General features: G+C 71.4%; 46 protein-coding genes and 2 riboswitches. Of the genes, 23 read left to right on the top strand and 23 right to left on the bottom strand.

Annotated elements, in window-relative coordinates; all coding sequences use genetic code 11:
- The 8 genes from VNT59_RS13845 to serA form a co-directional block, all read left to right on the top strand.
- A partial coding sequence (locus tag VNT59_RS13845; RefSeq protein ID WP_325499009.1) for a sigma 54-interacting transcriptional regulator occupies positions 1–981 on the top strand: 981 nt, incomplete at its 5' end.
- Positions 982–1,124: 143 nt separating this feature from the next.
- Complete coding sequence (gene sufB, locus VNT59_RS13840) at positions 1,125–2,579, top strand: Fe-S cluster assembly protein SufB (RefSeq protein WP_325499007.1); 1,455 nt, start codon at positions 1,125–1,127, stop codon at positions 2,577–2,579.
- A 27-nt stretch (positions 2,580–2,606) separates the two neighbouring features.
- Positions 2,607–3,377, top strand: a complete 771-nt coding sequence (gene sufC / locus VNT59_RS13835; protein ID WP_325499005.1) for a Fe-S cluster assembly ATPase SufC — start codon at positions 2,607–2,609, stop codon at positions 3,375–3,377.
- Between the two features lies 1 nt (position 3,378).
- The gene (locus VNT59_RS13830) at positions 3,379–4,575 is read left to right on the top strand and encodes a SufD family Fe-S cluster assembly protein (protein WP_325499003.1); all 1,197 of its coding nucleotides are present in this window, start codon (positions 3,379–3,381) and stop codon (positions 4,573–4,575) included.
- Complete coding sequence (locus tag VNT59_RS13825) at positions 4,568–5,809, top strand: SufS family cysteine desulfurase (protein WP_325499001.1); 1,242 nt, start codon at positions 4,568–4,570, stop codon at positions 5,807–5,809. The genes VNT59_RS13830 and VNT59_RS13825 overlap by 8 nt, the downstream gene beginning before the upstream one ends.
- Entirely contained in the window at positions 5,806–6,276 is a 471-nt protein-coding gene (gene sufU, locus VNT59_RS13820; RefSeq protein ID WP_325498999.1) for a Fe-S cluster assembly sulfur transfer protein SufU, read from the top strand. The genes VNT59_RS13825 and sufU overlap by 4 nt, the downstream gene beginning before the upstream one ends.
- Positions 6,273–6,815, top strand: coding sequence for a putative Fe-S cluster assembly protein SufT (gene sufT / locus VNT59_RS13815; RefSeq protein WP_325498997.1), 543 nt, complete (start codon positions 6,273–6,275; stop codon positions 6,813–6,815). The genes sufU and sufT overlap by 4 nt, the downstream gene beginning before the upstream one ends.
- Before the next feature lie 37 nt (positions 6,816–6,852).
- Positions 6,853–8,070 (top strand): phosphoglycerate dehydrogenase, encoded by a 1,218-nt coding sequence (gene serA / locus VNT59_RS13810; RefSeq protein ID WP_325498995.1) that lies wholly within the window; start codon positions 6,853–6,855, stop codon positions 8,068–8,070.
- Positions 8,071–8,083: 13 nt separating this feature from the next.
- Here the strand turns inward: serA and VNT59_RS13805 are convergent, their stop codons facing one another.
- On the bottom strand, positions 8,084–9,250 hold the full coding sequence (locus VNT59_RS13805; protein WP_325498993.1) for a cytochrome P450: 1,167 nt from the start codon (positions 9,248–9,250) through the stop codon (positions 8,084–8,086).
- A 6-nt stretch (positions 9,251–9,256) separates the two neighbouring features.
- On the bottom strand, positions 9,257–10,462 hold the full coding sequence (locus VNT59_RS13800) for an NnrS family protein (protein ID WP_325498991.1): 1,206 nt from the start codon (positions 10,460–10,462) through the stop codon (positions 9,257–9,259).
- Between the two features lie 120 nt (positions 10,463–10,582).
- Here VNT59_RS13800 and VNT59_RS13795 point away from each other — a divergent pair, with 120 nt between their 5' ends.
- The 3 genes from VNT59_RS13795 (at position 10,583) to VNT59_RS13785 (ending at position 12,261) form a co-directional block, all read left to right on the top strand.
- Complete coding sequence (locus VNT59_RS13795) at positions 10,583–11,092, top strand: Rrf2 family transcriptional regulator (RefSeq protein ID WP_325498989.1); 510 nt, start codon at positions 10,583–10,585, stop codon at positions 11,090–11,092.
- A gap of 93 nt (positions 11,093–11,185) precedes the next feature.
- A complete protein-coding gene (locus tag VNT59_RS13790) occupies positions 11,186–11,605 on the top strand; it encodes a hemerythrin domain-containing protein (RefSeq protein WP_325498987.1) in 420 nt (139 codons plus the stop codon).
- Positions 11,606–11,616: 11 nt separating this feature from the next.
- Complete coding sequence (locus tag VNT59_RS13785) at positions 11,617–12,261, top strand: FmdE family protein (protein ID WP_325498985.1); 645 nt, start codon at positions 11,617–11,619, stop codon at positions 12,259–12,261.
- Between the two features lie 10 nt (positions 12,262–12,271).
- Here VNT59_RS13785 and xth read toward each other — a convergent pair whose 3' ends face one another.
- On the bottom strand, positions 12,272–13,048 hold the full coding sequence (xth, locus tag VNT59_RS13780) for an exodeoxyribonuclease III (RefSeq protein WP_325498984.1): 777 nt from the start codon (positions 13,046–13,048) through the stop codon (positions 12,272–12,274).
- Positions 13,049–13,067: 19 nt separating this feature from the next.
- On the bottom strand, positions 13,068–13,676 hold the full coding sequence (locus VNT59_RS13775) for a DUF4337 domain-containing protein (protein WP_325498983.1): 609 nt from the start codon (positions 13,674–13,676) through the stop codon (positions 13,068–13,070).
- Positions 13,677–13,814: 138 nt separating this feature from the next.
- On the opposite strand from VNT59_RS13775, the gene VNT59_RS13770 reads away from it, so the two are divergent.
- Genes VNT59_RS13770 through VNT59_RS13750 form a run of 5 tightly spaced genes read left to right on the top strand, consistent with a single transcriptional unit; the run spans position 13,815 to position 18,108 of the window.
- The gene (locus tag VNT59_RS13770; RefSeq protein ID WP_325498982.1) at positions 13,815–14,462 is read left to right on the top strand and encodes a thermostable hemolysin; all 648 of its coding nucleotides are present in this window, start codon (positions 13,815–13,817) and stop codon (positions 14,460–14,462) included.
- Positions 14,459–15,922 (top strand): AMP-binding protein, encoded by a 1,464-nt coding sequence (locus tag VNT59_RS13765; RefSeq protein ID WP_325498981.1) that lies wholly within the window; start codon positions 14,459–14,461, stop codon positions 15,920–15,922. Before VNT59_RS13770 ends, VNT59_RS13765 begins: the two co-directional genes overlap by 4 nt.
- Positions 15,923–15,941: 19 nt before the next feature.
- Entirely contained in the window at positions 15,942–16,628 is a 687-nt protein-coding gene (locus tag VNT59_RS13760; RefSeq protein ID WP_325498980.1) for an iron-containing redox enzyme family protein, read from the top strand.
- Positions 16,625–17,431 (top strand): SDR family oxidoreductase, encoded by an 807-nt coding sequence (locus VNT59_RS13755; RefSeq protein ID WP_325498979.1) that lies wholly within the window; start codon positions 16,625–16,627, stop codon positions 17,429–17,431. Before VNT59_RS13760 ends, VNT59_RS13755 begins: the two co-directional genes overlap by 4 nt.
- Complete coding sequence (locus VNT59_RS13750) at positions 17,428–18,108, top strand: tetratricopeptide repeat protein (protein ID WP_325498978.1); 681 nt, start codon at positions 17,428–17,430, stop codon at positions 18,106–18,108. Before VNT59_RS13755 ends, VNT59_RS13750 begins: the two co-directional genes overlap by 4 nt.
- A 13-nt stretch (positions 18,109–18,121) precedes the next feature.
- Here VNT59_RS13750 and VNT59_RS13745 read toward each other — a convergent pair whose 3' ends face one another.
- The 6 genes from VNT59_RS13745 to VNT59_RS13720 are packed head-to-tail and all read right to left on the bottom strand — an operon-like array spanning position 18,122 to position 23,266.
- Positions 18,122–19,477 carry an ATP-binding protein gene (locus VNT59_RS13745; protein ID WP_325498977.1) on the bottom strand — a complete coding sequence of 452 codons (1,356 nt, stop codon included), beginning with the start codon at positions 19,475–19,477 and terminating at the stop codon, positions 18,122–18,124.
- Positions 19,474–20,148: a response regulator gene (locus VNT59_RS13740; RefSeq protein WP_325498976.1), complete on the bottom strand. Its 675-nt coding sequence runs from the start codon at positions 20,146–20,148 to the stop codon at positions 19,474–19,476. Before VNT59_RS13740 ends, VNT59_RS13745 begins: the two co-directional genes overlap by 4 nt.
- A gap of 3 nt (positions 20,149–20,151) precedes the next feature.
- Positions 20,152–20,643, bottom strand: coding sequence for a dihydrofolate reductase (locus VNT59_RS13735; RefSeq protein ID WP_325498975.1), 492 nt, complete (start codon positions 20,641–20,643; stop codon positions 20,152–20,154).
- Complete coding sequence (locus tag VNT59_RS13730; protein ID WP_325498974.1) at positions 20,643–21,455, bottom strand: thymidylate synthase; 813 nt, start codon at positions 21,453–21,455, stop codon at positions 20,643–20,645. Before VNT59_RS13730 ends, VNT59_RS13735 begins: the two co-directional genes overlap by 1 nt.
- Positions 21,456–21,479: 24 nt before the next feature.
- Entirely contained in the window at positions 21,480–22,892 is a 1,413-nt protein-coding gene (locus tag VNT59_RS13725; protein WP_325498973.1) for an FAD-binding oxidoreductase, read from the bottom strand.
- On the bottom strand, positions 22,889–23,266 hold the full coding sequence (locus tag VNT59_RS13720) for a DUF2069 domain-containing protein (RefSeq protein WP_325498972.1): 378 nt from the start codon (positions 23,264–23,266) through the stop codon (positions 22,889–22,891). Before VNT59_RS13720 ends, VNT59_RS13725 begins: the two co-directional genes overlap by 4 nt.
- Positions 23,267–23,289: 23 nt before the next feature.
- On the opposite strand from VNT59_RS13720, the gene VNT59_RS13715 reads away from it, so the two are divergent.
- Positions 23,290–24,489, top strand: a complete 1,200-nt coding sequence (locus VNT59_RS13715) for a YihY family inner membrane protein (protein ID WP_325498971.1) — start codon at positions 23,290–23,292, stop codon at positions 24,487–24,489.
- 12 nt (positions 24,490–24,501) lie between these two features.
- Here VNT59_RS13715 and VNT59_RS13710 read toward each other — a convergent pair whose 3' ends face one another.
- The 3 genes from VNT59_RS13710 to VNT59_RS13700 are packed head-to-tail and all read right to left on the bottom strand — an operon-like array spanning position 24,502 to position 27,912.
- Complete coding sequence (locus VNT59_RS13710) at positions 24,502–25,782, bottom strand: cytochrome P450 (protein WP_325498970.1); 1,281 nt, start codon at positions 25,780–25,782, stop codon at positions 24,502–24,504.
- On the bottom strand, positions 25,779–26,597 hold the full coding sequence (locus tag VNT59_RS13705; protein WP_325498969.1) for an alpha/beta hydrolase: 819 nt from the start codon (positions 26,595–26,597) through the stop codon (positions 25,779–25,781). The genes VNT59_RS13710 and VNT59_RS13705 overlap by 4 nt, the downstream gene beginning before the upstream one ends.
- 10 nt (positions 26,598–26,607) lie before the next feature.
- A complete protein-coding gene (locus VNT59_RS13700) occupies positions 26,608–27,912 on the bottom strand; it encodes an O-acetylhomoserine aminocarboxypropyltransferase (protein ID WP_325498968.1) in 1,305 nt (434 codons plus the stop codon).
- A 118-nt stretch (positions 27,913–28,030) separates the two neighbouring features.
- Between VNT59_RS13700 and VNT59_RS13695 the strand changes: the two genes are divergently transcribed.
- The 6 genes from VNT59_RS13695 to VNT59_RS13670 all read left to right on the top strand — a co-directional run bounded on the left by VNT59_RS13695 (position 28,031) and on the right by VNT59_RS13670 (position 34,305).
- Positions 28,031–28,495, top strand: a complete 465-nt coding sequence (locus VNT59_RS13695; protein ID WP_325498967.1) for a CBS domain-containing protein — start codon at positions 28,031–28,033, stop codon at positions 28,493–28,495.
- Between the two features lie 89 nt (positions 28,496–28,584).
- A complete protein-coding gene (gene aroC / locus VNT59_RS13690; RefSeq protein ID WP_325498966.1) occupies positions 28,585–29,682 on the top strand; it encodes a chorismate synthase in 1,098 nt (365 codons plus the stop codon).
- 102 nt (positions 29,683–29,784) lie between these two features.
- Positions 29,785–32,247: an ATP-binding protein gene (locus VNT59_RS13685; RefSeq protein WP_325498965.1), complete on the top strand. Its 2,463-nt coding sequence runs from the start codon at positions 29,785–29,787 to the stop codon at positions 32,245–32,247.
- A gap of 52 nt (positions 32,248–32,299) precedes the next feature.
- The gene (locus VNT59_RS13680) at positions 32,300–32,494 is read left to right on the top strand and encodes a DUF3606 domain-containing protein (protein ID WP_325498964.1); all 195 of its coding nucleotides are present in this window, start codon (positions 32,300–32,302) and stop codon (positions 32,492–32,494) included.
- A gap of 90 nt (positions 32,495–32,584) precedes the next feature.
- Positions 32,585–33,592: an SDR family oxidoreductase gene (locus VNT59_RS13675; protein WP_325498963.1), complete on the top strand. Its 1,008-nt coding sequence runs from the start codon at positions 32,585–32,587 to the stop codon at positions 33,590–33,592.
- 56 nt (positions 33,593–33,648) lie between these two features.
- The gene (locus VNT59_RS13670) at positions 33,649–34,305 is read left to right on the top strand and encodes a DsbA family oxidoreductase (RefSeq protein ID WP_325498962.1); all 657 of its coding nucleotides are present in this window, start codon (positions 33,649–33,651) and stop codon (positions 34,303–34,305) included.
- 8 nt (positions 34,306–34,313) lie between these two features.
- On the opposite strand, the gene VNT59_RS13665 is transcribed toward VNT59_RS13670, so the two are convergent.
- From VNT59_RS13665 to VNT59_RS13620, 10 genes are all read right to left on the bottom strand, one after another.
- Complete coding sequence (locus tag VNT59_RS13665; protein WP_325498961.1) at positions 34,314–34,700, bottom strand: response regulator; 387 nt, start codon at positions 34,698–34,700, stop codon at positions 34,314–34,316.
- 154 nt (positions 34,701–34,854) lie between these two features.
- A complete protein-coding gene (locus tag VNT59_RS13660) occupies positions 34,855–35,262 on the bottom strand; it encodes an Hsp20/alpha crystallin family protein (RefSeq protein ID WP_325498960.1) in 408 nt (135 codons plus the stop codon).
- 23 nt (positions 35,263–35,285) lie between these two features.
- Complete coding sequence (locus VNT59_RS13655) at positions 35,286–35,735, bottom strand: Hsp20/alpha crystallin family protein (RefSeq protein WP_325498959.1); 450 nt, start codon at positions 35,733–35,735, stop codon at positions 35,286–35,288.
- 101 nt (positions 35,736–35,836) lie between these two features.
- On the bottom strand, positions 35,837–36,595 hold the full coding sequence (locus tag VNT59_RS13650) for a sulfite exporter TauE/SafE family protein (RefSeq protein ID WP_325499015.1): 759 nt from the start codon (positions 36,593–36,595) through the stop codon (positions 35,837–35,839).
- 10 nt (positions 36,596–36,605) lie between these two features.
- Positions 36,606–39,551, bottom strand: a complete 2,946-nt coding sequence (gene gcvP / locus VNT59_RS13645) for an aminomethyl-transferring glycine dehydrogenase (RefSeq protein ID WP_325498958.1) — start codon at positions 39,549–39,551, stop codon at positions 36,606–36,608.
- A gap of 101 nt (positions 39,552–39,652) precedes the next feature.
- Positions 39,653–40,027 (bottom strand): glycine cleavage system protein GcvH, encoded by a 375-nt coding sequence (gcvH, locus tag VNT59_RS13640; protein ID WP_325498957.1) that lies wholly within the window; start codon positions 40,025–40,027, stop codon positions 39,653–39,655.
- Positions 40,028–40,073: 46 nt separating this feature from the next.
- Positions 40,074–41,201: a glycine cleavage system aminomethyltransferase GcvT gene (gene gcvT / locus VNT59_RS13635; RefSeq protein ID WP_414708393.1), complete on the bottom strand. Its 1,128-nt coding sequence runs from the start codon at positions 41,199–41,201 to the stop codon at positions 40,074–40,076.
- Positions 41,202–41,245: 44 nt separating this feature from the next.
- Positions 41,246–41,347: riboswitch (glycine riboswitch) on the bottom strand.
- Between the two features lie 10 nt (positions 41,348–41,357).
- Positions 41,358–41,446, bottom strand: a riboswitch (glycine riboswitch).
- 21 nt (positions 41,447–41,467) lie between these two features.
- Entirely contained in the window at positions 41,468–42,745 is a 1,278-nt protein-coding gene (locus tag VNT59_RS13630; RefSeq protein WP_325498956.1) for a TRAP transporter large permease, read from the bottom strand.
- Positions 42,746–42,908: 163 nt separating this feature from the next.
- Positions 42,909–43,403 carry a TRAP transporter small permease gene (locus tag VNT59_RS13625; RefSeq protein ID WP_325498955.1) on the bottom strand — a complete coding sequence of 165 codons (495 nt, stop codon included), beginning with the start codon at positions 43,401–43,403 and terminating at the stop codon, positions 42,909–42,911.
- An 86-nt stretch (positions 43,404–43,489) separates the two neighbouring features.
- On the bottom strand, positions 43,490–44,461 hold the full coding sequence (locus VNT59_RS13620; RefSeq protein ID WP_325499011.1) for a TRAP transporter substrate-binding protein: 972 nt from the start codon (positions 44,459–44,461) through the stop codon (positions 43,490–43,492).
- Between the last annotated feature and the right edge of the window lie 3 nt (positions 44,462–44,464).

The following is a 44,464-nucleotide window of genomic DNA, read 5'->3' as shown; positions in this document are numbered from 1 at the left end:
GGCGAGACCGGCGTGGGCAAGGAGCTGGTCGCCCGGGCGCTGCACAAGCACTCGCCGCGCGCGAACGGCCCGTTCGTCGCCATCAACACCGCCGCCATCCCGAAGGACCTGCTGGAAAGCGAGCTGTTCGGCCACGAGCGCGGCGCCTTCACCGGCGCCCAGGCGATGCGGCGCGGCCGCTTCGAGCAGGCCGAGGGCGGCACGCTGTTCCTGGACGAGATCGGCGACATGCCGTTCGACCTGCAGACGCGCCTGCTGCGCGTGCTGTCGGACGGCCACTTCTACCGGGTCGGCGGGCACAACGCCGTGAAGGCGGACGTGCGGGTGATCGCCGCGACGCACCAGGACCTGGAGCAGCGGGTCAAGGAGGGCGCCTTCCGCGAGGACCTGTTCCATCGCCTCAACGTGATCCGGCTGCGCCTGCCGGCGCTGCGCGAGCGCGCCGACGACATTCCGATGCTGGCGCGCCACTTCCTGCAGCGCAGCGCCTCGCAGCTGGGCGTCGAGCCCAAGCGGATTTCGGAACCGGCCCTGGCGCGGCTGGCGGCCTTCGGCTTTCCCGGCAACGTGCGGCAGCTGGAGAACATCTGCCATTGGCTGACGGTGATGGCGCCGGCGCAGGTGATCGAACCCAAGGACCTGCCGCCGGAAGTGATGGGCGCCGCCGAGCCGGCGGCCCCCGCGGCTGCCGGCTTGGCGAGCCAGGGCGACGCACCGGCCCGCGAAACGGAGCCGCTCGCCGCCGCGGCCGCGCCTCGCGACACTGGCGCCGGCTGGGAAGCCGGACTCGAAGCGGAGGCGACGGACATGCTGGCGCGCGGCCAGCCGGACCTGTGGGAAGCGCTCACCAGGCGCTTCGAGTCGCGGCTGATCCTCACGGCGCTGCACGCGACGCGCGGCCGCCGGATCGAGGCGGCGCAAAAGCTGGGCATCGGCCGCAACACCATCACCCGAAAGATCCAGGAACTGGGGCTGGAATAGGCCACCGGGGCCACGGGCCCGGCGAGGCGCCCGACGGCGAAGGGGGCCACCGGCGGCGCCGGCATTGACCGGGTCGACGTCGCGGCTATGGGCGCGTCTTCATAAGATGCACGTATGATGCATCTATTCGGACGGAGGCCCCCATGCCCATCATCGACCAGGAAGCCCCCCTCGCGCAGGCACTCGAACAGCCCTACCGGCACGGCTTCGTCACGGACATCGAATCCGACGCCCTGCCGCCCGGACTGGACGAGCAGACCATCCGCGCGATCTCGCGCCGCAAGCGCGAACCAGAGTTCCTGCTGCGCTGGCGGCTGGGGGCGTTCGAGCGCTGGCAGGCCATGGCCGTGCCGGCGTGGGGCCAGCTGCGGATGGAGCCGATCGATTTCCAGGCGCTGTCGTATTACTCGGCGCCGAAATCCCTGAAGGACGGGCCCAAGAGCCTGGCCGAGGTCGACCCCAAGCTGCTCGAGACCTACGAGAAGCTCAACGTGCCGCTGCACGAGCGGGCCCGGCTGGCCGGCGTGGCCGTCGACGCCGTCTTCGACAGCGTCTCGGTCGGCACCACGTTCCGCGAGCAGCTGGCCGAGGTCGGCGTGATCTTCTGCTCCTTCTCCCACGCCGTCGAGCACCACCCGGAACTCATCGAGCGCTACCTGGGCACGGTGGTGCCGCCGGGCGACAACTTCTACGCCGCGCTGAACTCGGCGGTGTTCTCCGACGGCTCGTTCGTGTACGTGCCGGCCGGCGTGCGCTGCCCGATGGAACTGTCCTCGTATTTCCGCATCAACGCCCGCAACACCGGGCAATTCGAGCGCACGCTGATCATTGCAGAGGCCGGCAGCCAGGTCAGCTACCTGGAAGGCTGCACCGCGCCGCAGCGCGACGAGCACCAGCTGCACGCCGCCGTGGTGGAGCTGGTCGCGCACGACGACGCCTCGATCAAGTATTCGACGGTGCAGAACTGGTACCCCGGCGACGAGCACGGCCGCGGCGGCATCTACAACTTCGTCACCAAGCGCGGGCTGGCCGCCGGCAAGCGCTCGCGCATCGCCTGGACCCAGATCGAGACCGGCTCGGCGATCACCTGGAAATATCCCAGCGTGGTGCTGCGCGGGGACGGGTCGAACGGCGAGTTCCACTCGATCGCCGTGTCCAACCACTTCCAGCAGGCCGACACCGGCACCAAGATGATCCACCTGGGCCGCGACACGACCAGCCGGATCGTCTCCAAGGGCATCAGCGCCGGCCACGCGCACAACAGCTATCGCGGCCTGGTGCGGATGGCGCCCACGGCCGCGGGCGCGCGCAACCACACCCAATGCGACTCGCTGCTGATCGGATCGAACTGCGGCGCGCACACCTTCCCCTACGTCGAAGCCGCCCGCGATGACGCCGTCGTCGAGCACGAGGCCACCACCACCCGCATTTCGGAAGAGCGCCTGTTCTATTGCCAGCAGCGCGGCATCGACGCCCAGGAAGCGACGGCGCTGATCGTCGGCGGCTTCTGCCAGTCGGTGCTGGAGGAGCTGCCGATGGAGTTCGCGCTCGAAGCCAAGGCCCTGCTGGCCGTCTCGCTCGAAGGCGCCGTCGGCTGAGCGCCTCCCGCCACAAGGAACGATCCCATGACCACCACCCAACCGCTGCTGCAACTCGAGAACCTGCGCGTCGACATCGGCGAGCGCAACGTGCTGCAATCCGTCTCGCTCGCGATCGCCCCCGGCTCGCTGGTCGTCCTGATGGGCGCCAACGGCAGCGGCAAGAGCACCCTCGGCCTCACGCTCGCCGGGCATCCGCGCTACCGCGTCACCGGCGGCGCGGCGCGCCTTGGCGGGCAGGACCTGCTGGCGATGAACGTCGAGGAGCGCGCCCGCGCCGGCCTGTTCCTGTCGTTCCAGTCGCCGCCGGAGATCCCGGGCGTCAAGAACAACCTGTTCATCCGCAGCGCCGTGAACGCGGTGCGTGCCGCGCGCGGCGAAGCGCCGCTGGACGCCTTCGACTTCCTGGGCGATGCGCGGGCGGCGGCCGCGCAGCTGGGCCTGCCCGAGGCGATGCTCAACCGCCCGGTCAACGACGGCTTCTCCGGCGGCGAACGCAAGCGCAACGAGTTGCTGCAACTGGCGCTGCTGCGCCCGCGCCTGGCGATGCTCGACGAGATCGATTCCGGCATGGACGTCGACGGCGTGCGCGCGACGGTGGACCTGGTGCAGCGCCTGCGCGGGCAAGGCACCGCGTTCCTGGTGGTGTCGCACTACCTGCAGCTGATCGAGTCGCTGGCGCCGGACACCGTGCTGCGGCTGGAGGACGGGCGCATCGCCGACCGCGGCGACCTGTCGCTGGCGCGCGAGATCGCGCGCACCGGCTTCGCCCGGGTGTCGGAACCGGTGGAGGCCTGACATGAACGTCGCCCGCGCCGACGCCCTGGCCGCCCGCAGTCACCTGGCGGCCGAAGGCTGGATTCCCCGCACCGCCGAGTCGTTCCGGCACCTGCCGCCGCCCGACGCGGCCCTGTGGCTCGGCGAGCCGGCCGCGCCGGCGCCGGCAGCGGCTGACGGCGGCTGGCGCCTGCACGACCTGCCGGCGGCACAGCGCGCCCTGGTCGACGCGCGCTGGCTCGACGCCGCCGACGCGGCCCAGCGCGGCCAGCTGCTGGCCGGGCTGCCGCCGCCCGGGCGCGACGAGGCCGCGCCGTTCGCCTGGGCCCACCGTGCGCTGCTGCGGCACGGGCTGCGGCTGCGCATCGCCGCCGGGGCGCCGCTGGTGCTGCGGCTCGACCGGCGCGCCACGGCCGCCGTCGAGGCGCCGTTGCTGGTGATCGAGCTGCTGCCCGGCGCCCGCTGCGTGCTGCTCGAATCGCACGAGAACGGCGGCCAGGACGTGCAGAACCTGCAGGTGCATGTGCGCGTCGGCGAGGGCGCCGCGCTGCAGCACCTGCGAGCCGTGATGCCCGAGGCGGCCGCCCATCTGGCGCACGACGTGCAGGTGCAGCTGGCAGCGGACGCCGCGTACGAGCAGTGCCTGCTCGCGTCCGGCAGCCGCTACCACCTGCAGCGCACGGTGCTGGACCTGCTCGGTCCGCGCGCCCTGGCCCACACCGCGGGTGTGCTGCTCGGCGCGGACACCGCGCTCGACCAGCAGACCCAGGTCCGGCACGGCGCGGCGCACACGCGCAGCGGGATCGACGCGCTGGCGCTGGGCAGCGGCGGCGCGCGCCTGGTGGCGAATGCGCGTTCGACGATCAGCCCCGGCTGCGACGAGGCGCAGACGCGCCAGCGGCTGGCGGGTGTTCCGACGGCGGGCCAGCCGCGCCTGGTGCTGCGGCCACACCTGGAGATCCACCACGACGACGTCCAGGCCGCGCACGGCGCCACCTGGGGCGCCCTGCCGCAGGAGGCCTTGTTCCACGCCCGCCAGCGCGGTCTCGACGAGACCGCCGCCAAGGCGATGATCCTGCACGGCATGGCCCAGGCCGTGTTCGCGCGCGCACTCGCCGATCCGGACACGCTGGAACGGGCCGGCTTCGAAACGCTGCTGGCGCGGGCCCTGGCGCGCCACCTCGCGCCCGCCGGCATGCAGGAGCGCCGCCATGGGTGATCTCCTGCAGCAGGCCAGCCTGGCCAGCGAATTTCCGTCGCTGGCGCAGCGCGTCAACGGCGAGCCGCTGGCGTACCTGGACAACGCGGCCACCACCCACATGCCGCAGGCGGTGCTCGACGCGATGCGCGAGTTCGAGACGACCAGCCGCGCCAACATCCATCGCGGCGTCCACACGCTGAGCCAGCGCGCGACCGACGCCTTCGAGCGGGCCCGCGGCGACCTCAAGCGCTTCGTCGGCGCCGGCCCGGGGCACGAACTGGTGTTCACCTCCGGCACCACCGACGCGCTGAACCTGGTGGCGAACGGCCTGTCGGATGCCGGCGCCGGCCGGCCCTACCTGCAGCCCGGCGACGAGATCATCGTCAGCGGCCTGGAGCACCACGCGAACCTGGTGCCGTGGCAGCAGGCGGCGCGCCGCACCGGCGCCACCGTGCGGATCCTGCGGCCGGACGCGCAGGGCCGGCTGCATGCCGACGACCTGGCGCCGCTGCTGACGCCGCGCACCATGGTGTTCGCGGTCACGGCCGGCGCCAATGCCACCGGCGAGCGGCCGCCCTACGAAGAGCTGCTGGCGCTGGCGGCCGAAGCCGGCGCGCTCACCGTGCTCGACGCGGCGCAGGCCATGAGCCACGACACGCCGCAGCTGCTGGCGCTGGCGTGCGACTTCATGGCGTTCTCGGGCCACAAGATGTACGGCCCGATGGGCACCGGCGTGCTGGCCGGCCGGCGCAAGGCGCTGGAACGACTCACGCCGCTGCGCTTCGGCGGCGACATGGTGATCTGGGTGAGCGAGCAGGAGGCCAGCTTCGCCGAGCTGCCGGCGCGGCTGGAGGGCGGCACGCCCAACGTCGCCGGCGCGGTCGGCCTGGCCGCGGCGGCGGCCTTCATCGAGGCGACCGGCCGCGGCGCCATCGACGCCCATGTGCGGTCGCTGCGGGCGCATGCCGTGGCCGGGCTGTCGGCGCTCGACGGCGTGACGGTGCTGGCGCCGCACGCCGAGGCGGCGGCACTGGTTTCCTTCGTCGCCGCCGGCGCGCACCCGCACGACATCGGCACGCTGCTGGACGAGCGCGGGATCGCGGTGCGCACCGGCCATCACTGCGCGCAGCCGCTGCTCGATCACCTCGGCCTGGGTCCCACCACCCGGGCCTCGTTCGCCCTGTACAACACGCACGACGAGGTGGAGCGGCTGGTGGCCGCCGTCGCGCGGGCCCTGGAGGTGTTGCGATGAATGCCGCGGAAGACCAGCTGTACCAGGAAATCGTCCTGGAGCACAAGCGGGCGCCTCGCCACTTCGGCGCGCTGGCGGCGCCCACCCACCAGGCCCGCGGGCGCAACCCGCAGTGCGGCGACGACGTCGAGGTGCAGTTGCGCCTGGAGGACGGGCGGGTCGCCGACGTGGCCTTCCACGGCCAGGGCTGCGCGATCTGCATCGCATCCTCGTCGATGATGACCGAGGCCGTGCTGGGCCGCGACCTGGCCACCGCCCGCGAGCTGCAGCAGCGCTTTCGCGCGGTGCTGACCGGACAGGCCGAGCCGGAAGGGGCCGAGCTCGGCAAGCTGGTCAGCCTGGCGAGCGTGCGCCGCTATCCCAGCCGCATCAAGTGCGCGCTGCTGGGGTGGCACGCGCTGATGCATGCGATCGGCGAGGCCGGGGCGGCGCAGGGCGAGCCGGTGGCGGAGGGCGCGACATCATGAGACGCCCGCGCGAGTCGGTGCTGGTGCGCCGGCCGGTGCAGGTCGAGTGCATTCCCGACGGCACCCCGTTCGAGCTGCCGCCCGGCACGCTGGCCGAGATCACCCAGGCCCTCGGCTCCAACTTCACCTTGCACGTCGACGGCCAGCTGGTGCGCCTGAAGGGCGCCGATGCCGACGCCATCGGCAAGCCGGTGCCCGCGCCGGCCGCGGCGGCGGCCGACGCGGGCACCGACCTGCAAAGCCGGATCTGGGCCACCCTCAAGACCTGCTACGACCCGGAGATCCCGGTCGACATCGTCGAGCTGGGGCTGATCTACGGCTGCGAACTGAGCGCCATGCCGGACGGGCGGACCAAGGTCGCGATCCAGCTGACGCTGACGGCGCCGGGCTGCGGCATGGGCGAGGCGGTGGGCAACGAGGTCGCCGAGAAGGTGCTGGCGCTCGACGGCGTCGGCGAGGTGACGGTGGACCTGGTGTTCGATCCGCCCTGGGACCGTTCGCGGATGTCCGAAACCGCGCTCCTCACTCTCGGCCTCTAGCGGGGCCCAGCCCCTTCCCTTTCTCCACTTGTCCCACATGACCGTGAACATCCTGCTGCTCGAAGACGTGCACGCCAGCGCCGACGCCGTTCTCGAATCGGTTCCGCGCGCCGAGATCCGGCGGCTGCGCCATGCGCCCGACGCCGCCGAGCTGAAGTCGCTGCTGGCCGACGTCGACGTGCTGGGGCTGCGCTCGCGCACGCCGCTCGACGCCGCCGCCCTGGCCCACGCGCCGCGGCTGCGCGCGGTGGGCGCCTACTGCACCGGCACCAACAACATCGACCTGAAGGCCGCGGCCGAGCGCGGCGTCGCGGTCTTCAACGGCCCGTTCTCCAACACCCGCTCGGTGGCGGAGCTGGTCATCGGCCACGCCATCCACCTGCTGCGCCGGGTGCCGGAGCGGCATGCGGCGGCGCGCCGCGGCGGCTGGCTGAAGGACTCGAAGGGATCGAACGAGGTCCGGGGCAAGACGCTGGGCATCGTCGGCTACGGCAAGATCGGCACCCAGACCGGCCTGCTGGCCGAGGCGATCGGCATGCGGGTGGTCTTTCACGACGTCGAGGCGCGCCTGCCGCTGGGCAACGCGCGGCCGGCGGCGAGCCTGCAGGCGCTGCTGGCCGAGGCCGACGTGGTGACGCTGCACGTGCCGCAGACCGCGCAGACCAGGAACCTGATCGACGCCGAGCGCCTCGGCCAGATGAAACCGGACGCCGTGCTGATCAACCTGGCGCGCGGCCAGGCCGTCGACATCGGCGCGCTGCACGGCGCGCTGCGCGAGCACCGGCTGCGCGGCGCCGCCATCGACGTCTTCCCGGTGGAGCCGGCCTCGGCCGCCCAGACCTTCGAGTCGCCCTTGCGCGAGCTCGACAACGTCATCCTGACGCCGCACGTGGGCGGCTCGACGATCGAGGCGCAGCGCAACCTGGGCCTGGAAGTGTCGGAGAAGCTACGCGACTACCTGCTGCTCGGCGCGGTGCGCGGCAGCGTCAACCTGCCCGAGCTCGGCGTCGGGCCGGTGCGCGGCGCCGCGCGCCTGGTGCACCTGCACCGCGACCAGCCCGGCGTGATGTCGCACCTGAACGGCATCCTGGCCGCCGCGGGCCTCAACGTCACGCAGCTGCACCTGGAAACCGACCGCGGCCTCGGGGTCGCGGTGGTCGACCTCAATCGCGTGCCCGAGGCGCAGACGCTGGCCGCCGTCAAGCGCATCGACGCCACGCTGGCGACCTTCACCACCTTGGCGCCGGCGGCCTGACCGCCGGCGGCCGTCAGGCCCGGTCGATCCGCAGCGGCAGGGCCGAGTAGCCGCCGGCCGGATAGCGTGCCTTCACCGGCGCCCGGCCCTCGACCCGCGCGATGCCGCGGCTGTTGGCCAGCAGCGTCTGCAGCACGATCCGCAGTTGCAGCCGCGCGAGCGGGGCGCCCGGGCAGACGTGGACCCCGGCCCCATAGAGCAGATTGAGCGCCGGGTCGCGGTCGAGCCGGAACTCGTCGGGATCGCCGAACACGCGTTCGTCGCGGTTGGCCGAGGCCCAGACCAGGGTCACGCGGTCGCCGGGCTCCAGCGCCGCGCCCCCGATGTCGACCGGCCGGCGGACCACGCGGCGGTTGGCGATCAGCGGGGCGCGGATGCGCAGGATCTCGTCGATGGCCGCCGGCACCAGCCGCGGCTGCCGGCGCAGGGTCTGCTGCAGCTCGCGATGGGTCGCCAGGAAGTCGGCCAGGATGCCGATCGCCGCCGCCATCGTGCCCAGCTCGCCGACCGTCCAGTTGCGCGCGATGCTGACCAGCTCCTCGTCGGTGAGCGGCCGCCCGTCCACGGTGTCGCGCAGCAGCCGGCTCGTCACGTCGGTGCCGGTCGCGGCGCCGGCGGCCCGGTGCAGCGACAGCTGGGCGCGGATGTGGCCGTCGAATTCGAGCGCGATCGCCGCCATGGCCGTGCGGTCGCCGGCCAGCGTGGCCGCCTGGTTGCGCCGGTTCCAGGCGCGCAGCGGCTCGTGCAGCGCGCTCGACCAGCCCATGAACGCGCACAGCATCTGCGCCGCGCATTCGTGCGCGAACCCCTCCATCCATTCGAGCTCGCCCGCGCGCGGCAGGGCGTCGACCAGCCGCGCCACCAGCTGGCGGCACACGGGTTCATGGGCGGCCAGCCGCGGCCGGTCGAAGTAGGGCTCGATCAGCGCCCGATACGGCGTATGGCGCGGCGGGTCCATGCCATTGGGCACGGCCGGATGCGCCGACACCTGGTTGCCGAAGGTCTCGTGGTCCAGGACGGCCGCCAGCACGTCCTCGTGCCGGAAGAGGGACCACTGCAGATAGTCGCTGTGGGCCACCGGACAGCGCCGGCGCATGCCGTCGTAAGCCGCAACCTGGTCCCGCAGGACCTCGGGCGCCCGCGGGTCCCAGTCCTGCACCTCGTGCCGGATGGTTGCCATGGCTCCTCAGCCGTCCTTGCCATCGAGCCGGGTCTGCACCAGCCACGGGGTGTAGATGAACAGGTAGATCACGAAGGCGGCGCTCCAGGCCAGCGCCGCGGCCACCAGCGCGGCCAGCAGCCATTGCGGCATCAGCAGCGGCAGCAGCACCCGCAGCACGGCCGCGGTCATCACCAGGGCATAGGCGAGCACCTCGGGCCGGGTGACCTGCAGCGGGCGGCCGGTGTGGCCGCGCGCCGTGCGCGTGAGCATGCCGATGATGAGGCCGCCGGTGGCGCCCACCGCCAGCGCATGGACGCCGGCCGACGCGCTGATCCAGCCGATGGCGGCGAGCGCGAGCAGGACCAGCCCGGTCGGCAGCCAGGCGTATGACAGGTGCAGGATCCAGAGGATCGGGCGGCCGCGCGTGACCCACGGCTGCCAGCCCCACAGGCGCGCCAGCTGCAGCGCGGCGGCCGCCAGCAGGGTGGCTGCCGTGAGCGGGCCGGCGGCGCCCAGCACCCACAGCGCCAGGCCGGCGCCGGTGGCCGCCATCGCCGCGGGTCCGAGCCGGGGCTGCGCCGCCAGCTTCAGGCCGGGCGTGGCATTGGCGGTGAAGGCGGGGATCACGCGCCCCGCGATCACGCATTCGATCATGGTGATCAGCGCCAGCGCCGCATAGAGCGGGCGCACCGGCGCCAGCCCGATCACGCCGAGCGCGGACAGGTGGAAGCCGAGGTTGGCGATCGACAGCGCCGCCAGGATGCCGGCCAGCGGCAGGTTGCGCCGGTTGCCGGCTTTCCAGAGCACGCGGGCGAAGATGCCGGCCACCAGCGGAAGCAGCGCCAGGTCGAGCAACGCGTAGACCACATAGGGCGCCGCCAGCGCCGCGCAGCGGGCGGCGATCCACAGCGCCACCAGGGCGCCGAGCGCCGGCCCGCGCGGGGTGGGCAGGCCGGTCCAGGCGCGGCCGGCGGTCATCAGGAAGCCGACCACCACCGCCATCGCGAAGCCGAACAGCATCTCGTGCGCGTGCCACAGCACCGGCGGCACGGCCAGCTCGATGTGCACCAGCCCGAGCAGCAGCGCGATCCACAGCGGCAGGGCCGCCGCCGCGAACAGCGCGGCGACGAGATAGAAGGGGCGGAAGCCGAGCCGCAGCAGCGGCAGCCCGTGCGCGCCGGCGGCCGGCGCGGCCGCCGCGGGGGTGACGGAGATGGTGGAGGGTCTCACTGGCGAAGCGGGCCGGTGGCGGGCGGAGCCCGGGCCGGACCCGTGAACAGGTATGTTGCGTGCATGTTATAGCAAGGATTTCCGTAAAGCAATACGATCGAGGCATCTTTGGAGACCAGCATGCGACTTGCCGAATACACCGACTACACCTTGCGAGTGCTGATGTATTGCGCATCGAACCCCGACCGCCTGATCACGATTTCGGAAATGGCGCAGGCGTACGAGCTCTCCAAGAACCACCTGATGAAGATCGTGAGCGACCTGGCGCGCCAGGGCCTGATCGAGACCACCCGCGGCCGCGGCGGCGGGGTGCGGCTGGTGAAGGCGCCGTCGGAGATCCGGATCGGCGACGTGGTGCGGGCCTCGGAAACCGACTTCCGGCTGGTCGAGTGCTTCGACGAGAGCACCAACACCTGCATGATCGCCAACTCCTGCCGCATGAAGCGGCTGTTCGGCAAGGCGCTGATGGCGTATTTCCAGGAGCTCGACGGCGCGACCCTGGCCGACATCGTCGCGCCCGCGCCCCGGCGCGCGGGCGCGCCAGCCGGGCGGGGCGGCGCGGTGATCCCGATCCGGGCCGCCGCCCGCGCCCCCGCGACGCGACGCCGCGGCAGCCGCGTCGGCTCCTGAGCCCGTTCGCTGCAGGGCCACTGTTGCCGTGGCGGCGGCTCCCCCCTAAAATAGATGCATGAAGCGTGCATCTTTGACGCGCCGGCTCGTGCCATGAAGCGCGCCGCCGAACTCGCGGCGCTGTCGCGCGAGCACCACGAGGCGCTGGTGCTGGCCCGGCGGGCCTGCGATCCGCGCCGCGACGGCAGCGAGCCGGGGCCGCTGCGCGAGCAGGTGCTGCGCCGTTGGTCGGAGCAGTTCGAGCCCCACTTCGCGGCCGAAGAGCAGGTGCTGCTGCCGGCGCTGGCGGGCGCCGGCGTGGCGGCCCAGGCGGCCGCCGCGGCGGCCTGGCGGCAGCACGCCGACTTGCGCGCGCTGGTCGCGCTGCTGCGCGCCGGCGACCTGTCGGCGCTGCCATCGTGGGGCGATGCCATGCGCGAACACGTGCGTTTCGAGGAGCGGGAACTGTTCCCGCTGGCGCAGCAGCTGGTCGACCTCCTTCCGCTCGCGGACCGCCTGGCCCGCGCTCATTGAAAGCCCACCCCATGAACGACAACACCGCCTCCGGCTTCCCCGACTTCTTTTCCGCCGCGCCGACGATCACGGTGCGTGACCCCTTGGCCGCCTTCCTGGGCGCGGCGCGGGACGGCGTCATCGAGTACACGTACGCCGATGTGGTCAAGCTGGCGGGGCACTCCTGTCCCACCGTGGCCGGCGCCTACCTGATGACGCGTGCGGCCCTGGCCGCGCTGTATCCGGGCCAGCTGCCCGAGCGCGGCGGCGTGCGGGTCGAGATGCCGCAGGGCGCGCACGAGGGCGTCTCGGGCGTCATGGGCAACGTGATCGGCATGCTCACCGGTGCGGCCGGCGAAGGCGGGTTTCACGGCATCGGCGGCCGGTTCGACCGGCGCGAGCTGATCGCCTACGGCGCGGCCGTGCCGCAGGTGCGGTTCACGCGCCTGGACACGGGCGCCAGCGTGACCGTGGAGACGCATGCGGAGCTGGTGCCCGGCGATCCGCGCCTGCGCGAACTGATGCCGCGCTGCCTCTCGGGCCGGGCCAGCGCGGACGAGGCGGCGCAATTCGGCGCGCTGTGGCAGGAGCGGGTGCGCCGGTTGCTGACGCAGCACGCCGACGACCCGGGCGTGTTCGCGCTGCGGCGCCAGCCCGCGCCGGCCGCCGCCGACTGACCGCCGCCGGTCAGAGTTCCACCGTCACCGGCGCGTGGTCGCTGGGCTTGTCCCACTTGCGCGGCGCGCGGTCGATGGCGCAGGCCCTGACCTGCGGCTGCAGCGATCGGCTCACCAGGATGTGGTCGATGCGCAGGCCGCGGTTCTTCTGGAACCCCAGCATCCGGTAGTCCCACCAGCTGTAGCTCTTGGGCGGCTGTTCGAACAGCCGATAGCTGTCGGCCAGGCCCAGTTCCAGCAGCTGCCGGAAGTGCGCGCGCTCCTGGCTGGTGTGGTGGATGGTCTCGCGCAGGCCCTCGGGGTCCCAGGAGTCGCGGTCCTCGGGGGCGATGTTGAAGTCGCCCACCAGCAGCAGGCCGGGATGCCGCGCCAGCTCGGCGCGCAGGTACTGGCGCAGGCCGTCCAGCCAGCGCATCTTGTAGTCGAACTTGTCGGTGCCCGGCGCCTGGCCGTTGACGAAATAGCCGTTGACCAGCCGCAGCTCGCCCTGGGGCGTGTCGAGCGTGGCCGCGATCACGCGCGAATGCTCGTCGGCGAAGCCGGCGATGTTCTTCGCGACGTCGCGCAGCGGATGCCGGCTCATGATGGCGACACCGTTGTACGTCTTCTGGCCGAACACGGCGCAATGGCCGTAGCCGGCGCCGCGCAGCACGTCGAGCGGGAACTTGTCGTCGGTGAGCTTGAGCTCCTGCAGGCACAGGACGTCGACCGGATTGGCGGCGGTCCAGTCCAGCACGTGCTGCAGCCGCGCCGTCAGCGAGTTGACGTTCCAGGTGGTGATCTTCATCGCGGGCCGGGCCTGCGCGTCAGATGTGGAGCGCGGCCAGCAGGCCGATCAGCGCGCCCAGGCCGGCGACGCCGAACATGCCCCATTCCAGCCATTTCTTGCGCGTCAGCAGCGCGATCGCCGCCAGGGCGATCGAGACCTGCAGCGCCGTCGTGGCCTGGGCCCAGCGATGGTGCTGGTGCATCTGGGCGTCGCTGAGCTCGTCGAAGTGCTTCGCCTCGGCTTCCAGCTTGCGCGCGTCGGCCTCGATTTCCTTCTTTTCCTTCTCGTAGCGGTCCACCTTGGCCTGGTAGGAGGGCTGCTTGTCGGCCGGCGACAGGTCGCGCGAGATCTCGGCCAGCGACTGCTTGGTGCTCTTGGACTGGAAGTAGTTCCACTGGTTGGACGCCTCGGTCTTCCTGATCGCCGCGTTGTTCTTGTACAGCAGCGCGTTGGCCTGCGTCGCCCCGCCGAGGTAGGCGAAGATCGCCCCGACCGTGGAGATCACGGCCGTGAACATGGCGATCTGGTTGGTCATGCTGCCCCCGCCGATGCCGTGGTGGCCGGCCTCGCCATGGGCGGCGTGCTGCGTCGCGTGCTCCAGCTCGTGGTCGTGCGGGCCGTGGACGTGGAAGGTGCCGGAGGACATGGATGGCGGTCTCGAAAGTTGGGCTGGGCGCGATTCTATTCACTGCCTGCGTCCGAGGCGATTAAGGAGCGGTTAAGGGCCCCTGAGCACCATGCCCCCGAAGCCGTTCCGTGGCGGGACGGCAACCATGGAGGGTGGATGTTGATGGCACTCTTGCCGGGTGATTCCCGGCGCACCGCGCCGACCGGCCCGTTGGCGCCGCCGCGGCTCCAGCTGCACGGGCCGCACGATGCGCGGCGGCCGCAGGTGGAGCAGTTCATCGCCGGCATCTTCGCACGGCGGTTCGGCGCGCGCATTCCGGCCTTCGCGCCGGTGCTGGTCAGCCTGCGCGACCCGTCCGACGGCGCCATCGTGGCCGCGGCGGGGTACCGTCCGGCGGGCGAGGGCGCCTTGTTTCTGGAACGTTACCTGGGCGCGCCGGTGGAGGCCGTGCTGGCCCAACGGCTGAACGCGGCGCCGCGGCGGCCGGACGTCGTGGAGATCGGCCACCTGGCGGCCAGCCGGGCCGGCGCCGGGCGGCGCCTCATGATCCAGCTCGGGCCGCACCTGGAGCAGCGGGGCTTCCGCTGGATCGTGTGCACGCTCACGCAGGAATTGCGGCACCTGCTGCCGCGCCTGGGCATCACGCCGCTGGCGCTGGCCCGGGCCGACGCCGCGGCGTTGACCGGCGAGGCGGCGGCCTGGGGCAGCTACTACGACCATGGGCCGGTGGTGCTCGCCGGCGAACTGGCGCCCGCCTTGCGCCGCTTCCGCCAGCGCCTGGCCGAGCGGGGAGCGCCGCAATGAGCGTGCGGCCAGGGGCCATCATCACCGCCGGCGCGGTGGCACTCGATACCGGTCGCCGCCAGTGGACGTACCAGGAACTGCAGGCGCAGGCGCGGCAGGTCGGCGACATCCTGCGGGGCCAGGGCACGCACGTCCTGGCCACCTTGCTCGACAACGGGCCGGGCTGGATCGTCGCCGATCGAGCCGCGCAGCTGGCCGGAGCGGTCCACGTTCCGCTGCCGGCCTTCTTCACGCCCGACCAGCTGAGCCATGCCGTTCGCAGCGCCGGCGTCGACACCCTGCTGGCGCTGCCGATCTACGCGGCCGGGCTGGCGGCGGCGCTGGGCGCCGCGCCGCCGCAGCCGCTGGACGTGGCCGGCGAGGCGATGGCCGTGGTGCGGCTGCCGGCGCGGCCGGCGCGCCTGCCCGGCGGCACCGGCAAGATCACTTTCACCTCGGGCACCACCGGCACCCCCAAGGGCGTGTGCCTGTCGCAGGCGGCCATGGACGCGGTCGCGCAGGGCCTGGTGCTGGCGACGCAGCCGCTCGACATCCGGCGCCACCTGTGCGTGCTGCCCTTGCCGGTGTTGCTGGAGAACGTGGCCGGCGTGCTGGCGCCGCTGGCGCGCGGCGCCACCTGCGTGGTCCCGCCGCTGCACGAGGTCGGCCTGACGGGTTCGTCGACCTTCGATCCGGCTCGCCTGCAGGCGGCGGTGGCGCAGCATCGCCCGCACAGCATGATCCTGCTGCCGCAGATGCTGCGGGCCTGGGCCGGCTGGCTGCACCAGACCCGGCAACGCGCGCCCGACTCGCTGCGCCTGGTCGCCGTCGGCGGCGCGGTGGTGGGCGCCCGGCTGCTCGAATCGGCGCGCCGGCTGGGGATTCCCGCCTACGAGGGCTACGGGCTGTCGGAAGGAGCTTCGGTGCAGACCCTGAACCTGCCCGGCGCCGACCGCCCGGGCAGCGCCGGGCGGGCGCTGCCGCATGCCCGGGTGCGGGTCGGCGCCGACGGCGAGATCGAGGTTGCCGGCAGCCTGATGGCCGGCTACCTCGGCGCCGAGACGCCGGCACCGGCATGGTGGCCGACCGGCGACCTCGGGCGCATCGACGCCGACGGCTTCGTGCACGTCGAGGGCCGCCGCAAGCACCTGCTGATCACGTCCTTCGGCCGCAACGTGTCGCCCGAATGGGTGGAGCAGGCCTTGCGCAGCGAACCGGTGGTCGCCCAGGCGGTGGTGTTCGGCGACGGCCAACCGGCGCTGAGCGCCGTGCTCTGGCCGGTGGTGCCGGACGCGCCCGAGGCGGCGCTGCAGTCGGCGGTCGACGCGGCCAACGCGGCCCTGCCCGACTACGCGCGGGTGCGCCAGTGGACCCGGGCCCGTGCCGCGTTCACGCCGCAGACCGGACTGGCCACGCCCAACGGCCGCCCGCACCGGGCCGCCATCCTGCGAGCGCACGCCGACGCGCTGCAGCTGTCCTGATCACACCGAAAGAACCACCATGCGTTTTTCCATCGAACTGCAGGAGCGGTCCGCCGGGGCGCGCGAGCACCTGCTGTCCGCCCCCATCATCCAGGGCTGCCTGCGCGGCGAGGTGTCGCTGCCCAGCTATCTCGCCTTCCTGGGCGAGGCCTACCAGCACGTGCGGCACACCGTGCCCCTGCTGCGCGCCTGCAGGGCGGCGCTGCCGCCGCGCCACGGCTGGCTGGCCGGGCCGCTGGACGAATACATCGCCGACGAACAGGGGCACGACGAGTGGATCCTCGACGACATCGCCGCCTGCGGCGCCGACGCCGAGGCGGTGCGCCGCAGCCCGCCCGGCCACGCGGCGGAAGTGATGGTGGCCTATGCCTACGACACCATCGCGCGGCGCAACCCGCTCGGATTCTTCGGCATGGTGCACGTGCTGGAAGGCACGAGCGTCGCGCTCGCGCTGCATGCCGCCGATTGCATCCAGCAGGCGCTGGGCCTGCCGGATGCCGCGTTCGGCTACCTGCGCTCGCACGGCACGCTCGATCGCGAGCACACGGCCCACTTCGCCGAGCTGATGGACCGGATCGACGATCCGCGCGACCGGGGCGACATCGTGCACGCGGCCTGCGCCTTCTATCGCCTGTACGGGGATGTCTTCCGCAGCCTGCCGCTGCCGCAGCCGGCGCCGGCCGCCCACCTGCCGGAGGCCGCATGAAGCCGGCCCAGGCGCGGATCCTGCTCACCGGCGCCGCCGGCGGCATCGGGCGCGAAGCGGCCGCGGCATTCTCGCGGGCGGGCGCGGCGGTGTTGCTGGCGGGCCGCACGCCGGCGCGGCTGTCGGCGCTGGCGCGCCGCCTCGGCGCCGAGCCGCGCGTGAGCTGGGCGGCGGCCGACCTGCAGGACCCGGCCCAGATCGAGCGCCTCGCCGACACCGCGGCGCAGTGGGGCTGCAACGTGGTGGTCCACGCCGCCGGCACGCCGGCGTTCGGCGCGCTCGCGGCCCACGACGCGCAGGCGATGAGCGCGATGATGCACACCAATCTGCTGGCGCCGATGCTGCTCACGCGGGCCCTGCTGGAGCATCTGCGCGCGCAGCCCCGCGCCCAGGTGATGTGCGTCGGCTCCGTGCTGGGCCGCATCGGCCTGCCCGGCTTCAGCCTGTACTGCGCCGCCAAGTTCGGCCTGCGCGGCTTCGCCGAGTCGCTGCGGCGGGAGCTGGCGGGCAGCGGCGTGCGGGTGCAGTACCTGGGACCGCGCAGCACCCGCACCGATTTCAACGACGCGCAGGTGCAGGCCTACAACCGCGCCACCGGCGCCGCGACCGACGAGCCGGGGCTGGTCGCGGCCGCGCTGCTGCGGATGCTCGAGGACGAGCGCGCCGAGCGCTTTCTCGGCTTCCCCGAAAAGCTGGCGGTGCGCATCAACGGCCTGGCGCCGACGCTGCTCGACGGCAGCTTCCGGCGCCACAGCGCCAGCCTGCAAAGTCCCCAACCCACCCCCGAGAGGATCACCACATGAAGCAACCCAAGTCGCCCTTCCGGGCCGCGCGCCGCGCGGGCCTGGCCGGCGCGCTGGCTGCGTGCGCGCTCGCGTTCGCCGCGCCGTTCGTGCATGCCGCCGGCGTCGAGGATGCCGTGGCGGAACTGCAGCGCGACTGGGAAGTCGTGCGCTACCAGACCAGCCCCGGCGAGCGCGAGAAGCGCTTCGATGCGCTGGCCGCCAAGGCGCACAAGGTGAGCGAAAGCTATCCCGGCCGCGCCGAGCCGCTGGTGTGGGAAGGGATCATCGTGAGCTCGCTGGCCGGCGAGCACGGCGGCCTGGGGGCGCTGTCGCTGGTGAAGCGGGCCAAGGCACTGTACGAGGCGGCGATCCAGATCGACGGCAACGTGCTCGACGGCTCCGCCTACAACAGCCTGGGCGTGCTGTACTACAAGGTGCCCGGCTGGCCGGTCGGGTTCGGCGACAAGGCCAAGGCGCGCGAACTGCTGCAAAAGGCGCTGGCGCTCAATCCCAAGGGCATCGACCCCAACTTCTTCTACGGCGAATACCTGGTCGAGACCCGCCATCCCGAGCAGGCCGTGGCCTACCTCGAACGCGCCCTGCAGGCGCCGCCGCGGGCGGGGCGCGAAGTCGCCGACGTCGGCCGGCGCGAAGAAGCCCGCCAGTTGCTGGAGAAGGCGCGCGCCGGCAGGTGAGGCGCCGCCGGCCCTAGGCCGCGCGGGCATCGGCGAAGGTGATCACCACCTTCATTCCGGTGCCGTCCTCGCGCGGCCCGAAAGCCACGGCCAGCCCGTGCAGCGCCGCGATGCGCTGCACGATGGAAACGCCCAGCCCGCTGCCGCTTTCCTGCTGCCCGCTCGGGCGCCGGAAGCGCTCGCCCAGCCGCTCGCGCTCGGCCGGGTCCATGACCGGGCCGGCGTTCTCGACCTCGAGCCGGTCGCGCGAGAAGCGCAGGGTCACCAGGCTGCCCTCGGTGGCGTAGCGCGCCGCGTTGTCCATCAGGTTGCGCAGCATCACCCCGATCAGTTCGGCGTCGCCCAGCAGCGGCAGCGCTTCGCGCGGATCGGCCGGCCACTCGCAGGCGAACTCGATGCGGCGCCGCTCGGCCAGCGGCAGGCATTCGTTGGTCGCCTGCTCGACGACGGCGGGCCAGTCCACCTCGCGTTCCCAGGCGGCGCCGGCCGACGCCGCGCGCGAGTCGACCCGGGACAGCGCCAGCATCTGGGTCACCAGCCGGTCCATGCGGTCCAGGCCGGCGGAAAAACGGGCCTGGGCCTCGGTCCGCTCGGCCTCGTCGCGGGCCCGCCGCACCACGTCCCATTGCGCGCGCAGCACGGCCAGCGGCGTGCGGATCTCGTGCGCCGCGTCGGCGGTGAAGCGCCGCTCGCGCGTGAGCAGGGCGTCGATGCGGGCGAACTGCGCGTTGATGGCGCCCAGCAGGGGCGCCAGTTCGACCGGCGCGGCATCCTGCCGCAGCGGCTTGAGGTTCCAGGCCTCGCGGTGCTGCAGGTCGGCGGCGATGCCGACGATCGGCGACAGCGCCCGCCGCACCGCCCAGGCCAGCGCCAGCAGCAGCAGCGGCAGCACCAGCACCCAGGGCAGCATCTGCGACACCGTCAGGTCGAACACCAGCTCGTCGCGCTCGTAGGCCTTCTGGCCGGCGGCGACCAGCCAGCCGTCGGCCGAATGCAGGTAGTAGACGCGCCAGGCTTCGCCGTTCAGCCGTTCGGTCACGAAGCCGGTGGCGTCGTGCCGGCGCGGCAGCTCGCCGCCTTCGCGGTCGGCCAGGAACAGCTGTCCCCTGGCGTCCCACACCGCGATCGCGAAATCGCGCAGGTCGGCCTCGCCGGTGGACGGCGGCTCGTGGATCGACAGCGGCGGCCTGGCGCCGTTGCCCTCGTGGCCCAGGACGACCTGGACCTGGCGCGCCAGCCGGATCAGCTCGGTGTCGAACAGCTCGTTGACGTCGCGCTGGGCGCGGTTGACCGACACCGCCACGGCCATCAGCCAGACCAGCGGCGCCGACACCAGCAGGTACAGCATCAGCCGCCGCTGCAGGCTCACGGTGCGGGCTCCCCGCTGCCCAGTGCGTAGCCGACGCCGCGCACGGTGCGCACGATGCCGGGATGGATCTTGCGGCGCAGGTGGTGCACGTACACCTCCAGCGCGTTGCTCTCGGGTTCGGCGCCGCTCCAGTCATAGAGCTTGTCCTGCAGCTGCGCCTTGGACAGCACGCGCTGCGGGTTGGCCAGCAGCACTTCGAGCAGCGCCAGTTCGCGCGGCGTCAGCTCCACCGGCTGCCCGTTCCAGCGCACGGTCTTGGCGGCGGCGTCGTATTCGAGCGCGCCGTGCTGCCAGACCGGTTGCGCGAAGCCGGAGCTGCGCCGCATCAGGGCGCGCAGCCGGGCGGCCAGTTCGTCGATCGAGATCGGCTTGATCAGGTAGTCGTCGGCGCCGCTGTCGAGGCCGGCGATGCGGTTCTCCACCCCTTCGCGCGCCGTCAGGATCAGCACCGGCAGCTGCAGGCCGCGGCCGCGCCAGCGTTCCAGCCAGGTGAGGCCGTCGCCGTTGGGCAGCCCCAGGTCCAGGACCACCGCGTCGTACTGCACCTCGCCCAGCGCGGTGTCCGCATGGCCGCCGTCGCCGAAGAGGTCGACGACATGCCCCAGCTGGCGCAGCCCCATCGCCAGCGCCTCGCCCAGCGGCCGGTCGTCCTCGACGATGAGCAGGCGCATGGACTAGCGCGGCTGCCGCTGGTAGGTGACGAAGGCGAACGGCAGGCCGTCGGCCGAGCGGTGCGCTTCGCGTCTGACTTCGCGCCACGACGCGTCGAGCTCGGGCGCGCGCACGTCGCCCTCGAAGTCGGCGTCGATTTCCGTCACCTCCAGCACCTCGGCGTCGGCCAGGGCGTCACGGAACAACTGCTCGCCGCCGATGACCCACGCCGCCGGCCGGTCGCCGCACACCGCCAGCGCCTGCGGCAGCGAGGCCGCGCGCTGCGCGCCGGGCGCGGCCCAGTCGGCCTGCCGGGTGACGACGACATTGAGGCGCCCGGGCAGCGGCCGGAACCGCGGCGGCAGCGATTCCCAGGTCCGGCGGCCCATGATCACCGGCGAACCCAGCGTGACGCGCTTGAAATGCGCGAGGTCCTCGGGCAGGTGCCAGGGCAGGGCACCGTCCTTGCCGATGACGCCGTTGCGCGCGCGGGCGTAGACCAGGCCCAGCCGCATCACACGGCCACCGGCGCCTTGATCGCCGGGTGGCATTGGTAGCCCACCACCTCGAAGTCCTCGTATTGGTAGTCGAAGATCGAGGGCGGGCGGCGCTTGAGGTTCAGGGTCGGGTAGGCGAAGGGTTCGCGGCTCAGCTGCAGCTCCACCTGCTCGTGGTGGTTGCTGTAGATGTGGCAGTCGCCGCCGGTCCAGACGAAGTCGCCGACGCCGAGGTCGCACTGCTGCGCGATCATGTGCGTGAGCAGGGCGTAGCTGGCGATGTTGAACGGCACGCCCAGAAAGATGTCGGCGCTGCGCTGGTACAGCTGGCAGGAGAGCTTGCCGTCCGCGACGTAGAACTGGAAGAAGGCGTGGCAGGGCGCCAGCGCCATCTTCGGGATGTCGGCGACGTTCCAGGCGCTGACGATGATGCGGCGCGAATCGGGATTGCTCCTGATCGTCTTCACGGCCTCGGCGATCTGGTCGATGTGGCCGCCGTCCGGCGTCGGCCAGCTGCGCCACTGCACGCCGTACACCGGCCCCAGGTCGCCGTCCGCGCGCGCCCATTCGTCCCAGATCGTGACGCCGCGTTCGCGCAGCTTGTTGTTGTCGCTGGAGCCTTCCAGGAACCACAGCAGCTCGTGGATGATGGACTTCAGGTGGACCTTCTTGGTCGTCACCAGCGGAAAGCCCTCGTTCAGGTCGAACCGCATCTGGTAGCCGAACACGCTGCGCGTGCCGGTGCCGGTGCGGTCGGTCTTGAACGTGCCATGCGTGTAGACATGGCGCATGAAGTCTTCGTACTGCGAGCGGACCGGGTGGGTGGTCATGGGCGGATTATCCCAGCGTGCCGCTCAGGCCCGCAGCACCCGGCCCGGGTTCATGATGTCCTGCGGATCGAGCGCCCGCTTGATGCCGCGCATCAGCTCCAGCGCCACCGGCGACTTGTGCTTTTCCAGCTTGGCCAGCTTCAGGCTGCCCACGCCGTGTTCGGCCGAAATCGATCCGTCGAAGCGCTGCACGGAGTCGTAGACGACGCCGTTCACCGCCTCTTCCCACTGCTCCAGGAAGCCGCGCGGGTCGCCCTGCTCGGGCGCCTGCACGTTGTAGTGCAGGTTGCCGTCACCGAGGTGGCCGAAGTTGACCAGGCGCACGCCGGGGATCAGGCGCTGCAGCAGGGCGTCGGTCTCGCGGCAGAACTCGGGGATGCGCGACACCGGCACCGAGATGTCGTGCTTGATGTTCAGCCCTTCCTCGGCCTGCGCCAGCGGAATGCTTTCGCGCACGTGCCACAGCTGGTTGGCCTGCGACAGGTTCTCGGCCACCACGGCGTCGGCGACGCAGCCTTCCTCCAGCGCGCGCTCCAGCAGCCGCTCGAACTGCTCGCGGGCGTGCGCCTCGGATTCGTCGTCGGACTTCTCCAGCAGCACGCAGAACGGCGCCTGCTCGTACAGCGGCACCCGCAGCTGCGCGAAATGGCGCGCCACCAGGCCGAGGGCGAACTGCCCCATCACCTCGAAGCCGGTCAGGCCGGCGCCCAGTTCGCGGTGCGCGAGCCCCAGCAGCCGCACCGCATCGTCCAGGCTCGGCACCGCCGCCCACGCCGTGAGCCGGGCCGCCGGCGCCGGGTACAGCTTCATGGTGGCCGCCGTGATGATGCCCAGCGTGCCTTCGCTGCCGATGAACAGGTCGCGCAGGTCGTAGCCGGTGTTGTCCTTGCGCAGGCCCGAGAGCCCGTGCCAGGTTTCGCCCCGGGCCGTGACCACTTCCAGGCCGAGGCACAGGTCGCGCGCGTTGCCATAGCGCACCACCTGGGTGCCGCCGGCGTTGGTCGCCAGGTTGCCGCCGATCGTGCAGCTGCCCTCGGCCGCCAGGCTGAGGGGAAAGAGGAAGCCCGCGGCCTCGGCCGCTTCCTGCACCCGCTGCAGCACGCAGCCGGCTTCCACCGTGATCGTCAGGTTGTCCCGGTCGAGGCCGCGGACGGCGTTCAGCCGCTGCAGGCTCAGGACCACCTGGGTGCCGCTGGCATCGGGCGTGGAGCCGACCACCAGGCCGGTGTTGCCGCCTTGCGGCACGATCGCGGTGCCGCTGTCGGCGCAGGCGCGCACCACCTGGGCCACTTCCCGGGCACTGCCCGGGCGCACCACCGCCAGCGCCTTGCCGCGCGAGCGCTTGCGCCAGTCCTGCTCCCAGGCCGTGAGGTCACCGTCCGCCAGGACGTGGTTGGCGCCGACCACCTGGCGCAATGCTTCGATCAATCCGTTCATGTCTTCGCCTTCAGGCGCTTCTTCACGTGCAGCACGCAGGCTGCGAACAACACCAGGCACAGCGCCACCTCGATCCAGGCGAGCAGCGCGCTCAGGCCGCGATCGCTCGCGCCGCGCACGACGCCCTCGGTGAAATAGAGCCACACCAGCAGGCTCACCCACCGGTACGTGTACATCCGGTTGCGCAGCAGGCCGGCGAGCGGCAGGCACAGCGGCACCACTTTCAGCACCAGCCACGAGCCGCCGGGACGCAGCGGCGCGAGCCACAGCTCCCAGGCGAGCCCCAGCGCGATGAGGCCGACCAGGCTGGCCACGGCGAGGCGGCGGCTGAGGGCAACGGCCGGCGGCAGCGGCAAAGGATCGGTCATGTGCATGGGCAGTGGCATCATAGCGGCCGATGCCATTGCGCCAGCTGCCCGCCGACCTCCTGCGCTTCCCGTGGAAGTCCACGGCGCTGACATTGCGGGAGCGTTTTCGCGAGGACCGGCTGGGCCTGACGGCCAGCAGCCTCACGTTCACCACCACGATGGCGCTGGTGCCGTTCTTCACCGTGGCGCTGGCGATCTTCACGGCGTTCCCGATCTTCGGCAAGCTGCAGGCCGCCTTGCAGGCGTGGCTGGTGCAAAGCCTGATCCCGGAATCGATCGCGCGCCAGGTGCTGGGCTACCTGACGCAGTTCGCCGGCAAGGCCAACCGCCTCGGCGCGTTCGGCCTGGCGGCCCTGATCGTCACGGCGCTGGCCCTGATGCTCACCATCGACCGCACCCTGAACAGCATCTGGCGCGTCAAACGCCACCGGCCGTTCCCGCAGCGGGTGCTGATCTACTGGGCCGCGCTGACGCTCGGGCCGGTGCTGCTCGGCGCCAGTCTGAGCCTGACTTCGTACGTGGTCTCGGCGTCGCGCGGACTGGTCGCGGCCATGCCCGGCGTGCTGCAGCTGCTGTTCGACCTGATGGAATTCGTGCTGCTCGCCGGCGGCCTGGCGGCTCTGTACCGGTACGTGCCGAACACGCCGGTGCGGCGCGGCCACGCCTGGGCCGGCGGCGTGTTCGCCGCGCTGGGCATCGAGCTGGCACGGCGGCTGCTGGCCTGGTACATCGGCAAGGTGCCGACCTATTCGCTGGTGTACGGCGCGTTCGCCACGGTGCCGATCCTGCTGGTGTGGATCTACGTCGCCTGGGTGGTGGTGCTGCTGGGTGCGGTGCTGGCCGCCTATCTGCCAAGCCTGGTGACGGGCACCCGCCGCCGCTCGGGGCACGGCTGGCAGTTCCAGGTGGCGCTCGAGGTGTTGCGCGAGCTCGAACACGCCCGCCCGTCGGCGCGCCGCGGCCTGAGCGCGCCGCAGCTGGCGCAGGCCCTGGAGCTGGAGACCGTGCAGCTGGAGCCGGTGCTGGAGACCCTGGTCGAGCTCGACTGGGTGGGCCGGCTCAACGAGATCGAGGACGAGGAGCACACCCGCTACGTGCTGCTGGCCGACACCCGGTCCACGGCGCTGGAGCCGCTGATGCGCCACCTGCTGCTGCCCCACTCGGAGGCCACCGCCAGGCTCTGGAAAAGCGGGCAGCTGTCATCGGTGTACCTGAGCGACGTGCTGTAGCCGCGCTCAGCCTCACTCGAGCGCGAACGGCGCGTGCAGGAAGCCGCGAAAGCGGGCGCGGCCACCGCGCACCGGCGCCTGCGTGAGCCGGTAGCCGGGGAAGCGCCGCAGAAAGCGGCCGATCGCGATGCGTCCCTCCAGGCGCGCCAGGCTCAGGCCCGCGCACTGGTGAACACCGAAGCCGAACGCGAGATGACGGTTGTCGGCGCGCGCGGGATCCAGCCGGTCCGGCTCGGCGAACTGGGCCGGGTCGCGATTGGCCGCGCCGATGCACAAGGTCACCAGCGCGCCGGCCTCGAGCCGCACCCCGCCCACTTCGCACGCGCGCAGGGCGCGGCGGTTCCCCAGCTGGTTGGACGATTCGAAGCGCAGGAACTCGTCGACCGCCGTGTCGAGCGCGGCCTCCAGCCCCGCCCGGTCGTGCGCCAGCCGCTGCATCGCGGCGAGCAGCGCCGACTTCGGCTGCGGCCACTCCTGCAGGGCCACGAGCGCGTTGCCGATCAGGTTGGTGGTGGTCTCGTGGCCGGCGTTGAGGATGAACACGCAGTTCTGCAGCAACTCGGTCTCGCTCAAGTGCTCGCCGCCCGCCTCGCCCTGGATCAGCCGCGTCAGGACATCGTGCTCGGGATCGCCGGGCCGCCGGCGGCGCTCGGCGACCAGCTCCTTCAGGTACGCGGTGAACTCGAGCACGCTGCGGTTGCCCAGGTCCTGCTGCTCGGGCGTCAGGCGCGGCTCCAGCGCGCCCAGGATCGCCAGCGACCAGCCCCGCAGCGGCGCGCGGTCGGCATGCGGCACGGCCAGCAGGTTGCCGATGATCTCCACCGGAATCGCGGCGGCAAAGTCGTCGATCAGGTCGCCGCCGCCGGCGCATTCGATCCGCTCCAGCAGGCTGTCGACCAGCGTGACGAGCCCGGGCTCCATCCCGGCGATGGCGCGGCGCGTCAGCGCGCCCATGATCAGCTTGCGCACCCGGGTGTGCAGTGGCGGGTCGTTGAACACCAGGCTGGTCGTGTGGTGCAGCAGCAGCGGCGAGCCGGGGCCGTACTTGGGCGTGAACTCCACCTTCTTGTCCGAGCTGAAGGTGTGCGCATCGCGGTACACCTGCACCAGGTCCGCGTAGCGGGTGAGGAACCAGCTGCCGTCGGGCATGCGGCGCACCGGTTCGCGTTCCCGCAGCGCGGCATAGACCGGGTAGGGATTGGCATGGAAGTCCGCCGGCAGGCTGCGCAGGTCGAAGCGCGCGGCGATCTCCTGCGCCCGCTCGGGCGCCATCGCGGGCGTCACGGCGCTCATGTCCGCAGGAAATCGCGGATGGCGAACAGCGTCTGCTCCGGCGCCTCGGTCATCTGGTGGTGGCCGACGGGCAACTGCTCGACGCGCACCGCCTTGCCATGCTCGCGCGCCTGGCCGATCAGCGCCTGGGCGGCCTTGGGCGGGGTCATCTGGTCCTGCGCGCCGAGCAGGAACAGCACCGGGCAGGCGATCGCCGCGATCGCGGCTTCGCCGTTGGCGTAGCTGTCGCAGGCCTTGAAGCCGCGGTGGAACAGGTTCACTTTCGCGTTGCTGGCCAGCACCCGCCGGTTGAGCGCCACGCTGGCGCCGTAGACCCAGGTGCCGGGACCGAGCGCGGAGGGCGGCGGCGCCAGCGTGCTGCGCGAGAAGACGTTGATCATCTCGATCGCCTTCAGCGGATGGCTCAGGGAGGTGTCGAGCAGGGCCGGCGAGACCTTCATCGGCGAGGCGGTGCCGATCAGCACCAGATGCGTCACCCGCTCCTTGAGGCGGGCCGCCGCTTCCAGCGCGATCAGCGATCCCCAGCTGTGGCCGACCAGGGCCGCCCGCTGCACGCCGGCGGCATCGAGCAGGGCGGCGACGAAATCGGCGGCCTGCTCGACGGTCTCGGGCGGCTCGCCGGCGCTGCGGCAATGGCCGGGCAGATCGAGCGCCAGCACGTTCCAGCCGTGGTTGGCCAGCCAGCGCGACTGCAGGATCCAGACGCTGTGGTCGTTGAGCACGCCGTGGATGAAGACGACGGTGGGCCGCGTGGCTTCGAAGGCCTTGCCGCCGGTGTAGCAGTAGGTCGGGTGGCCGTTGACTGTGAGTTCCATTCGGGGCTCCTCAGGCTTTCTCGGCGGCCTTCAAGGCGCGCTTGAGGTCTTCGACCAGGTCGTCGGGGTCCTCCAGGCCGATCGACAGCCGGATCGTGCCCTGGGTGATGCCGCCGCTGGCCAGCGCCTCGTCGGTCATGCGGAAGTGGGTCGTGCTGGCCGGATGGATCACCAGCGAACGGCAGTCGCCCACGTTGGCCAGGTGGCTGAACAGCTTCAGCCCCTCGATGAATTTCTTGCCCTGTTCCCGGTTGCCCTTGAGGTCGAAGCTGAAGACCGAGCCAGCCCCCTTGGGCAGCAGCCGCTGCGCCAGCGCATGGCTCGGGTGCGAGTCGAGCATCGGATGGCCGACGCGCGCGACGAAGGGATGGGCCGCCAGGAACTCGACGACCCGGCGCGTGTTGCTCATGTGGCGCTCCATGCGCAGCGGCAGGGTTTCGACGCCCTGCAGGATCAGCCAGGCCGTGTGCGGGCTCATGCAGGCGCCGAAATCGCGCAGGCCTTCGCGGCGCGCCCGCAGCAGGAACGCGCCCACCGTCGATTCCTCGCTGAACACCATGTCGTGGAAGCCGTCGTAGGGCGCGGTGAGCTCGGCGAACCGGCCGGCCGCGGCGCGGCCTTCCCAGTCGAAGCTGCCGCCGTCGACGACGATGCCGCCGATCACGGTGCCGTGGCCGGAGAGGAACTTGGTCGCGGAGTGATAGACCAGGTCGGCCCCGAGCTGCAGCGGCCGGATCAGGTACGGCGAGGTGAGCGTCGAGTCCACCAGCAGCGGCACGCCGGCCTCGTGCGCGATCTGCGCCACGGTGGGGATGTCCAGGACCTCCAGGCCCGGGTTGCCCACGGTCTCGCCGAACAGCAGCTTGGTGTTCGGGCGGATCGCGGCGCGCCAGCCGTCGATGTCGCCGGGTTTGACGAACGTGGTCTCGATGCCGAAGCGGCGCAAGGTGTAGTGCAGCAGGTTCTGCGAGCCGCCGTACAGGGCCGTGCTGGCGACGATGTGCGAGCCGGCGCCCATCAGGGTGGCGATGCTCAGGTGCAAGGCGGCCTGGCCGCTGGCCGTGGTGATGGCGCCGATGCCGCCTTCCAGCGCCGCGACGCGTTCCTCCAGCACCGCGTTGGTCGGATTGCTGATGCGCGAATAGACATGCCCCGCGCGCTCCAGGTTGAACAGCGCCGCCGCGTGTTCGCTGGACTCGAACACGAACGAGGTCGTCAGGTGCAGCGGCACGGCGCGCGCGCCGGTGGCCGGGTCGGGGGCGGCGCCCGCGTGCAGCGCGAGGGTGTCAAAGCCGGGATCGGCGTAACCGGGCATTGCAATTTCTCCTCAAGATGTTCATGCTGGTACTTCCGGGTGAAAGACCATGGAACTGCCCAGGATTGTGGGCTATATTGGTCCACCCGGTCACCGGGGCTACCACAGAGGAGACAGCATGAAAGTCAGCGACATTCTGCGGGTCAAGGGCAACACGCTGTACACGGTGGCTCCGGACGAGCCGCTCTCCCGCGCGATCGAGATCATGGCCGACAAGGACATCGGCTCGCTGGTGGTGATGGAGCAGGGCAGCCTGGTCGGCATGCTGACCTTCCGTGAGGTGATCCTGTGCACGGTCAGGCACGCCGGCGTGCTGTCGGACATCAAGGTCCGCGAGGCGATGGACCAGCAGCCCAGGACCTGCGGCACCCAGACCGAACTCGACGAGGTGCGGCACCTGATGCTCGAGAGCCATGCCCGCTACCTGCCGGTGATGGACGCGCGCACCCTGATGGGGGTGATCAGTTTCTACGACGTGGCCCGCGCCATCGTCGAAAGCCAGAACTTCGAGAACCAGATGCTCAAGGCCTACATCCGCGACTGGCCGGTGGGCGAGGAGCAGGGCGCCGGCCCGCGCCTCTGAAGACCCGGGCCGCTCTGGGATAATCCGGGGCCGCGCCGCGCGCGCCCCGGCACTGCCGCCGCTGGCGCAGTGCGACGAGAAAGATCGACATGAGCGGCAATACCTTCGGCACCTTGTTTGCGGTCACCAATTTCGGTGAGTCGCACGGACCCGCCATCGGCTGCGTGATCGACGGCTGCCCGCCCGATCTGGCGCTCGCGGCAACCGACATCCAGCCCGATCTCGACCGGCGCCGTCCCGGCACCAGCCGCCACGTGACGCAGCGCCAGGAGGCCGACCAGGTGGAGATCCTCTCGGGCGTGCACGAGGGCCGGACCACCGGCACGCCGATCTGCCTGCTGATCCGCAACACCGACCAGCGCAGCAAGGACTACTCGGAGATCGCGCAGACCTTCCGGCCGGGGCACGCCGACTACACCTACCTGCAGAAATACGGCCGGCGCGATCCGCGCGGCGGCGGCCGCTCCTCCGCGCGGCTGACCGCCCCGATGGTCGCGGCCGGCGCGGTGGCCCGCAAGTGGCTGCGCGAACGCCACGGCATCGAGTTTCGCGGCTGCATGCAGCAGATCGGCGAGATCGCCATCCCATTCGAGGCGTGGGAGCACGTCGAGCGCAATCCATTCTTCGCCCCGGTGGCCGACGTGTCGCACCTCGAGCGCTACATGGACGGCCTGCGCAAGGCGGGCGACTCCTGCGGCGCCCGCCTGCGGGTGACGGCCTCCGGCATGCCGGCCGGCCTGGGCGAGCCGCTGTTCGACAAGCTCGACGCCGACATCGCCTACGCGATGATGGGCATCAACGCGGTGAAGGGGGTCGAGATCGGCGCCGGCTTCGGCAGCGTGGCGCAACGCGGCACCAGCCACGGCGATTCGATGACCCCGCAGGGCTTTCGCAGCAACAATGCCGGCGGCGTGCTCGGGGGCATCAGCACGGGGCAGGACCTGGAGGTGTCGATCGCGATCAAGCCGACCAGCTCGATCCTGAGCCCGCGCGAGACGATCGATGTCCAGGGCCAGCCGGCGCAGGTCGTCACCAAGGGGCGCCACGATCCCTGCGTCGGGATCCGGGCGACGCCGATCGCCGAAGCCATGCTCGCCCTGGTGGTGATCGAGCACGTGCTGCGGCAGCGCGCGCAGAACGCCGACGTGCGGCCGCCGCTCGCGCCCATTGCCGCCACCTGCGCGTAGCGGGGCGCTCGACCGCCGCGCACCCGCGGCGGCCGCGGCGGCCGCGGGCCGATTGGCCGCGGCGGGGGAATCGGCTACGCTTGGCGCAACCGCTCCGCCGCCATGCCAGACCGTCCACTGCCGCCGCTGGACCTCGATCGCCACTACCGGCAGATCGTCCAGAGCGCCATCGACTATGCGATCGTCGGCTGCGACACCGACGGCCGGGTGACCAGCTGGAACGAAGGCGCCCGCCGCGTGCTGGGCTGGAGCGAGCAGGACATGCTCGGGCAGACCGTGCACCGCTTCTTCACGCCCGAGGACAACGCCAGCGGCACGGTCGAGCGCGAGATGGCGCAGGCGCGCCGGGCCGGCCGGGCGGCCGACGAACGCTGGCACCTGCGCGCCGGCGGCGAGCGCTTCTGGGCCTCGGGCGAACTGATGCCGCTGCGCGACGAGGGCGGCGCCATCACCGGTTTCGTCAAGATCCTGCGCGACCGCACCGAGCAGCGCGTCGGGGAAGCCCGGCTGCGCGAGCTGACGGCGACGCTCCAGGCCAGCGAGCAGCGGCTGCAACTGGCGCTGGACGTCGGCGGCATGGGCGTGTGGCAGGTCAACCTGCAGACGCGCGAGGTCGTGTGGTGGCCAGGCATGGCCGAGATCCACGGGCTGCCGGCGGGCGCGGCGCCGCCGGCGGCGGACGGCTACGCGCGCTTGATCCACCCCGAAGACCGCGACCGCGTGCTGCAGGCCATGCGCGACACCATCGCCCAGCGCCGCAGCCAGCACATCGAATACCGCGTGCTCTGGCCGGACGGCAGCTGCCACTGGATCGAGGCGCGCAGCCGCCTGTTCTGCGATGCGCAGGGCGCGGCCTGGGCCGTGGCCGGCGTCTGCCTGGACATCACCCCGCGCAAGCGCGTCGAAGGCGATCTGCGCTTCCTGGCCCGGGCCAGCGCCGAGCTGGCCGGGCTGACCGACTACCAGAGCACGCTGGACCGGATCGCGCACCTGGCGGTGCCGGAGTTCGCCGACTGGTGCATGGTCGACATCCTGGGCGAGGACGGCGCGCTGGAGCGGGTGGCGGTCGCCCATTCCGATCCCGCGAAGGAGCAGCTGGCGCGCGACTTGCACCGGCGCTTCCCGCCGGACCCGGGGCGCATCGCCGGCGCAGGGCCGATGAACGTGCTGCGAACCGGCCAGCCGGAGCGCATCCGCGAGATCACGGGCGAGTTGCTGGACCGTGCGGTGGCGCAGACCGACTACCTGGCCATGCTGCGGGCCATGGGCGTGCGCTCGTACATCGGCGTGCCGCTGGCGGTGCGCGGCAAGGTGCTGGGAGCGATCACCTTCGTCACCGGCGAATCGCACCGGCTGTACCGGCGGGGCGACCTGGCGCTGGCCGAGGAACTGGGGCGCCGGGCGGCGGTGGCCCTCGAGAACGCGATGCTGCTGCGGGCGCTGCAGGAGTCGGACCGCGCCAAGGACGTGTTCCTGGCGACGCTGGCGCACGAGCTGCGCAACCCGCTGGCGCCGGTGTGGAACGGCCTGACGATCATCACCCGGGCGCCGCACGACAGCCAGCGGGTGCTGCAGGTCGCCGGCATGATCGAGCGCCAGGTCGGCCAGCTCGCGCGCCTGGTGGACGATCTGCTGGATGTCTCGCGCATCAGCACCGGCAAGATCGAGCTGAAGAAGCAGCCGGCCGACCTGGCGGCGATCCTGCACAGCGCGATCGAGACCAGCCGGCCGCACATCGAGTCCGCCCGGCACGGGCTGTCGCTCGAGGTGCCGCGCGAGCCGCTGGAAGTCGAGGGCGATCCGGTGCGGCTGGCGCAGGTGTTCGCCAATCTCCTGAACAATGCCAGCAAGTACACGCGACCGGGCGGCCGCATCGACGTGGTCGTGCACGCCGAGCCCGAGTGGCTGGTGGTGCGGGTGCGCGACACCGGCGAGGGCATTGCGCCGGACATGCTGGCCAAGGTGTTCGGGCTGTTCACCCAGGTCACGCACCCGGCCGAGCGCCACCAGGGCGGCCTGGGCATCGGGCTGTCGCTGGTCGAGGGCCTGGTGCGGCTGCACGGCGGCACCGTCGAGGCCCACAGCGCGGGGCTCGGGCAAGGCAGCGAGTTCGTCGTCCGGCTGCCGCGGCGCCCGGTGCCAGAGCAGCAGGAGCAGCGCCATGGCCACGAGCAGACGCGGCCGCAGCCGCTGGCGGCCGACAGCCCGGCCGCGCACCGCATCCTGGTCGTGGACGACAACGTCGACGCGGCCGCCACGCTGGCGGAGTTGCTGCGCATGATGGGCTGGGAAGTGGCCGTGGCCAACGACGGCCTGTCGGCGCTGGAAGCGGTCGCCGCGCATTCGCCCGAGATCGTGCTGCTGGACATCGGGCTGCCCGACATCACCGGCTACGAGGTGGCGCGGCGGATCCGGGCCGGCGCGGGCTCGCGCCAGCCGCGCCTGGTGGCGCTGACGGGCTGGGGCCAGGAGCAGGACAAGCGGATGGCGGCGCAGGCCGGCTTCGACGAGCACTGGACCAAGCCGGTGGACCCGACCAGGCTGCAGCACCTGGGCCGCGCCTGAGGAACTCGACGAAGGCAGCGGCGGTCTGATCGTTCAAGCACAGGAGTTGACCATGCCCGACACCCCGCAACCCGCATCACGGCAGCTGATCGACCTCACGCGCGAGACCGACGTCGCGTACTGGTGCCGCATCTTCGATGTCACCATCGACCAGCTGCGCGACGCCGTGCAGCACGCCGGCCACGAGCCGAGCGAAGTGCAGCGGCACCTCAGCGCCAGCCGGCCCGCGCCCTCCGGCCGGCGGTAAGCGCCGTCCTACTTTCGCCGCTCAGGTCTTACGACAGCCGGCCGCGGCGGCGCGCGCCATAGTGGGCTTTTGCCTCGGAAGGAACAGCCCATGGACAAACCCAGCGCCCGGAACGCGCCGCGCGCCGGCGACAGTGCCGGCGACCACCAGCGCGAGTTGCAGCGGGAGCAGGATCGCAAGGACCAGGCGCGGGCCGGGGAGGGTGGCGGCCAGCCGCGTGACAAGGCGGTGCAGGCCGGGACCCGGCCGCAGCCGGAGCCGCCGTTGCCGGCCCAGCACCTGGAAAAGCCCGGCATCGAAGCGCAGATGGCGCTCAAGCCCCGCTACGAGGCGCCCGACTACCGCGGCAGCGACAAGCTCAAGGGCATGGTGGCGCTGATCACCGGCGGCGACTCGGGCATCGGCCGCGCGGTGGCCGTGCTGTATGCGCGCGAAGGCGCCGATGTGGCGATCGTCTACCTCAACGCCCACGAGGACGCCGAGGACACCAAGCGCGCGGTGGAGAAGGAAGGGCGGCAGTGCCTGCTGATCGCCGGCGACGTGAAGAACTCGGGCTTTTGCCGCGAGGCCGTGGAGCGGACGGTGGCGCGCTTCAAGAAGCTCGACATACTGGTCAACAACGCCGCCTTCCAGGAGCACGCCAGCTCGCTGCAGGACATCACCGACGCGCGCCTGGAAGAGACCTTCCGCACCAACATCTTCGGCTACTTCTACATGGCGCGGGCGGCGATCCCGCACCTGCAGAAGGGCTCGTCCATCATCAACACCGGTTCGGTGGTCGGACTGCGCGGCAGCTCGCACCTGCTGGATTACTCGGCGACCAAGGGCGCGATCCACGCCTTCACGATGTCGCTGGCGAGCAGCCTGATCGAGCGGGGCATCCGGGTGAATGCCGTGGCCCCGGGGCCGGTCTGGACGCCGCTCAATCCGGCCGACGCGCCGGCCGAACAGGTGGCGCAGTTCGGAGCGCAGACCGACATGAAGCGGCCGGCGCAGCCGGAGGAACTCTCGCCCGCCTACGTGTTCCTGGCCGCCCCGGTCTGTTCGAGCTACATCACCGGCATCGTGCTGCCGGTGACGGGCAAGGTCGGCAGCTGAGGCCGGGCCACGGCCCTCGCGATGCAGCGGGTGGTGCTTTGCCGCAGAATGGCCCCATGCCCGCCGACCTCAAGATCGATTTCGTCTCCGACGTGTCCTGCCCCTGGTGCGCGATCGGCCTCGCCTCGCTGGAGCTGGCCCTGCGGCGGCTCCAAGGCGAGGTGCGCGCGCAAGTGCATGTGCAGCCGTTCGAGCTCAACCCCGGCCTGGCGCCGGGCGGCGAGGACATCACCGAGCACCTGACGCGCAAGTACGGCAGCACGCGCGAGCAGCAGGCGGCCGCGCGCGACGCGATCCGCGAACGCGGCGCGGCCGTCGGCTTCGAATTCCGCAAGGAGGGCCGCGACCGGGTCTACAACACCTTCGACGCGCACCGGCTGCTGCACTGGGCGGGGCTGCAGGACCCGGCCCGGCAGCAGGCGCTGAAGAAGGCGCTCTTTGCCGCCTACTTCACGCAGGGCCGCAGCCCGGAAGAGCACGAGGTGCTGGTCGACGCCGCCGTGGCCGCCGGCCTGGAGCCGGCGGCGGCGCGCGAGGTGCTGGCCAGCGGCGCCTACGCACAGGAGGTGCGGCAGCAGGAACAGTTCTACCTGCAGGCCGGCATCCACGCCGTGCCCGCCGTGGTCATCAACGATCGCCACCTGATTTCCGGCGGGCAGCCGCCCGAGGTGTTCGAGCAGGCCCTGCGGCAGCTGGCCGGCGCCGCGGCCTGACGCCGCCGTCAGGGCCGGCTGGCCCGCGCCAGCCCGGCGCAGTAGTCGATCAGGTCGTCCGTCTGCATCGACTTGTCGAAGACCCCGTCGCTGCCGAGCGCCTCGCACTGGCGGCGCACGGCCGGGTTGGCGGTGGCCGTGAGCACCACCACCTTCTGCTGCGGGCGCCGGTCGCGGCACGCCAGCAGCACGCCGAAGCCGCTGCCGCCCGGCTCCAGCACCAGGTCGACGATCGCCAGGTCCCACGCGTTGCCCGGATCGGTGAGCCATTCCCGGGCCGCCTGCTCGGCGCCGGCGACGCCGACCGTGGTCACCGCCGCCAGCTCGGACAGCGCTTCCACCAGGCTGTCGCGAATGGCTGTGTTGTCTTCGACGATGAAGGCTCTCAGGCTCAACGCCCATCTCCCTCGGCTGTACTGCTGGTGCGCGGCGCAGCCGGCGCGCGCGCAACGCGGATTGTGCACAGAAGCCGGGGCGGCGCGGCGGCCGGGGCATGGCCGCGGGCGCTGCGTGCCGCAGCCGCCCGGGGGCAGGGCAGCGGTGGCCGCCTCAGCCGACGCGCACCTCGATGCGCCGTGGCTTGGCTTCTTCCCGCTTGGGAATCGACAGCTTCAGCACGCCGTCCTTCAGGGCGGCCTCGATCCGGGACGCATCGAGCTCGCGGCTCAGCGTGAACTGGCGGCGATACGAGGGGATCTGCACCTCGCCGTAGATCAGTTCCATCTGCGCCGGGGCGTCCGGCGCCGCGGTGGCCTCGATGAAGAGGCTGTCGCCATCGACCCGCACGCCGAGGCCCTCGCGGGCCACGCCGGGCAGATCGGCCAGCAGCGTGATGCCGGCCTCGTTCTCGAACACGTCCACCGGCGGCACGACGAACGGCCCGCCGCGGTCGGGCTCGCCTTCCTGGCGCTGCGGCAGGCGGTCCTGCCGGTTCTGGGTCTGAATGTTGCTGTTCATGGCTTCGCTCCTTGGCCAGTCCTTCAACTCACTTCGATGCGGCGCGGCTTGGACGATTCGCGCTTGGCCACGCTCACGCGCAGGATGCCGTCGCGGTAGCTGGCGTCCACCCGCGCCGGGTCGGCGTCTTCGGGCAGGCTCACGACGCGGCGGAAGCTGCCGGCAAACCGCTCCTGCGCATACACGCTGGTGCTGTCGCCGTCCTCCGGCACCTGGCTCTTGCGCTCGCCGGCGATCACCAGCAGCCCGCGGTCCACGGTCAGTTGCAGGCTCTGCGGCTCGATGCCGGGGGCCAGCGCCATGATCTCGACCGAGTCGGGCGTGGTGCCGACATTGATCACCGGAAAGCTGGCACCCGTCAGCCCGCGGATGCTCGAGCGTTCCGCGGGTCGGAAGACGTGGTCCAGCATGCCCTGCAAGCGGTTCAGCTCGGCGAAGAGGTCCGCAGCGGGCCTGAATGATGCGTTGATCATCACTGCTCTCCTTGAGACGAAAAGGCAATTTGCGATTGGCAAGGCGCGGCGCCGCCGCGCGTTCCTGAAGTAGCGGCTCGGCCGCCGTTTTTCAAGAGGGCTCAGCCGCCGGCCCAGCGTTGCCACAGCAGCGGCAGCGCGGCCACCAGCAGGGCGACCCCGGAGAGGGTCAGCAGCCCCAGCACCACGTTGCGGAAACCGGTGTCGCTGATGGCGAAGTAGAGCCTGGCGCCCAGCAGCGAGGGGATCAGCATCGCCGGCGCGACCAGCGCGAACAGCGGCACCATGTCGGGCGTAACGATGCCCGTGGCCAAGTAGCCGCAGAAGGCGACGACCAGCATCGCCAGGTTGAAGTTCTGGATCACGGCCCGCTGCAGATCCTTGTCGAAGCCGCGCAGGGTGCACCACAGGGTCGGCACCACCCCGGTGAAGCCGCCCAGGCCGCCCATCGCGCCGCCGGCCAGGCCGGCCAGGGCGTCGCCGGTGCGCGTGCCGCGCACGCGGGGCAGCCGCGGCGCCAGCAGCATCAAGGGGCAGGTCACCACCAGCATCAGGCCGAGCAGCGCCTTGAACAGGGGAATGTCCAGCTGCGGCAGCAGGAGCACGCCGAGCGGCACGCCGGCCAGGCCGCCGGCGATGAAGGGCAGCAGCCGTTTCCAGTCGAAGCCGCGGCGGACCGTGACGGCGGCGATGACCTGGCCGGTGAGGGCGCCGAACACCGCCAGCGGCGCCGCCAGCCGCGGCTCCAGCGTCCAGGCCCAGAGCGACATCGCCGTCAGGCCGAAGCCGAAGCCCGACAGGCCCTGCACGAAGCCGGCCAGGGCGGCGACGCCGGCGACGGTGAGAATCAGCGCGTCGATCGGCGGCCCGTCACTCGTAGGCCGACATCGGCAGGCAACTGCAGAACAGGTTGCGGTCGCCGTAGACGTTGTCGACGCGGCCGACCGGCGGCCAGTACTTGGCATGGCGGCGCTCGTCCAGCACGGCAGCGCCGACGTCGCGCGGATAGGCGTGCTGCCACTGCGGCTGCAGCAGCGCGGCGGCGGTGTGCGGCGCGTGCTTGAGCGGGTTGTCGTCCTGCGGCCACTCGCCGCGCTCCACGCGCCGGATCTCCTCGCGGATGGCGATCATGGCGGCGATGAAGCGATCGAGCTCCTCGCGGGTCTCGCTCTCCGTCGGCTCGACCATCAGCGTGCCGGCGACCGGGAAGCTCAGGGTCGGCGCATGGAAGCCGTAGTCGATCAGCCGCTTGGCCACGTCCTCGGCCGTGACGCCGCTGGACTCCTTGATCGGGCGCAGGTCCAGGATGCACTCGTGCGCCACGTGGCCGTTCTCGCTCGCGTAGAGCGTCGGATAGTGGTCGCGCAGCCGGGCGCTGATGTAGTTGGCGTTGAGGATGGCGACCTCGGTGGCCCGGCGCAGGCCGTCGGCGCCCATCATGCGGCAATACATCCAGCTGATCGGGAGCACCGCGGCATTGCCCAGCGGCGCCGCGGAGACGGCGCCCAGGCCGCTGGGCTTGTCGCCCGCGCGGCGCGCCGGCGGCGTGGCCGCCGTGCCGGCCGAGCTCACGTAGGCGCCGCCCACGGCCGCCGCATGGTGGCCCGGCAGGAACGGCACCAGGTCGGCGACGACGCAGACCGGCCCGACGCCGGGGCCGCCGCCGCCGTGCGGGATGCAGAAGGTCTTGTGCAGGTTCAGGTGGCTCACGTCGCCGCCGAACTCGCCCGGCGCCGCGACGCCGACCAGCGCGTTCATGTTGGCGCCGTCGACATACACCCGCCCGCCGTGGCGGTGCACGATCTCGCACAGCTCGCGCACCTGCATCTCGAACACGCCGTGCGTGCTGGGATAGGTGATCATCACCGCGGCCAGCCGGTCCTGGTGCTGCTCGCACTTGGCGCGCAGGTCGTCCAGGTCGACGTTGCCGTTGGCGTCGCAGGCGGTGACCACCACCTGCATGCCGGCCATCTGCGCGCTGGCGGGGTTGGTGCCGTGGGCGGAGGAGGGGATCAGGCAGACGTTGCGATGGGCTTCGCCGCGGCTCTCGTGCCAGCCCCGGATCGCCAGCAGGCCGGCGTACTCGCCTTGCGAACCGGCATTGGGCTGCAGGCTGATGCCGGCATAGCCGGTGGCCTCGCACAGCCAGGCGCGCAGCTGCTCGTCGAGCTCCGCGTAGCCCTGCAGCTGGTCGCGCGGCGCGAACGGGTGCACATGCGCGAACTCGGGCCAGGTGATCGGGATCATCTCGCTGGTGGCGTTCAGCTTCATCGTGCAGCTGCCCAGCGGGATCATGCTGCGATCGAGCGCCAGGTCCTTGTCCGACAGCGCGCGCAGGTAGCGCAGCATCGCGGTCTCGGAATGATGGGTGTTGAACACCGGATGCTGCAGGAACTGGCTGCCGCGGCGCAGGTCCGCCGGAATCAGCGGCTCGATGCCCTTCTCGAACGCGGCCAGCTGCGGCGCCGCCTGGCCCGGCTTGGCGAAGAACGACCAGAGCAGGGCCAGGTCCTCGCGGGTGGTCGTCTCGTCCAGGCTGATGCCCAGGGCGGCGGTGCCGGCGCGGCGCAGGTTGCAGCGGGCGGCATGGGCCCGGCCGGCGATCAGGTCGGTGGCGTCGCCGGTGTGCACCGTGACCGTGTCGAAGGCGGTCGCGGACGTGAGCTGGTAGCCCATCTCCTGCAATCCCTTGGCCAGGATCGCGGTGTAGGCAGCGACGCGGCCGGCGATGCGCTTGAGCCCTTCGGGCCCGTGGTACACGGCGTACATGCTGGCGATCACGGCCGGCAGCACCTGCGCGGTGCAGATGTTGGAGGTGGCCTTCTCGCGCCGGATGTGCTGCTCGCGCGTCTGCAGGGCGAGCCGGTAGGCCGGATTGCCGTGCGTGTCGATGCTGACGCCGACCAGCCGTCCCGGCAGCGAGCGCTTGTACTCGTCGCGGCAGGCGAGGTAGGCGGCGTGCGGGCCGCCGGCGCCCATCGGCATGCCCAGGCGCTGCGTCGAGCCCAGCACGATGTCGGCATCCCACTCGCCCGGCGGCGCCAGCAGCGCCAGCGCCAGCAGGTCGGCCGCCACGCAGAACGCCGCGCCCTTGGCGTGCGCCTGCGCCACGTGCGGCCGCAGGTCGTGGATGGCGCCGTTGGTGGCCGGGTACTGCGCCAGCACGCCGAAATAATCGTGCTGCTGCATCAGCTCCGGCACGGCGCCGACCAGCACCTCGATGCCCAGCGGCCTGGCGCGCGTCTGGACCACCTCGATCGTCTGCGGATGGCAGTCGCCGGCGACGATGAAGGTGTTGGACCGGCTCTTGACGCTGCGCTTGGCCAGCGTCATCGCCTCGGCGGCCGCGGTGGCCTCGTCCAGCATCGACGCGTTGGCGATCGGCATGCCGGTGAGGTCACAGACCATGGTCTGGAAATTCACCAGCGCCTCCATCCGGCCCTGGCTGATCTCGGCCTGGTACGGCGTGTACGCGGTGTACCAGGCCGGGTTCTCCAGGACGTTGCGCAGGATCACCGCCGGGATGTACGTGCCGTGGTAGCCCTGGCCGATGAAGCTCTTGAACACCTGGTTGCGGCCGGCGATCGCCCTGAGTTCCGCCAGCGCCGCCGCCTCGGTGACGGCCGGCGGCAGCTTCATCGCGTCGCGCCGCGCGATCGAGCGCGGGACGATGCTTTCGATCAGCGCGTGCCTGGAGCTTTCGCCGATGGCCGACAACATGTGCTGCTCGTCGGCGGCGCCGATGCCGATGTGGCGGGCGATGAATTCTTCGGGGTTTTCGAGCTCGCCGAGCGGGCGGGCGGATTGCATCAACATGAGGGCTCCAGGGACGGTCGGCGGGGTGCGCTGCCGGCGGCGGGCCGGAGCTGTGACCGGGACCCGAAGCCGCGGGCACGCCCCGCGTGGAAGAGGGAACGTCAGGCGTTCTTGGAAAACTGCTCGTAGGCCGGGCCGTCCATCAGCTCGTCGAACTCGGCCATGTCCTTGATCAGGATCTTGAAGAACCAGCCATTGCCCATCGGGTCGCGGTTGGCCAGGCCCGGGTCCGAGCGCAGTGCCTCGTTGACTTCGGTGACCTCGCCGGCGATCGGCATGTAGACGTCGGCGGCGGCCTTCACCGATTCGACCACGCCGGCCACCTCACCCTTGGCATAGCTGCGGCCGACCTCGGGCAGGTCCACGAAGACCACGTCGCCGAGCGCATCCTGCGCGTGCAGCGTGATGCCGACGACGGCGGCCTCGTGGTCCTCGAGCTGGATCCACTCGTGCTCCTGGGTGTACTTGACGGTCATGGTGCTGCTCCTGGTGTGTTCGATGAAGGGGGAAGTTGCCTGGCCGTCAGCCGCGGTAGTAGCGGTTCGGCACGAACGGCATGCTGGTGATTTCCATGGGTACCGGCTTGCCGCGCACGATGGCATCGACGCGCGTGCCCGGCGCCGCCGCGGCGGCGGCGACGTACGCCATCGCGACCGGCTTGTCGATGGTGGGTCCCAGCAGCCCGCTGGTGACCTCGCCTACCGGCCGGCCGCCCGCGTCGCGCAATTCGGTGTGCTCGCGCACCGGCACCCGCTCCAGCGCCACCAGTCCGACGCGCTTGCGCGCCAGCGGCACGCTGCCGTCGAGCTGGCCGAGCACCTTGTCGGCGCCCGGGAAGCCGCCGGCGCGGGCGCCGCCGGTGCGCCGCACCTTCTGGATCGCCCAGGTGAGCGCGGCCTCGACCGGCGTGGTGGTGGTGTCGATGTCGTTGCCGTACAGGCACAGGCCGGCCTCCAGGCGCAGCGAATTGCGCGCGCCCAGCCCGATCGGCTTGACTTCGGGCTGCGCCAGCAGCGCGCGGGCGAGCGCCTCGGCCTGCGCCTCGTGCACCGAGATCTCGAAGCCGTCCTCGCCGGTGTAGCCGCTGCGGGTGACGAACAGTTCGCCGCCTTGCCAGGCCACGCGCTGGCCGGTCATGAACACCAGCTGCCCGACGCCGGGCAGCAGCCGCTGCAGCGCGTCGACGGCCTTGGGTCCCTGCAGCGCCAGCAGCGCGCGCTCCGGCATCGGGACGACCTGGCAGCGCGATCCGATGCGCGCCTGGATGTGGGCGATGTCTGCCGCCTTGCAGGCGCCGTTGACGATCACGAAGATGTCGTCGCCGCGGTTGACGAACATGAGGTCGTCGATGATCGTGCCCTCGTCGGTGAGCAGCAGGCCGTAGCGCTGCTTGCCGACCGGCAGGTCGATCACGTCCACCGGCATCAGGCTCTCGAACGCTGCGGCGGCGCCGGGCCCGACCAGCCGCAGCTGGCCCATGTGCGACACGTCGAACAGGCCGGCGGCCTCCCGCGTATGGCGGTGCTCGGCGATCAGGCCGCTCGGATACTGCACCGGCATCGAATAGCCGGCGAAGGGAACCATCCGGGCTCCCAGTTCGAGGTGCAACGCGTTCAGCGGCGTCGCGAGGAGATTCTGTTGTTCTGGCACGCGGCTCTCCAGGGGCGGACGACAGCCATGGTACACACCATGGGCGGGCCCCTGCTGTCCGCTTTACCTGAGAGATTCACCCCGTTACGGGGTTTGCTCCTTCGGTGGGCGGTCCTGGCGGGCCGCCTCTCTCCAGCAAGGAAGCGCCCCGGACGGGGCGCTGTGTCAGTCCTTTTGCCTGAGCGTTCGGGTGGGCCCTGCGCCTTCGGCGGTTCCGCGCGGGAACTCTCTCCTGACGCGGCGGATTGTAGCCTGCGGCCGGCGCCTCACTTCGCGTACACGAGGTCGCGCAGCGACAGCGACAGCGACGGCACGTAGGTGATCACCAGCAGGCAGGCCAGCACCACCAGCACGAACGGGATCAACTGCTTGATCATGCGGTCCAGCGAGATCCGCGCCACGGTGCAGGCGGCGAACAGGTTGACGCCGAACGGCGGCGTGATCATGCCCAGCGCCAGGTTCACCACCATGATCAGGCCGAAGTGCACCGGGTCGATGCCGAAGTGCTGCGCCACCGGCGCCAGGATCGGCGCCAGCACGATGATCGAGGCGCTGGTCTCGATGAACATGCCGATGATGAACAGCGCGGCGTTGACGCCGAGCAGGAAGTAGGCCGGCGACTTGAGCACCTCCTGCAGCCACAGCCCGATCGCTTCGGGCACGCCCGCGCGCGTGATCAGGAACGCGAACAGGCCGGCGTTGGCGATGATGAACATGATCACGGCCGACGAGATCACCGACTTGCGCAGGATGGCGTACAGGTTCGGCAGCCGGATCTCGCGGTAGATGAACATGCCCACGACCAGCGCGTAGAGCACGGCCACGGCCGACGCCTCGGTCGGCGTGAACACGCCTCCGTAGATGCCGCCCAGGATGATCACCGGCATCATCAGCGCCCAGCCGGCCTGCACCAGGGCCCGGCCGAAGGGCAGCCGGCCGTCGCCGTCGTTCTTGCCCCAGCCCTTCCACTTGCAGTAGATCCAGACGAACAGCATCAGCGCGCCGCCGATCAGGATGCCCGGGCCGAAGCCGGCGATGAACAGCTCGCCGATCGAGACCTCGGCGCTGACGCCGTACAGGATCATCGGAATCGACGGCGGGATGATGACGCCCAGCTCGGCGCTGGTGGCCTGCAGCGCGGCGGCGTAGGTGACGGGGTAGCCGTGCTTGATCAGCGCGGGGATCAGGATCGCGCCGATGGCGAAGGTGGTCGCGACCGACGAGCCCGAGACCGCGGCGAAGATCATGCAGGTCAGCACGCAGGTCATGGGCAGGCCGCCCTGGATGCCGCCGACGATGCTCTTGGCGAACTCCACCAGCCGGCGCGAGATGCCGCCGGTTTCCATCAGGTTGCCGGCCAGGATGAAGAACGGGATGGCGGCCAGCGGAAACTTGTTGATCGAGTTGAACATCTCCTTGACGGAGATGAGCATCGGCGCCCCGGTCACCTGGATGCCGAGCATGGCCGACAGGCCGATCGACACCGCCACGGAGACGGTGAGTGCAAAGCACAGCACCATGGTGCTGATCATCGCGGTGGTCATGCCATCCCCCCAAGCTCGTCGCTGCGGGCAGGCGCGGCTCCGCCGGGAGCCCTTGCGGATTGGAACGGTCCGGCGGCGCTGATTGCGTCCGGCCCACGCCCGACACTGCGTGTGCTCGCTGCCCCCCAGGGGGCGCTTGCGCCTTGGAGTGGTCCGGCGGCGCTCATTGCGCGGTCTCCAGTTCCATGCGGACCGGGTCCAGCAGGTTGCCCAGGATGCCGATGACGCAGAAGACGCCGCCGACCGGCAGCGCCAGGTAGGCCCAGAACATGGAGACCTCCTCCAGTCCCGCCATGGTCTGCACGCTGCCGCGCCGGGCGTAGTCCCAGCCCCACCAGATGATGATCGCGATCAGGACCAGTGCGGCAACGCACACCACCCAGTCCAGCGCCCGCTTGACCTTCGGCGGGCTCCACCGGTAGAGCACGTCGACGCTGACCATCGCGCCTTGCCGGAACGCGGCTGGGATGCCCATGAACACCATCCAGATCAGGCTGAAGCGGATCAGGATCTCCGACCACTCGGCCGGTTGCTCCAGGACGAAGCGGGTGATGATCTGGAAGATGCCGAGCCCGGCGGCGATCGCCATCATCAGGCAGGCAACGATCATGGCGAAGCCGGTGGTGCGGCGTTCGAAGGCGAGAAAGGCTGTTTTCATCTGGTCGTGTCCTCCCGCGGGGAGGGAAGGAAAAACGCCCGGAAGTCGTCGACTTGCGGGCGTCTCGCGTCACCGGCGGGCCGGCGTCACTTGTAGTTGCGGATCTTCTCGAGGTTGGCCTTGCCGAACTGCTTCTCGAACTCGGCGTTCACCGGCGCCAGCGCCTGCACGAACTTGGCCTTGTCGATGTTGTCGATCACGGTCATGCCCTTGGCGCGCAGGTCGGCGACGCCCTTGGTGTCGTCCTCGTCGACGCGCGCCCGGTTGGCCTTGGCGGCTTCCTTGGCGGCGTCCAGGAACGCCTGCTTGTCCGCCGGCGCCAGCTTGTCGAACGCCGCCTTGTTCATCACGATCACGCACGGGGAATAGACGTGGCCGGTCAGCGACAGGTGCTTCTGCACCTGGTCGAACTTGGCGGAGATGATCACCGACAGCGGGTTCTCCTGGCCGTCCACGGTGCCCTGCTGCAGCGCGGTGAACACTTCCGGGAACGCCATCGGCGTGGTGATGATGCCGAAGCCCTTGTAGGCGGCGATGTGCACCGGGTTCTCCATGGTGCGCATCTTCAGGCCCTTGAGGTCCTCGGGCGCCTTGACGTCGCGCTTGCTGTTCGTCATGTGGCGGAAGCCGTTCTCGGCCCACACCAGCGCCTTGAAGCCCTTGGCCTCGAACTTCTTGAGCAGGTCCTGGCCGATCGGGCCGTCGAGCACCGCGCGCGCATGCGCCTTGTCGCGGAACAGGAAGGGCACGTCGAGGATCTTCGTTTCCGGCACGAAGTTGGGCACCGGGCCGGTGGAGGTCAGCGTGAGTTCCTGCGTGCCCAGCTGCACGGCCTCCATCGACTCGCGCTCGCCGCCGAGGGCGCCGTTGTAGAAGGTCTGGACCTTGTAGCGGCCGTTGGTGCGCTTCTCGACTTCCTTGGCGAAGGTGTCGATCGCCACGCCCTGGTGAGAGTTCTGCGACGTCGAAATGCTGATCTTCATGACGGTCTGCGCGGCTGCGCCGGCGACCAAGCCGAAGGCGAGGGACACGCCCAGAACCAGTTGCGAGAGTTTCACTGT

The organism is Ramlibacter sp. (assembly GCF_035554825.1).
GTDB lineage: Bacteria > Pseudomonadota > Gammaproteobacteria > Burkholderiales > Burkholderiaceae_C > Ramlibacter.
This window is presented reverse-complemented; position numbering and strand designations above follow the sequence as displayed.

Excerpts from the sequence above, each read along its gene's own strand:
- sufB (WP_325499007.1), top strand. The coding sequence starts at position 1,125 with ATGCCCATCATCGACCAGGAAGCCCCCCTCGCGCAGGCACTCGAACAG.
- sufC (WP_325499005.1), top strand. The coding sequence starts at position 2,607 with ATGACCACCACCCAACCGCTGCTGCAACTCGAGAACCTGCGCGTCGAC.
- VNT59_RS13830 (WP_325499003.1), top strand. The coding sequence starts at position 3,379 with ATGAACGTCGCCCGCGCCGACGCCCTGGCCGCCCGCAGTCACCTGGCG.
- VNT59_RS13825 (WP_325499001.1), top strand. The coding sequence starts at position 4,568 with ATGGGTGATCTCCTGCAGCAGGCCAGCCTGGCCAGCGAATTTCCGTCG.
- sufU (WP_325498999.1), top strand. The coding sequence starts at position 5,806 with ATGAATGCCGCGGAAGACCAGCTGTACCAGGAAATCGTCCTGGAGCAC.
- sufT (WP_325498997.1), top strand. The coding sequence starts at position 6,273 with ATGAGACGCCCGCGCGAGTCGGTGCTGGTGCGCCGGCCGGTGCAGGTC.
- serA (WP_325498995.1), top strand. The coding sequence starts at position 6,853 with ATGACCGTGAACATCCTGCTGCTCGAAGACGTGCACGCCAGCGCCGAC.
- VNT59_RS13805 (WP_325498993.1), bottom strand. The coding sequence starts at position 9,250 with ATGGCAACCATCCGGCACGAGGTGCAGGACTGGGACCCGCGGGCGCCC.
- VNT59_RS13795 (WP_325498989.1), top strand. The coding sequence starts at position 10,583 with ATGCGACTTGCCGAATACACCGACTACACCTTGCGAGTGCTGATGTAT.
- VNT59_RS13790 (WP_325498987.1), top strand. The coding sequence starts at position 11,186 with ATGAAGCGCGCCGCCGAACTCGCGGCGCTGTCGCGCGAGCACCACGAG.
- VNT59_RS13785 (WP_325498985.1), top strand. The coding sequence starts at position 11,617 with ATGAACGACAACACCGCCTCCGGCTTCCCCGACTTCTTTTCCGCCGCG.
- xth (WP_325498984.1), bottom strand. The coding sequence starts at position 13,048 with ATGAAGATCACCACCTGGAACGTCAACTCGCTGACGGCGCGGCTGCAG.
- VNT59_RS13775 (WP_325498983.1), bottom strand. The coding sequence starts at position 13,676 with ATGTCCTCCGGCACCTTCCACGTCCACGGCCCGCACGACCACGAGCTG.
- VNT59_RS13770 (WP_325498982.1), top strand. The coding sequence starts at position 13,815 with ATGTTGATGGCACTCTTGCCGGGTGATTCCCGGCGCACCGCGCCGACC.
- VNT59_RS13765 (WP_325498981.1), top strand. The coding sequence starts at position 14,459 with ATGAGCGTGCGGCCAGGGGCCATCATCACCGCCGGCGCGGTGGCACTC.
- VNT59_RS13760 (WP_325498980.1), top strand. The coding sequence starts at position 15,942 with ATGCGTTTTTCCATCGAACTGCAGGAGCGGTCCGCCGGGGCGCGCGAG.
- VNT59_RS13755 (WP_325498979.1), top strand. The coding sequence starts at position 16,625 with ATGAAGCCGGCCCAGGCGCGGATCCTGCTCACCGGCGCCGCCGGCGGC.
- VNT59_RS13750 (WP_325498978.1), top strand. The coding sequence starts at position 17,428 with ATGAAGCAACCCAAGTCGCCCTTCCGGGCCGCGCGCCGCGCGGGCCTG.
- VNT59_RS13740 (WP_325498976.1), bottom strand. The coding sequence starts at position 20,148 with ATGCGCCTGCTCATCGTCGAGGACGACCGGCCGCTGGGCGAGGCGCTG.
- VNT59_RS13735 (WP_325498975.1), bottom strand. The coding sequence starts at position 20,643 with ATGCGGCTGGGCCTGGTCTACGCCCGCGCGCGCAACGGCGTCATCGGC.
- VNT59_RS13730 (WP_325498974.1), bottom strand. The coding sequence starts at position 21,455 with ATGACCACCCACCCGGTCCGCTCGCAGTACGAAGACTTCATGCGCCAT.
- VNT59_RS13725 (WP_325498973.1), bottom strand. The coding sequence starts at position 22,892 with ATGAACGGATTGATCGAAGCATTGCGCCAGGTGGTCGGCGCCAACCAC.
- VNT59_RS13720 (WP_325498972.1), bottom strand. The coding sequence starts at position 23,266 with ATGCACATGACCGATCCTTTGCCGCTGCCGCCGGCCGTTGCCCTCAGC.
- VNT59_RS13715 (WP_325498971.1), top strand. The coding sequence starts at position 23,290 with ATGCCATTGCGCCAGCTGCCCGCCGACCTCCTGCGCTTCCCGTGGAAG.
- VNT59_RS13710 (WP_325498970.1), bottom strand. The coding sequence starts at position 25,782 with ATGAGCGCCGTGACGCCCGCGATGGCGCCCGAGCGGGCGCAGGAGATC.
- VNT59_RS13705 (WP_325498969.1), bottom strand. The coding sequence starts at position 26,597 with ATGGAACTCACAGTCAACGGCCACCCGACCTACTGCTACACCGGCGGC.
- VNT59_RS13700 (WP_325498968.1), bottom strand. The coding sequence starts at position 27,912 with ATGCCCGGTTACGCCGATCCCGGCTTTGACACCCTCGCGCTGCACGCG.
- VNT59_RS13695 (WP_325498967.1), top strand. The coding sequence starts at position 28,031 with ATGAAAGTCAGCGACATTCTGCGGGTCAAGGGCAACACGCTGTACACG.
- aroC (WP_325498966.1), top strand. The coding sequence starts at position 28,585 with ATGAGCGGCAATACCTTCGGCACCTTGTTTGCGGTCACCAATTTCGGT.
- VNT59_RS13685 (WP_325498965.1), top strand. The coding sequence starts at position 29,785 with ATGCCAGACCGTCCACTGCCGCCGCTGGACCTCGATCGCCACTACCGG.
- VNT59_RS13680 (WP_325498964.1), top strand. The coding sequence starts at position 32,300 with ATGCCCGACACCCCGCAACCCGCATCACGGCAGCTGATCGACCTCACG.
- VNT59_RS13675 (WP_325498963.1), top strand. The coding sequence starts at position 32,585 with ATGGACAAACCCAGCGCCCGGAACGCGCCGCGCGCCGGCGACAGTGCC.
- VNT59_RS13670 (WP_325498962.1), top strand. The coding sequence starts at position 33,649 with ATGCCCGCCGACCTCAAGATCGATTTCGTCTCCGACGTGTCCTGCCCC.
- VNT59_RS13660 (WP_325498960.1), bottom strand. The coding sequence starts at position 35,262 with ATGAACAGCAACATTCAGACCCAGAACCGGCAGGACCGCCTGCCGCAG.
- VNT59_RS13655 (WP_325498959.1), bottom strand. The coding sequence starts at position 35,735 with ATGATCAACGCATCATTCAGGCCCGCTGCGGACCTCTTCGCCGAGCTG.
- gcvP (WP_325498958.1), bottom strand. The coding sequence starts at position 39,551 with ATGTTGATGCAATCCGCCCGCCCGCTCGGCGAGCTCGAAAACCCCGAA.
- gcvH (WP_325498957.1), bottom strand. The coding sequence starts at position 40,027 with ATGACCGTCAAGTACACCCAGGAGCACGAGTGGATCCAGCTCGAGGAC.
- VNT59_RS13630 (WP_325498956.1), bottom strand. The coding sequence starts at position 42,745 with ATGACCACCGCGATGATCAGCACCATGGTGCTGTGCTTTGCACTCACC.
- VNT59_RS13625 (WP_325498955.1), bottom strand. The coding sequence starts at position 43,403 with ATGAAAACAGCCTTTCTCGCCTTCGAACGCCGCACCACCGGCTTCGCC.